The 57,671-nt window shown below is 57.6% G+C and carries 51 protein-coding genes (1 of these 51 running past the window's edge); 35 read left to right on the forward strand and 16 right to left on the reverse strand.

Annotated features, from left to right (window positions below):
- Nucleotides 1-52: 52 nt before the first annotated feature.
- Complete coding sequence (locus tag AC1RLZ_RS29400) at nucleotides 53-373, reverse strand: response regulator (protein ID WP_493191542.1); 321 nt, start codon at nucleotides 371-373, stop codon at nucleotides 53-55.
- A gap of 582 nt (nucleotides 374-955) precedes the next feature.
- Here AC1RLZ_RS29400 and AC1RLZ_RS29405 point away from each other — a divergent pair.
- Nucleotides 956-1,573, forward strand: coding sequence for a cell envelope biogenesis protein TolA (locus AC1RLZ_RS29405; protein WP_493191543.1), 618 nt, complete (start codon nucleotides 956-958; stop codon nucleotides 1,571-1,573).
- A 486-nt stretch (nucleotides 1,574-2,059) separates the two neighbouring features.
- On the opposite strand, the gene AC1RLZ_RS29410 is transcribed toward AC1RLZ_RS29405, so the two are convergent.
- Nucleotides 2,060-2,602: a DUF4142 domain-containing protein gene (locus tag AC1RLZ_RS29410; protein WP_493191544.1), complete on the reverse strand. Its 543-nt coding sequence runs from the start codon at nucleotides 2,600-2,602 to the stop codon at nucleotides 2,060-2,062.
- Nucleotides 2,603-2,641: 39 nt separating this feature from the next.
- Here AC1RLZ_RS29410 and AC1RLZ_RS29415 point away from each other — a divergent pair, with 39 nt between their 5' ends.
- The 5 genes from AC1RLZ_RS29415 to AC1RLZ_RS29435 all read left to right on the forward strand — a co-directional run bounded on the left by AC1RLZ_RS29415 (nucleotide 2,642) and on the right by AC1RLZ_RS29435 (nucleotide 6,705).
- Nucleotides 2,642-2,875 (forward strand): hypothetical protein, encoded by a 234-nt coding sequence (locus AC1RLZ_RS29415; RefSeq protein ID WP_493191545.1) that lies wholly within the window; start codon nucleotides 2,642-2,644, stop codon nucleotides 2,873-2,875.
- A 342-nt stretch (nucleotides 2,876-3,217) separates the two neighbouring features.
- The gene (locus AC1RLZ_RS29420) at nucleotides 3,218-3,676 is read left to right on the forward strand and encodes a low affinity iron permease family protein (protein ID WP_493191546.1); all 459 of its coding nucleotides are present in this window, start codon (nucleotides 3,218-3,220) and stop codon (nucleotides 3,674-3,676) included.
- Nucleotide 3,677: 1 nt separating this feature from the next.
- Nucleotides 3,678-4,190 (forward strand): DUF1003 domain-containing protein, encoded by a 513-nt coding sequence (locus AC1RLZ_RS29425; RefSeq protein ID WP_493191547.1) that lies wholly within the window; start codon nucleotides 3,678-3,680, stop codon nucleotides 4,188-4,190.
- Nucleotides 4,190-5,617 (forward strand): carbohydrate porin, encoded by a 1,428-nt coding sequence (locus AC1RLZ_RS29430; protein ID WP_493191548.1) that lies wholly within the window; start codon nucleotides 4,190-4,192, stop codon nucleotides 5,615-5,617. The genes AC1RLZ_RS29425 and AC1RLZ_RS29430 overlap by 1 nt, the downstream gene beginning before the upstream one ends.
- A 677-nt stretch (nucleotides 5,618-6,294) precedes the next feature.
- Nucleotides 6,295-6,705, forward strand: a complete 411-nt coding sequence (locus AC1RLZ_RS29435) for a DUF2177 family protein (protein WP_493191549.1) — start codon at nucleotides 6,295-6,297, stop codon at nucleotides 6,703-6,705.
- Between the two features lie 578 nt (nucleotides 6,706-7,283).
- On the opposite strand, the gene AC1RLZ_RS29440 is transcribed toward AC1RLZ_RS29435, so the two are convergent.
- The 4 genes from AC1RLZ_RS29440 to AC1RLZ_RS29455 form a co-directional block, all read right to left on the reverse strand.
- Entirely contained in the window at nucleotides 7,284-8,312 is a 1,029-nt protein-coding gene (locus AC1RLZ_RS29440) for an SAM-dependent methyltransferase (protein ID WP_493191550.1), read from the reverse strand.
- A complete protein-coding gene (locus tag AC1RLZ_RS29445; protein WP_493191551.1) occupies nucleotides 8,312-9,139 on the reverse strand; it encodes a DUF1295 domain-containing protein in 828 nt (275 codons plus the stop codon). The genes AC1RLZ_RS29440 and AC1RLZ_RS29445 overlap by 1 nt, the downstream gene beginning before the upstream one ends.
- 139 nt (nucleotides 9,140-9,278) lie before the next feature.
- Nucleotides 9,279-9,929 (reverse strand): ChrR family anti-sigma-E factor, encoded by a 651-nt coding sequence (locus AC1RLZ_RS29450; RefSeq protein ID WP_493191552.1) that lies wholly within the window; start codon nucleotides 9,927-9,929, stop codon nucleotides 9,279-9,281.
- Nucleotides 9,926-10,579: a sigma-70 family RNA polymerase sigma factor gene (locus AC1RLZ_RS29455; protein ID WP_493191553.1), complete on the reverse strand. Its 654-nt coding sequence runs from the start codon at nucleotides 10,577-10,579 to the stop codon at nucleotides 9,926-9,928. The genes AC1RLZ_RS29450 and AC1RLZ_RS29455 overlap by 4 nt, the downstream gene beginning before the upstream one ends.
- A gap of 135 nt (nucleotides 10,580-10,714) precedes the next feature.
- On the opposite strand from AC1RLZ_RS29455, the gene AC1RLZ_RS29460 reads away from it, so the two are divergent.
- The 12 genes from AC1RLZ_RS29460 to xth all read left to right on the forward strand — a co-directional run bounded on the left by AC1RLZ_RS29460 (nucleotide 10,715) and on the right by xth (nucleotide 22,973).
- A complete protein-coding gene (locus AC1RLZ_RS29460; protein ID WP_493191554.1) occupies nucleotides 10,715-12,064 on the forward strand; it encodes an NAD(P)/FAD-dependent oxidoreductase in 1,350 nt (449 codons plus the stop codon).
- Nucleotides 12,064-12,885, forward strand: a complete 822-nt coding sequence (locus AC1RLZ_RS29465) for a DUF1365 domain-containing protein (RefSeq protein ID WP_493191555.1) — start codon at nucleotides 12,064-12,066, stop codon at nucleotides 12,883-12,885. Before AC1RLZ_RS29460 ends, AC1RLZ_RS29465 begins: the two co-directional genes overlap by 1 nt.
- Before the next feature lie 400 nt (nucleotides 12,886-13,285).
- Nucleotides 13,286-13,492, forward strand: a complete 207-nt coding sequence (locus tag AC1RLZ_RS29470) for a hypothetical protein (RefSeq protein ID WP_493191556.1) — start codon at nucleotides 13,286-13,288, stop codon at nucleotides 13,490-13,492.
- A 334-nt stretch (nucleotides 13,493-13,826) separates the two neighbouring features.
- Nucleotides 13,827-14,432: a cupin domain-containing protein gene (locus tag AC1RLZ_RS29475; protein WP_493191557.1), complete on the forward strand. Its 606-nt coding sequence runs from the start codon at nucleotides 13,827-13,829 to the stop codon at nucleotides 14,430-14,432.
- 537 nt (nucleotides 14,433-14,969) lie between these two features.
- A complete protein-coding gene (locus AC1RLZ_RS29480; RefSeq protein ID WP_493191558.1) occupies nucleotides 14,970-15,458 on the forward strand; it encodes a YciE/YciF ferroxidase family protein in 489 nt (162 codons plus the stop codon).
- Nucleotides 15,459-15,858: 400 nt separating this feature from the next.
- Nucleotides 15,859-16,074, forward strand: coding sequence for a hypothetical protein (locus AC1RLZ_RS29485; RefSeq protein ID WP_493191559.1), 216 nt, complete (start codon nucleotides 15,859-15,861; stop codon nucleotides 16,072-16,074).
- A 159-nt stretch (nucleotides 16,075-16,233) separates the two neighbouring features.
- Nucleotides 16,234-16,458 carry a DUF2934 domain-containing protein gene (locus AC1RLZ_RS29490; RefSeq protein ID WP_493191593.1) on the forward strand — a complete coding sequence of 75 codons (225 nt, stop codon included), beginning with the start codon at nucleotides 16,234-16,236 and terminating at the stop codon, nucleotides 16,456-16,458.
- A 10-nt stretch (nucleotides 16,459-16,468) separates the two neighbouring features.
- A complete protein-coding gene (locus AC1RLZ_RS29495; protein ID WP_493191560.1) occupies nucleotides 16,469-17,329 on the forward strand; it encodes an SDR family oxidoreductase in 861 nt (286 codons plus the stop codon).
- A 1,038-nt stretch (nucleotides 17,330-18,367) separates the two neighbouring features.
- A complete protein-coding gene (locus AC1RLZ_RS29500; protein WP_493191561.1) occupies nucleotides 18,368-18,877 on the forward strand; it encodes a (2Fe-2S)-binding protein in 510 nt (169 codons plus the stop codon).
- Complete coding sequence (locus tag AC1RLZ_RS29505) at nucleotides 18,874-19,887, forward strand: FAD binding domain-containing protein (RefSeq protein ID WP_493191562.1); 1,014 nt, start codon at nucleotides 18,874-18,876, stop codon at nucleotides 19,885-19,887. Before AC1RLZ_RS29500 ends, AC1RLZ_RS29505 begins: the two co-directional genes overlap by 4 nt.
- A gap of 20 nt (nucleotides 19,888-19,907) precedes the next feature.
- The gene (locus AC1RLZ_RS29510) at nucleotides 19,908-22,163 is read left to right on the forward strand and encodes a xanthine dehydrogenase family protein molybdopterin-binding subunit (protein ID WP_493191563.1); all 2,256 of its coding nucleotides are present in this window, start codon (nucleotides 19,908-19,910) and stop codon (nucleotides 22,161-22,163) included.
- 39 nt (nucleotides 22,164-22,202) lie between these two features.
- Nucleotides 22,203-22,973, forward strand: coding sequence for an exodeoxyribonuclease III (xth, locus tag AC1RLZ_RS29515; protein ID WP_493191564.1), 771 nt, complete (start codon nucleotides 22,203-22,205; stop codon nucleotides 22,971-22,973).
- A gap of 351 nt (nucleotides 22,974-23,324) precedes the next feature.
- On the opposite strand, the gene AC1RLZ_RS29520 is transcribed toward xth, so the two are convergent.
- A complete protein-coding gene (locus AC1RLZ_RS29520; RefSeq protein WP_493191565.1) occupies nucleotides 23,325-24,296 on the reverse strand; it encodes an AraC-like ligand-binding domain-containing protein in 972 nt (323 codons plus the stop codon).
- Between the two features lie 594 nt (nucleotides 24,297-24,890).
- Between AC1RLZ_RS29520 and AC1RLZ_RS29525 the strand changes: the two genes are divergently transcribed.
- The 5 genes from AC1RLZ_RS29525 to AC1RLZ_RS29545 all read left to right on the forward strand — a co-directional run bounded on the left by AC1RLZ_RS29525 (nucleotide 24,891) and on the right by AC1RLZ_RS29545 (nucleotide 30,682).
- Complete coding sequence (locus tag AC1RLZ_RS29525; RefSeq protein WP_493191566.1) at nucleotides 24,891-25,466, forward strand: TetR-like C-terminal domain-containing protein; 576 nt, start codon at nucleotides 24,891-24,893, stop codon at nucleotides 25,464-25,466.
- Nucleotides 25,467-25,904: 438 nt separating this feature from the next.
- Nucleotides 25,905-26,849: a DUF2778 domain-containing protein gene (locus tag AC1RLZ_RS29530; RefSeq protein WP_493191567.1), complete on the forward strand. Its 945-nt coding sequence runs from the start codon at nucleotides 25,905-25,907 to the stop codon at nucleotides 26,847-26,849.
- A gap of 294 nt (nucleotides 26,850-27,143) precedes the next feature.
- The gene (locus AC1RLZ_RS29535; protein WP_493191568.1) at nucleotides 27,144-29,672 is read left to right on the forward strand and encodes an excinuclease ABC subunit UvrA; all 2,529 of its coding nucleotides are present in this window, start codon (nucleotides 27,144-27,146) and stop codon (nucleotides 29,670-29,672) included.
- Nucleotides 29,673-30,087: 415 nt separating this feature from the next.
- The gene (locus AC1RLZ_RS29540) at nucleotides 30,088-30,264 is read left to right on the forward strand and encodes a hypothetical protein (protein WP_493191569.1); all 177 of its coding nucleotides are present in this window, start codon (nucleotides 30,088-30,090) and stop codon (nucleotides 30,262-30,264) included.
- A gap of 64 nt (nucleotides 30,265-30,328) precedes the next feature.
- On the forward strand, nucleotides 30,329-30,682 hold the full coding sequence (locus AC1RLZ_RS29545) for a response regulator (protein ID WP_493191570.1): 354 nt from the start codon (nucleotides 30,329-30,331) through the stop codon (nucleotides 30,680-30,682).
- 620 nt (nucleotides 30,683-31,302) lie between these two features.
- On the opposite strand, the gene AC1RLZ_RS29550 is transcribed toward AC1RLZ_RS29545, so the two are convergent.
- The 3 genes from AC1RLZ_RS29550 to AC1RLZ_RS29560 form a co-directional block, all read right to left on the reverse strand.
- The gene (locus AC1RLZ_RS29550) at nucleotides 31,303-31,662 is read right to left on the reverse strand and encodes a hypothetical protein (RefSeq protein ID WP_493191571.1); all 360 of its coding nucleotides are present in this window, start codon (nucleotides 31,660-31,662) and stop codon (nucleotides 31,303-31,305) included.
- 401 nt (nucleotides 31,663-32,063) lie between these two features.
- Nucleotides 32,064-32,390 carry a nuclear transport factor 2 family protein gene (locus AC1RLZ_RS29555; RefSeq protein WP_493191572.1) on the reverse strand — a complete coding sequence of 109 codons (327 nt, stop codon included), beginning with the start codon at nucleotides 32,388-32,390 and terminating at the stop codon, nucleotides 32,064-32,066.
- 686 nt (nucleotides 32,391-33,076) lie between these two features.
- Entirely contained in the window at nucleotides 33,077-34,114 is a 1,038-nt protein-coding gene (locus tag AC1RLZ_RS29560) for a DUF1236 domain-containing protein (protein ID WP_493191573.1), read from the reverse strand.
- A gap of 999 nt (nucleotides 34,115-35,113) precedes the next feature.
- On the opposite strand from AC1RLZ_RS29560, the gene AC1RLZ_RS29565 reads away from it, so the two are divergent.
- Nucleotides 35,114-35,245, forward strand: coding sequence for a hypothetical protein (locus tag AC1RLZ_RS29565; RefSeq protein WP_493191574.1), 132 nt, complete (start codon nucleotides 35,114-35,116; stop codon nucleotides 35,243-35,245).
- Between the two features lie 628 nt (nucleotides 35,246-35,873).
- On the opposite strand, the gene AC1RLZ_RS29570 is transcribed toward AC1RLZ_RS29565, so the two are convergent.
- Nucleotides 35,874-36,494, reverse strand: a complete 621-nt coding sequence (locus tag AC1RLZ_RS29570) for a response regulator transcription factor (RefSeq protein ID WP_493191575.1) — start codon at nucleotides 36,492-36,494, stop codon at nucleotides 35,874-35,876.
- A gap of 83 nt (nucleotides 36,495-36,577) precedes the next feature.
- Here AC1RLZ_RS29570 and AC1RLZ_RS29575 point away from each other — a divergent pair, with 83 nt between their 5' ends.
- On the forward strand, nucleotides 36,578-37,921 hold the full coding sequence (locus AC1RLZ_RS29575) for an ATP-binding protein (RefSeq protein WP_493191576.1): 1,344 nt from the start codon (nucleotides 36,578-36,580) through the stop codon (nucleotides 37,919-37,921).
- 245 nt (nucleotides 37,922-38,166) lie between these two features.
- Here AC1RLZ_RS29575 and AC1RLZ_RS29580 read toward each other — a convergent pair whose 3' ends face one another.
- Both AC1RLZ_RS29580 and AC1RLZ_RS29585 read right to left on the reverse strand, forming a co-directional pair.
- Complete coding sequence (locus tag AC1RLZ_RS29580) at nucleotides 38,167-38,571, reverse strand: DUF1236 domain-containing protein (RefSeq protein WP_493191577.1); 405 nt, start codon at nucleotides 38,569-38,571, stop codon at nucleotides 38,167-38,169.
- Nucleotides 38,572-39,270: 699 nt separating this feature from the next.
- Nucleotides 39,271-39,507: a hypothetical protein gene (locus AC1RLZ_RS29585; RefSeq protein WP_493191578.1), complete on the reverse strand. Its 237-nt coding sequence runs from the start codon at nucleotides 39,505-39,507 to the stop codon at nucleotides 39,271-39,273.
- A 298-nt stretch (nucleotides 39,508-39,805) separates the two neighbouring features.
- Between AC1RLZ_RS29585 and AC1RLZ_RS29590 the strand changes: the two genes are divergently transcribed.
- The 7 genes from AC1RLZ_RS29590 to AC1RLZ_RS29620 all read left to right on the forward strand — a co-directional run bounded on the left by AC1RLZ_RS29590 (nucleotide 39,806) and on the right by AC1RLZ_RS29620 (nucleotide 48,841).
- Nucleotides 39,806-40,120 (forward strand): hypothetical protein, encoded by a 315-nt coding sequence (locus tag AC1RLZ_RS29590; protein WP_493191579.1) that lies wholly within the window; start codon nucleotides 39,806-39,808, stop codon nucleotides 40,118-40,120.
- A 15-nt stretch (nucleotides 40,121-40,135) separates the two neighbouring features.
- The gene (locus tag AC1RLZ_RS29595; protein WP_493191580.1) at nucleotides 40,136-40,747 is read left to right on the forward strand and encodes a hypothetical protein; all 612 of its coding nucleotides are present in this window, start codon (nucleotides 40,136-40,138) and stop codon (nucleotides 40,745-40,747) included.
- Between the two features lie 528 nt (nucleotides 40,748-41,275).
- Nucleotides 41,276-42,784: a glucan biosynthesis protein G gene (locus AC1RLZ_RS29600; RefSeq protein WP_493191581.1), complete on the forward strand. Its 1,509-nt coding sequence runs from the start codon at nucleotides 41,276-41,278 to the stop codon at nucleotides 42,782-42,784.
- A 14-nt stretch (nucleotides 42,785-42,798) separates the two neighbouring features.
- The gene (gene mdoH / locus AC1RLZ_RS29605) at nucleotides 42,799-44,952 is read left to right on the forward strand and encodes a glucans biosynthesis glucosyltransferase MdoH (protein ID WP_493191594.1); all 2,154 of its coding nucleotides are present in this window, start codon (nucleotides 42,799-42,801) and stop codon (nucleotides 44,950-44,952) included.
- A gap of 1,970 nt (nucleotides 44,953-46,922) precedes the next feature.
- The gene (locus tag AC1RLZ_RS29610) at nucleotides 46,923-47,756 is read left to right on the forward strand and encodes a hypothetical protein (protein ID WP_493191582.1); all 834 of its coding nucleotides are present in this window, start codon (nucleotides 46,923-46,925) and stop codon (nucleotides 47,754-47,756) included.
- Between the two features lie 431 nt (nucleotides 47,757-48,187).
- A complete protein-coding gene (locus AC1RLZ_RS29615) occupies nucleotides 48,188-48,541 on the forward strand; it encodes a PRC-barrel domain-containing protein (protein ID WP_493191583.1) in 354 nt (117 codons plus the stop codon).
- A 138-nt stretch (nucleotides 48,542-48,679) separates the two neighbouring features.
- Nucleotides 48,680-48,841, forward strand: a complete 162-nt coding sequence (locus AC1RLZ_RS29620) for a hypothetical protein (RefSeq protein ID WP_493191584.1) — start codon at nucleotides 48,680-48,682, stop codon at nucleotides 48,839-48,841.
- Nucleotides 48,842-49,149: 308 nt separating this feature from the next.
- Here the strand turns inward: AC1RLZ_RS29620 and katE are convergent, their stop codons facing one another.
- Together katE and AC1RLZ_RS29630 are read right to left on the reverse strand one after the other, a co-directional pair.
- Nucleotides 49,150-51,261: a catalase gene (gene katE, locus AC1RLZ_RS29625; RefSeq protein ID WP_493191585.1), complete on the reverse strand. Its 2,112-nt coding sequence runs from the start codon at nucleotides 51,259-51,261 to the stop codon at nucleotides 49,150-49,152.
- 1,738 nt (nucleotides 51,262-52,999) lie between these two features.
- On the reverse strand, nucleotides 53,000-54,922 hold the full coding sequence (locus AC1RLZ_RS29630) for a hybrid sensor histidine kinase/response regulator (RefSeq protein ID WP_493191595.1): 1,923 nt from the start codon (nucleotides 54,920-54,922) through the stop codon (nucleotides 53,000-53,002).
- A 600-nt stretch (nucleotides 54,923-55,522) separates the two neighbouring features.
- On the opposite strand from AC1RLZ_RS29630, the gene AC1RLZ_RS29635 reads away from it, so the two are divergent.
- Complete coding sequence (locus tag AC1RLZ_RS29635) at nucleotides 55,523-55,747, forward strand: hypothetical protein (RefSeq protein ID WP_493191586.1); 225 nt, start codon at nucleotides 55,523-55,525, stop codon at nucleotides 55,745-55,747.
- Nucleotides 55,748-55,764: 17 nt separating this feature from the next.
- Entirely contained in the window at nucleotides 55,765-55,995 is a 231-nt protein-coding gene (locus AC1RLZ_RS29640; protein WP_493191587.1) for a DUF6894 family protein, read from the forward strand.
- A 578-nt stretch (nucleotides 55,996-56,573) separates the two neighbouring features.
- Here the strand turns inward: AC1RLZ_RS29640 and AC1RLZ_RS29645 are convergent.
- Nucleotides 56,574-56,810, reverse strand: a complete 237-nt coding sequence (locus AC1RLZ_RS29645) for a hypothetical protein (protein ID WP_493191588.1) — start codon at nucleotides 56,808-56,810, stop codon at nucleotides 56,574-56,576.
- Between the two features lie 736 nt (nucleotides 56,811-57,546).
- Here AC1RLZ_RS29645 and AC1RLZ_RS29650 point away from each other — a divergent pair.
- A protein-coding gene (locus AC1RLZ_RS29650) for a hypothetical protein (RefSeq protein WP_493191589.1) crosses the window boundary here: on the forward strand, nucleotides 57,547-57,671 show its 5' end (the start). 226 nt of this gene lie beyond the right edge of the window; the window shows 125 of its 351 coding nt (coding positions 1-125); it begins with the start codon at nucleotides 57,547-57,549; its stop codon lies beyond the right edge, outside the window.

The following is a 57,671-nucleotide window of genomic DNA, read 5'->3' on the forward strand; positions in this document are numbered from 1 at the left end:
CGCTACAGCGCTATGGAAAAGCGCGCTTCGCGAGCGGCATCAGACCAAAAACCTACACCACCACTTGGGACACGATCGGCTTCTCTTCAGCCGACGGATTGATCTGACCAGAAACGAGGATGATCTTGATGTCGGGCCATCTCTCATGAACGGCGTGTGCGAGCTTCAGTCCGTCGATGCTCCCTGGCATCTGAATGTCTGAAAAGAGAAGCGAGATGTCGGATCGTGCTTCGAGCACGCTGATGGCCTGATCAGCATTGGTTGCTTCGACTGCCGTAAATCCTGCGTCCTCCACAATATCGACGGCCCGCATACGCAGAACCATCTCGTCTTCGACGACCAGTACGTTCGTTTCGCCCGATGAAATCACCATAAATACTCCTCGTTGCGGCGGGAGCATTACAGGGCCCTCAGTCACCGAGTGCCTGTTGATTTGGAGGTGATGCCTGGATCGTACTCGTTCTACCGTTTAGTGTCGGTGTATTTATTCCCACAGATGAAGCGACGGAGATGGAACTTAATACTATCGATTGCATTGGCACGAGGCCCCCGCAGAACTCCGGGAGCTAAATCATGACCTTCGTAAATGACGAAGAGAATCTGTGCGAAAGTGCAGCGGCTGCGCGCGCAACTGACGATGGGATCTTGCGGGCTGACCACTACAGGAGGGCTCAGCTGTCCCGAGATCACCAGGGAAATCTGCGGACGCTCCGGAACGGTAAGCGGCGATCACAATCCAGGGGACTTAGAGCGCTCGTGCCGACGCTTCTGACTTCCCGGAGCGATGTGCTTCTATGCTCACTTTGATAGCGTTATTTTAGCGTCCACCAAGTTTAATCTTTCATCCTTGAAAGTCGGGGCTCATCGCGCAAGTGCCGGCCACTAAAGAAGAGCATGGCTATCAAGCCGTGATACTGCCCCTCGGGTTCATGTGATGTTGTGAGTACGTGGTAATATGGCTCGGAAGCTCAAGACCTACCAGACATCGATCGGCTTCTTCGACTTGGCGGTAGCTGCACCGTCCATGAAGGCCGCGCTCGAGATTTGGGGCGCCGACAGCAACCTTTTTCACCAAGGGTTCGCCCAACAGACCGACGATCCAGCGATCGTGTCGGCTACAATAAAGCATCCGGGCATTGTCTTGCGGAGACCCGTCGGCACCAATGGCGCGTTCAAGGAGACGAGCGGACTTCCGAAGGACTTGGGGACCGAAAAGAAAGTGTCAGCGCCGCGGAAGCGGGCACCGCCTCCAGTCAAAGCGGCCAAAGCTGACAACGCGGAAGCACGTCGGGCCGCGGCCGCCTTCGACAAACAGCAGCGGAAACGCGAAGCCGAGCAGCGCAAGGAGGAGCTGGCCAGAACCAAGGAGCGAAAGCGGAGAGGGGCGAAGTTCGCGAAAGCGCGGGAAGCCTTTGACGAGGCTGAGAAGGAGCACCACGCGAGGGAGGCTGCGTTCCAGGCGGAACGAGACGAAATCGACAAGCGCGCGGAAGCGGAGCGACGGCGGTGGGAGCAGCAACGCGAGAAGCTGGGTGTCTCGCTACGACGAGCCAAGGATGGCGGCGACGTCTGAGGGCGGAATTGGAACGGAATTCCCATTGTTCGGTGTCGTAACCATGTAAACTCGCAACATCCATATAATCTTCATTGCAGCCGCTTTTCCGCTGGCGCTTATTCTCCTCGCGATTGCGTATTCGCCGTTATTATATGGTTAGTTATAATGTGTCCGATCCGCCTTCCATGGCGCTGAGGGAAGCGCCGCATTCCTGTCCTCTGGGCTCCCCTGGACTACCCGTGGCGCTGTTTGGTGTTCGCGGTGCAATGGTGATTGCCGGGTAGGGACTGCCCAACCTTTCTCTCACCCTGCGTTGCTCCTCGCTGCTGCGCATGCGCCGATGCGTTGCAAGCGCGTAAACGCAGGTGAGCGCACCTTGCGGAGACCGCCGCCTCAAAAGCCAGTTCCTTCGTTTCGAAGGTACCCTCCACATTTCCGTCATGGAGCACGCCCCAACCCGCTTTCGATCACCTCGTATGATGCCAGTCCCATCGTGTTCTCCAGTTACTTCTTTTTATTCAGATTCTGCGCCATCTCGAGATGATGCTGAAGGTGGGGGAGTGTCTTACCGGCCCAATCCTTTAGTTTCGGATCTTCGCCCCCCTTGGCGTAGCGCTCGAAGAGCGACACGGCGTCCTTGTGAGCGCTGAGCTGCATTGCGGCATAGTCGGACGTGAAACTGTCCGCTTTGGCGTCCTTTAGCTTGTCCACCTTCTTCTGATGCGTTTCGTCAAGGACCGTTGGCAGCGCCGCCTTCACGTCGCCGCCAACCAGGGCCTTCAGCTCTTCGGATGTCTTGGTGTGGTCCGTGATCATCTGGGACGCGAATGTCTTAGCATCAGCATCTCCGCGCTCTTGCGCGAGCTTACTGGTCGCTATCTCAGTCAGGTCGCTTAGGGCGGCCTCCTTGACGAAGTCGGCAGTGGTAGGCGCCACGCCTAAGACGGAGTTCATTCCCGTCTTTTCCCCGACTGATTGTGCAAAGACGTTCGTCGCGCCGAGCGCGACTGCTAGGACGGTCGCGGCGGCGAAGGTGACTTTGTTCATGGCGATATCCCTAAAGTTAGCAGCCTTCCGCCGCGAAAAATGATCAATCTGATGGAAGGTTCCATTGCGGCACAATCGGGCGCAGCCTTCCGGCGGTTCGAACTTCGATATGGCCTTTTTCATGCCTTTGTGGCGCTAGGCGAAGCGACCGGCAAAGCGCATCGGCCCCTTGACGATGCCGGTTGTGAGTTGCAATCAGCCGAACGGCCATCGGTTGCCGTCTGCAACAGCAATTGCGAGCTTCAGATCGTCTCCCGTTCCGAAACGGAATGAAGTGCCGAAGTATGCGCTTCATCATTCGACCTCGAGGCCTTCAGCGCGGGACCTGAACGCTCCGGTTGACAGTACCGACCGCAGATATCTCTAAGAAATCGACGGCGCGCGCGATCATCTCGCAGCGCAAGTTCAAGGTATATCTCAAAGCCGCGACCCTATGTTCGCCAAGCCCGAAATGGCGGACGCACCTGACGGTGCGATCCCGTTGGGGCACGGTTGGCGGCTGATTTTTGGCTAGGGAACTCGAACCCGATTTCGCAGCTGCGAAGATCAATCTCGCTTTCCCCTGACAGTCGATGTGTGCTGAAGTGTCGCACATGCTTTACGGAGGCTACATCTGTGCCTGACCATTCCAATGCGGACCAAGTCAACGGCTTCGCTCGCTTTTTTGGAGATATCGCCAACAAGACATCGCAGGCTGCTGGTCGGGCAAGCACCTTTATGCTGGCTTCGGCCGTGGTGGTGATTTGGGCGGTCACGGGTCCGATTTTTAAATATTCGGATACGTGGCAATTGGTGATCAACACGGGAACTACCATCGTTACCTTCCTGATGGTTTTTCTGATTCAGAATTCCCAGAATCGCGACAGCGCGGCGATTCAAGTCAAACTGGATGAGCTAATCCGGGTCAGCGCGGCCCACAATTCCTTCGTCGGCATTGAACACCTTACCGACGAGGAGCTCGAGGAAATCCGCTCCAAGTGTGAGCTGCGAGCACAAGCGGAAAAGATCGGCGAGGACTCGGTTCAGCGCACCGGCGAGCAGGCCAGAAAGGCCGCCGACAAGGCGGTCGGTTAGCTTGTCTTCCGCTCAGCCAGTCAAACGCTCAGGTTCGGATGCTCGCAATATCGAGTCCATCCTGAAGCTTGAACATGACGACCAGCAGTCGATGTCGGCGCTGCAAAGGTCATTTCATACGGTCGGCTGGTTTGTCGGCACGGCGTATTTCATTATTCTCCAGTGCACCTGTCTTGTCGCGTGGATAGTTCTGAATGCTGGTCCTCTCAGTCTTCCGAGCCCCTTCGACCCCTACCCCTTTCCGTTGTTGTCCGCCGTGCTCGCTCTCGAAGCCGTCTTGCTCACATCCTTCGTGCTGATCCGGCAGAGCGCTAATGATCTGCAATCCGACCGTCGCAATCACCTTGACCTGCAAATCAACCTGTTGGCTGAAGAGGAAGCGACGGCGATCCTGCGGCTCCTGCGCAAGGTGGCCCAAAAGCTAGATGTCGAAGAAGAGCAAAAGGTCGATGTCCTCGCCGGCGAAACCAATGTGGAAAAGATCGCCCAACATATCCGCGCGCGGGAAGAGTGATGGTCTTCGCACCCCGCCGGACCCAGCGCGCCCGCGCCCGTGTGTGTCGCCTTTGCATATACGTGCTGCTTGGATGCGTTGTCCCGGCTGGCGCTTGGGCGCAGGAAGACAAAAAGACCGACGACGACAAGCCAGCCGATCCGGACACCGGCCAGAGTACCATCGAAGAGACGACGTTGGGAGTGCTGCCAAATCCCTTTGTTGACCGCGGCGTCAAGTTCGCGGCGACTTACATTGGCGAGACGCTTGGCAACATCTCCGGCGGCGTCCGCAAAGGCGCCATATATGAGGGGCGTCTCAATCTCGCGGTTGACGCGGATCTCGAAAAGCTCGTTGGCTTGTCGAAACTGACATTTCACGCCAACCTGTTTCAGATTCACGGAGATGGGCTGTCGCGCAGCTATCTCCAGAATTTTATGGTCGTGAGCGGCATCGAAGCCCTACCGACTACACGTCTCTACGAAATGTGGTTCGAGCAAAAGTGGGGAGACAACCTCGCATCGCTCAAAGTCGGACAGTTGGCCGCAGATAGCGAATTCTTCAACACCAAATACACTGACGTTTTCACCAATGCCTCACTTGGCTGGCCGGCTATCACCTCGATCAACCTTCCGAGCGGCGGACCGTCACCGCCTCTAGCTGCGCTCGGAGCGCGGTTCCAGGTCAACCTGTCGGAGTCGTGGACAGTTCAGGGCGCGATTTTCAATGGCGATTCCTCGGGACCCGGGTTGGACGATCCGCAGCTGCGGAATCGGTACGGCGTCAATTTCCGTATCAATGATCCGCCGCTTCTCCTGGGGCAGTTGCAATACGCGTGGAACAATCACAAAGGTGACGAGCATCTCGCCGGCACCCTAAAGCTTGGCGGCTGGGGTCATTTTGGCGCCTTCGCTGACGAGCGCTTTGCGGCGGACGGGCGATCTCTCGCGGATCCGACTACGTCGGGCATTCCGGCGTATCTATCAGGCAACTACGGTTTATGGGCCGTCTTGGAGCAGCAGCTATATCGCGTACCAGGCAATGACGATCGCGGCGTCGGTGTTTTTGCGCGCGCATCGTTCAGTCCGCCCGACCGTAATCTGGTCGATTTCTATGGTGATGGCGGGTTCGAATGGATTGGGCCAAGCGACGCGCGGCCGAACGACAAGTTTGGCGTCTCGATCGGTTACACGCGCGTCTCGCGGCAAGCTCGCATGCTGGACGCGGATTATCGCTTGTACGTCGACCCGTCTTGGCCCGTGAGAACATCCGAAGTTATGATCACGATGGCGTATCAATACGAAATCCGCCCTGGCTGGTCCCTGCAACCGAATGTCCAATACATCGTCCGGCCGGGAGGCGGAGCAACAAGCCCCTCGAGCTCGACGTCAGGCGTGGTCTTGAAAGATGCCGCCGTTCTGGGTTTGCGAACGGTCGTCAAATTCTGAAACCAATGCCCCTGCAACTTGGCGCATTCCCAAAACCAAACGGGCCTTCAGGGGCCGACGGTCCCGCCATTTACAATGATTGGCATCAACCCGCCGCTCACGCCAAACTGCAGCCGTAGAAACGAAATGGGGTGGGGCTCAGTCGGTTGGTGCCCCCACGTGCCCCTAATTTCGTGGCGTGCGGCTGATGATACGACAGCTACGCCTGACTTTTATCCGCTTCGATCGGCTTGAGGGGCCGTGGCCTGGATACAGGCGTACCTTGGCGTCATTAGCGGACCGTTTTTGCTCCGGCGGAATCGCGCCGTCACTGGCCCCGGATTTGGCTATCTCAACGGATTGACCAATTTCTCGGGTGGCTGAGCTGGCCGCGAGTTACATGGCTTTCGCCGGATTTTGCAGGACATCAGGGTGATGATGTCCGCGGGTGCCACGTACGGTCTTCTCTGGCTCGTGCCGAAAAGTCCCGCATCCTCCCACCACAGGCGCAGCGCGGCCATATCGGTTGCAGTCTAGGTTCAGCGATCATTTATGAAAATCTGCAGGAACGTGGACGACAGAAACAATGCGCGTGGATATACGGACTTGCCGGACGAGATGCCCGTTGTGGCGCAGAGTGATCCGGTTATCTCGCCAGCGCGTAAGATATTCAGGCTCAAATCAGCAAGGAGAACACATTGAAAACTTATGGCATCGCCTATGTCGCGACGGGTCTGGTATTTCTCGCAATCGACGCGATCTGGCTCACGTTTGCGTCGCAGCGGCTATATCGACCGTTGATGGGCGAAATGCTGCTAGATAGCTTCCGGCTGGTACCGGCGATTCTCTTTTATCTGATCTACGTTGCCGGCATTGTGGTGTTCGCCATTGCACCGGCCATCGCCAGCGAGCGTTTAACAACGGCAACGTTCTACGGTGCATTCCTCGGCTTCGTTGCATATGCGACCTACGATCTGACCAACCAGGCGACGTTGCGGAACTGGCCGCTCGCGGTGACGATCGCAGATCTATGCTGGGGAACGTTTCTGACGGCGGCTGCCGCAACCATCGGCCTTCTGATCACGCGCGCCTTCACAGCTTCATCCTGACGAGCTTAAGGACGTCGGCTTAACATTTCCGATGCGAAAAGTCCGACGAACACAGTGAGGATGCCAGCGCTCATGACGTTCAATCTGAGAAAGGCTCGGTATTCTGAGATCGAGTAGAGGTGGACGGGAGCGCCATATGCGCCATCGAGGCCAAGGTAAGCCATTATCGCGAGCCCAACGAGAATGAAGGTGGCCAGCCTTTCCGAAGGTCGAAAGAAGGTCGCGGCAATTAGCGCCCAAGGGATGAGAAAAAGTTCCACGCCCGATGGCTGCCCGAACACTTTTGCGCTCGGAACCGTATTGGCGATACCGGTAAGTGGGAGAAGCGCACGCCCTGCCGTTGGCAATCGCCTAGCTAGCGCGGGCACCGCTAGGAAAAATGGCGTCGACAGGAACGTGAAGAAGGTCGGCCAAATCTATTCGCTGACGGTTCAATAGACATAGAGCGGATAGAAGGGCTGGTTGGAGGCGACGACAAGCGCGATCAAGTTGCAGGTCGCTACCATCGGATCATCGTGAGCGGCGTAAGCAGCAACTCGCCGCCCGATTTTCCGGACTAAGATCACGAGCGCTATGCGTTATGCCGGGCACAGGAGGTAGTGGCTCACACCCCATTCTTCACCACCGGCATGCCCGAAAAGTCCTGCCGTCGCTAGGTAGAACAGACGCCAGCGTCGACGCCAAAGCGCCGCGTCCGCTCCATAGACCTTACTCAGAACGCGATCAATGTGCGGGCGGTTTGCATCGAAGCACGCCAGCCAGTCAATCGCCGTTTTCTGATAATGACTACCGTTCCAGCGCCAGTCCTGTTCGACTGCAAAGCAGTCTGGAAACTGCTGGACCAGGCCATGGCTCGGCATGATTCCGCCAGTGAAGAAATGCTGCCCGATCCAATCGGCCTCGTTGTTATGGTCGAAGCGATAGGGACTACGCGTGTGACTGAAGACGTGAATGAAAAGCCGCCCCTGCTGGGGTATAAGCCATGTCTTGATGCGCGCGAGCAAATTCCGCCAGTTGGACATATGCTCGAACATTTCGACCGACACTACCCGATCGTATGTGCTGGCTGGTTCGAAAACGTTCATGTCGGCCGTGACGACGCGAATATTTCCCAAACCGCGGGCGACGGCCTCCGCCTCGATGTGAAGCCGTTGAGAGTGTGAATTCGAAACCGCGGTGATGTTCGTGCGTGGGAAACGTTCAGCCATGAACAGCGTCAGCGAGCCCCAGCCGCAGCCGAGTTCCAGGATCGACTGTCCGTCGGCAAGACCGGCATGCGCAACCGTTTCCTCAAGCGCCAAGCGCTCGGCCTCGGCCAGCGTTTCGTGTCCCGTCGAATAGAGGCAACAGGAGTATTTGCGACTTGGACCGAGGGTGAGGGCGAAGAATTCGGGCGGCAATTCGTAGTGCTGTGCGTTGGCGGCATTCGCATGTGTTGCAATCGGGCACTCTCCCATCGCGCGCGCGAAATCGAGTTCCTCGCGATCGCTTGCAGCGGCAAGTTTACTTCTTGTGCGCCCGACCAGAAACTCGATGCCCATTCGCGTCATCGAGTCGGGAAGCGGACGGCGTTCCGCGACGCGTATTGCCGAGGAAATCAGGCTCATCAAAAATCTTCTTTGCTGCTAGCAGCTGCGGCGCTCTGCGGGCCCGGCCAGAATGCGTTGACGCGACGCTGGTATTCTCGGAAAGCCTTGCCGCGCGAGCGCAGCATGTGCCCTTCGAGAGGCGGAATGCCGGAGGCGTGAACCAAGAGCCAATACATCATCAACGGTCCGGCAAAAGCTATCCACCCTTGCGGATAGGCGCCTGTGAGATCGACCGCGATCACGGCATAAGCCAGCCATCCCACCCATTCAAAAAAATAGTTTGGATGGCGTGACCTAGCCCAAAGCCCGACGTCGCAAACTTTTCCCTGGTTTCCGGGGGCAAGGCGAAAGGTGGAAAGCTGGCGATCCGCGATCGTTTCCCCGACAATGGCCGCAATCAGGATGACAATTCCGAGCCAGTCGAGGCCCCTCAGGCCAGGTGTCGGATTTTGCGCCGCGATTATGATCGAGAGGACGAGTACCCACGCAGCCAAAGCCTGGATCTGCAGGAACCAGAACAGGCGCGATCTGAAGGCACTTCCCCACCGTTCGCGCAAGTGCCGGTAGCGAGGATCATCACCGCCACGCGCGGTGCGCGTCACGATGTGGATGCCGAGACGCAGCGACCATAAGAGCGCCAGTACTGCCACGAGTATTTGACGCGATGAAATTTCCCCCGCGTCGAAAGGAAGAAGAGCGCCCGCAGCGCCGAACACGCCTGTGGCAAAGGACCATATTGCGTCGATCCATCCTGACTGGCCGGTTCGAAGCGCAACCAACCATGCTCCCGCCATGGTCAGTGAAAGGTAAATCGCAAGCACAACGACTGCGATAAACACTGTCATGCGAACCTGTCCCTTACCGTCCAACCTGGCATAATTTCGCTACGGCTTTCCCAAACGACCAATTTCACCACCTCGTGAAACGCCTTCATACGACCGTGGCGGGCCAAAGGAATCTGATCGGCCTTGCCGCCACCACCGTTCAAAATCCCACGATCGGACGGAGGAGGCGTCCAAGAAACCCATGGAGGCGCGTATCTCCTTCCAAAGCAGCGAGACAGACGCAATCAGACTTCTCGCCGACAACAGGCCGGTGATTGACTTCATGATCGGCTTCGTCGAGATCGCCGGGAAAATATTGACTGCGCTCGTCCGACAGCGATCCAGACAGAATCTGCATAAACTCCATGCCGGTGTGTCCGTGGGCAGGCAAATGAAGCCCCGCTTTACCCTTGAGCATCATGACTTTGGCATGTGGACTTCCGGCGATTTTGACCTTGCTCCATCTGAACCCGGGGCCAAGCCATCTCCAGGGACCAATCTCGCAGTGACGCATCGCACGAGGAATTTCGATGCCCAGGTCCGGCTGTCTCCCTGGCCCGGGTTCTTTCGCCAGCGTGGATGGAATGCTTTCCAGCCGCGCCATGGTCCGTCCGAACAAATCCTCAGCAAGCGGAGCCAAGCGCATCTCGTCGAGGATCGCCCCGCCCACAGCCTCGAACCGGGTTAAGCGCTCGCGGCAGACGGCGCATCCTTCCAGGTGGACGCGGATGACTAGCGCGGGGCCGGCGCTCAACGCTCCGGCCGCAAGACGCAGAAGCGTTTCGTCGCTGGGGTGATGGTTAATCGTCATATATCGCGGTCCAATATGTTTCGCAGCCGGTTCAATGCGAGCCGAACGCGAGATTTTACGGTGCCGAGCGGGATGCCCAGCTCTCGAGCGATCTCCGCATGCGGCGTTTCGGAGAAGAAAGAGAGTCTCACGATGGTTGCCTGTTCATGTGATAGGGTCGCCAACGCCTTCCGGACCTCTTCTTCCCGCTCTGCCATGATCACAATATCTTCGCCCGACGGCGGCGTGTCAGGTTCGTCACTCAGATCCAAGAGATGATCGGCTGTCCGGGAGCGCGTGCGGCGCAGCCGGTCGATCCTCTGGTTACGAGCAATTGTAAACACCCATGTCGACGCGCCCGCCCGGCTCGGATCGAAATAGGACGCCTTTCTCCATACCGCGATCATGACTTCCTGGGTCACTTCCTCGGCAACCGATTCCGCGAGACCGGTCCGAATAAGGAAGCCTTTCACACGCGGCGCGAAATAGGCGAAGAGCTGCGCGAACGCCTTGCGGTCCTGTGTCTGCGCAACGGCATCTAGCAGGCGGATCAGCTCTACAGGCGAGGGCAACACCTCATTTTGAATGCTCTCGTTCAAAACAATTAGCCTCGCCGCCGGACGGACCTGCCGCCTGCGCCTGATGTCGAGATGTAATCTTGCAGCATCCATTTGCCTTTCATACGCTCGCCGCCCCCGATCGGATCACGCATGAAGTGATCTAATGCGCGCTGTGTTCCGTAAATATTGGCAGGTTAGCGCGTGGAGGGAAGCCCTTTGACGAGAAAGATTGCTGCGAGTGATAAAATGAACAGCTTTAACTCCGCGGCGGCGGACAGCGGAAGCCTCAACATTGCTGTTGTTGGGAGCGGTATCTCCGGCCTATCCGCAGCGTGGCTGCTTTCAAAACGACATCGGGTTGTTCTTTACGAAGCCGATAGCCGCCTGGGTGGGCATAGCCACACGGTCGATGCCGCGGGTGTCGGAATAGATACTGGTTTTATCGTCTTCAACGAATCCACCTATCCAAACCTGACAGCACTCTTTGAGCACCTAGGCGTCGCCACGAAGCGGTCCGACATGTCATTTGCTGTCTCGCTTGACGATGGCAGGCTTGAATATTCCGGAGCCGGCCTTCTGGGTCTGTTCGCGCAGGGTCGAAACGCGATCAGCCCACGATTCTGGCGGATGCTGCGCGACCTCGTGCGCTTCTATCGCGAGGCGCCACGCAATGTGGCTGCCTTGGGCTTGATTACGCTCGATGAGTATCTCGACGCCGCCGGCTATGGAGAGGGATTCCGCAACGATCACCTCTATCCGATGGCGGCCGCCATTTGGTCCACGCCTGCCGCAAAGATCGGCGCCTATCCAGCGGCTTCGTTCATAAAATTTTGCGACACCCACGGCCTCCTGAAACTATCTAGCCGCCCCATCTGGCGCACCGTGTGCGGCGGCAGCCGCTCCTATGTGCGAGTGCTGACTGACGCCGTAGCCGAAGTGGTGTCCGACTATCCGATCCGTACAATCGTCCGCACTCCGAACGGTTCCGATGTCGTCGGATATGACGGTGTTGGTCGCCGTTTCGATCAGGTGGTGGTTGCCACTCACGCGGATCAGGCGCTCCAAATGCTTACTGATCCGAGCAGCGAAGAACGGCGACTGCTTGGCGCCTTCGACTATATCGACAACGATGCAGTGCTTCATTCGGACCCTCACTTGATGCCGCGCCGCCGTCGGGTCTGGTCGAGCTGGAACTATATGGCCAGGGACGACGATGAAGGTCGCAAGCTCGCAGTGACCTATTGGATGAACCGTCTTCAGGATATCGAAAGTGAGCGGCCGCTGTTCGTCACGCTCAATCCCCACCGGGAGATCGCACGCAACGCTGTTCTCAGGGAAATGCGCTACAGCCATCCCCGTTTCGATGCGCAGGCGATGCAAGCGCAGAGAGAGCTTTGGTCGTTGCAGGGCGAGCGCAATACATGGTTTTGCGGCGCCTATTTCGGCGCCGGCTTTCACGAGGATGGATTACAGGCCGGTCTTGCCGTAGCTGAAGCCCTTGGGGGGGGACGCCGGCCCTGGACGGTCGCCGACCAATCCGGCCGCATCCATGTTCATGAGACCGTGCTCGTCACGCCTGAAACGGAGGCAGCCTGATGTCGGGCATCCGTTCGGCCCTCTACACCGGGTCGGTGATGCATCACCGATTGCGGCCAAGAGAGCATCGGCTGCGCTACAGCATTTTCTACATGCTTCTCGATCTTGATGAAGTCGACATGCTTGCCGGCAGGCTGCATCTCTTCTCGCACAATCGCTTCAACCTCTTCAGTTTCCATGATCGGGATTACGGCGAGGGAGAGACCGCGTCGCCGCGCACCAGGATCGAGCGGCATTTGCGAGAGGCCGGCATCGAAGCCGGCGGCCCGCTCCGGCTTCTCACCATGCCGCGCATCCTGGGATATGCCTTCAATCCGCTCAGCATCTATTTCTGCCACAGGCGGGATAACTCGATTTCGGCGATCTTATACGAGGTCAGCAACACGTTCGGTGAGCGTCACAGTTATCTCATTCCCGTTGCCCGCGACACGAAGGTGCCAATCCGTCAGAAAAGCCAAAAGTCCTTTTACGTCTCGCCCTTCATGAGCACCGACATGGTTTATTCCTTTTCTGTCGTGCCTCCCGGGAAGAATTTGGCAGTTTCGGTCATCGGCCACGATATGCAAGGGCCGCTGCTGATCGCCAAGCTCGCTGCAGCCCGCCAGAATTTGACCGATGCAGGGCTCGCGCGGGCCTTTTGCGCTTATCCTCTGCTAACATTGAAAGTGATCGCAGGTATCCACTGGGAGGCGCTGCTGATCTGGCTCAAAGGCATTCGCCGGCATCACCGGCCGTCTCCACCCGATCAACCGATAACACTCGGCTGGCGATCTCGAAGCAGCAAGCCGTTTGACGAAGGGCACGACAACTGTCCTCCGTAGCCAGATCTGGGGAGTGGACACCTCATCTGCTGAAAGAAGATGCGTGAGTTGACCATGCTGCACTAAGGGTTGCCGTCGTCGAGCGATTCTCTGTTCGAGAGGGCCAGCTGACCGGCTCAGCGTTCCCGTAGCAGTTGCCGGGCTGCCAAACAGATGTTTGATATTCCGCAACATTCGATCGACGAATAGCCGGTTGCCGCCATGTCTATGCTACGGATGGTCCCTTGGTCACTGCGTAAGCGTCGTGGTCCGGCCTTGCCGTCCTGGCCGGCCGACGATAGAGGGGGCTTTTTTCATTAAACCCTGGCTGCGGTAACTCGTTCTCCCTAGAAGAAAAGCAACCTTACCTCCGAGTGCACGTTCTGCTTTCTCCAGATTGCCGGACTTAGAGGAGACGCTTATGTCGAAGAAAGCAGCCGAACACCTCGCAGCCGAGCACCACACTCATGCCGCGCGCCATCATAACGAAGCCGCTAAGCATCGTGAGAGTGGGCAGTACGAGAAAGCGGCTCACCACGCGCACACCGCAAGCGGTCACGGACATCACGCCGCGCATCACACCGCAGAGGCCAGCAAATCCCATATGGAAGAACACGGCAAAAAGTAGCTATTAGGCTCGCAAAGTTCCGAGAGGCCTCCCGCGAAGGCGGCCTCTTTCGGTCTTAGAGGTCATTCTTTCAGCGGCCTTCGGGAGTAGCGTAGGGGCGGCTGCGGCGAATTTCATGGGGGAGGGCCACCCGACGGGGCTGGGAGCAGCAACGCGAGAAGCTCGCGGCCGCTCTACACAGATCGGCGGCGACTGAAGCGGCGAATTGGAACAGAACTCTGATCGTGCGGTTTCCGAACCATGCGACTTCGCGACACCGATACGATCTTGGAGCCCACGCTAAGGGGCCATTGATATTTTGAGATCGCGGTGCGCTTCGCTTCGGGAGAGATCAATGCCGCTCAAGGACCAAATCAAAAACATCGGTAGAAGGCTGGTCGAAAACCGTCCAGACATGGAAGCGCTGTCCAGCTTTGTCCTACCGCGAAAACCCCTTTCGATGATGTTTTCGGACGACGGTCTCATTCCCAATAATCCCCGTTTTCCTGCGTTGCTCTACCGGGGAGCTATCAACATTGCGACAAGGCGTTTTAAAGCTGCAACGATCGTGGATGCGATCTTCGCCGAAAATGGTTGGGGCCGGTCTTGGCGGGACACTGTCTACGATTTTGTGCATTACCATTCGCAGGTTCACGAGGTTCTTGGGGTGGCGCGAGGCCGTGCCGCCCTAGAATTTGGGGGGCCAAAGGGGCGCGTGTTGACGCTCAATCCAGGGGACGTCGTGGTGCTGCCAGCTGGAACCGGACATCGTCTCATCAAGGCAAGTCGAGGATTTCAAGTGGTAGGAGCCTATCCCGAGCAAGGAACGTACGACGAATGCACCGACAGCCGCGCCCGGCCAGAAGCAATCAAAAGAATTGCCAAGGTTAGCAAGCCGGGTAAGGACCCGATTTATGGAGCCAGCGGCCCAATGGGACAACTGTGGTCCAAGGCGAAATAACGTTGACGGGAGTCAGCGTCATGTTGGCCTGCACTGCCCCCGGAACGGTATTACGAGAGAAGCTCGGCGTGCCCACTCCCTCAACTTGAGTCGTAATGCAACGACGTTGGAGCTTCTCGCGTAGCTTACTCAGTACATCAAGCGTTGCCGCTTTCCTTCCTTCCTTCCTTCCTTCGATTGCTTCTCCGATTGTTGATGCGGCGGTTTTGATGCCATCCGTCACAGTGGTTTGCAAATGAGACAATTGGTCGGGTACAGATGGCGTGCTGCCTGCTCGAAGGCAGAATTTGTGTGCCTCGCTACGGCTAACGCGATCTCGCGATCATAGGTCGCGGACGTAACCGTGACCGGCCGGATGGCGCACCTCCCTTAAAATGACGATTGATGACAGGCCTTCCAACTACGGCTCTCCAGCCTGGTTCCCGTCGGGGCTACAGCGTGGCTTGGCGCACGCAAAAAATTCGAACGTTGCGGCTATTGGAACCAGTATCCCCGCCTCGTGTTTTTAGACGGCCGTACCAACCAATGGAGAACGAGATGTCCGAGAAAAACCTCAACGATCTTTTCCTCGATACCCTCAAGGATATCTATTACGCGGAAAAGCAGATCTACAAAGCGCTGCCCAAAATGGCCAAGGCCGCGAGCTCCGACCAGCTTCGCGCCGCGTTCGAGAAGCATGAGGCGGAGACCGAAGTGCAAATCGAGCGCCTGGAACAGATCTTCGAACACCTTGGCAAGGCTGCCCGGGGTAAGAAATGCGATGCGATCGAGGGGATCCTCGATGAAGGCAAGGAGATTATGGAGGAATACGTTGACACTGCGGGGCTTGATCCTGGCCTTCTGGCAGCAGCCCAGGCTGTGGAGCACTATGAAATCTCCCGCTATGGCACTCTGCGAACTTGGGCAAACACGCTCGGTCTTAAGGACGCTGTGAAGCTGCTTGATCAGACCCTCGCGGAAGAAAAAAAGACAGACGACGCGCTCTCAAAGCTGGCCCTGACCGCCGTCAACGCCAAGGCGGCCTGACGCACGGGCGGAGGATCATTAGTCTCCGCCCGCTTTCACCTGCAACGCGAGGACAGAGACGCGTCCCGTGTGAACGTAAAGGGATAGCTGCGGCCGGTCATAAGAAAAATGGATGAACCGAAATTCTCCAACTTGCTCGGACGGGCGACGGCCGGAGTTCGGGGATCTGCAGGGAAGCATATCTTTGAGATAGCGACGCGGCTCGCTGGTGAAGCGAAGCGAGCTGGCGCATGACCAGGACCGCTCTGCTCGGCATGTTGTTGGCAGCATTTCTGATTGGCCAAGCACTGGCGCGGTGGCGATGATTAAGCGGCTGCCTTTGAGAACCGGCCGAGCGGGACACTTTTGGGAGCAAGAATTTAGCGGTGGTTTGTGATCGATAAATATTTCGGAGCACACTATGGGTTTAGCAACTTATGCGGTCATCGAATCTGATGATGGCTGGGGCGTCCTGCACGACGGAGACGTGGAAGGGAAATTCTTGACCAAGGAGTCTGCTTTCGAAGCGGCCGTCGCCGCAGCATCCCTTGCGATCCGCCAGGGACACGAAGTCCATGTTAGTGTCCCCAGCAACGAAGTTGGAAATAAGACAGCGCTTGGCGGTGCAACAAATTAGCGAGAGGCCGCAAGCAGCAGCAACCTTAGCGATCGATACTATCGCCTACCTAACTGTTCCCAAGTGGTCGCCGCTATAGGTATCCGTTTTTGAGGAGAGGGCCGATGCTCCCGATATTCTTAAGAACACGTCGCAGAGCACGCTCACAAACCAGAGTACATTCACAAATTTTGGGAAAGGCAAGGCCGCCCGGAAGGTAAGGCCGATTACTTCTGGTACCAGGCAAAGAGCGAGTTTGAAAGCGACGCGCTTGGCGGCCGCAGACCCGAGGCCGATGCAGGAAAAAGGCGCTGCTCAAGCGCCCTTCGTTGGTGGGGCAGGTTGATGTCGCCGAGGGCGGAACGCTGCATCAAGTCAAGCGTTTTCGGTTTGGTACCTATCTAGGAGTTGATTCATGCGCCATTCTTACCCCGTGCCTCCGTTTGCTTCTCAGAAACAGCCGATGCCGGGCCGAACGGATGTCATGCAGCCTCGTCCTGATCATGGGGAGAGCAGTTACAAAGGGTTCGGTCGATTGCAGGGCATGAGAGCGGTGATAACGGGTGGCGACAGCGGCATCGGCCCCGCTGTCGCCTTGGCCTACGCGCGCGAAGGTGCTGACGTCTTGATTTCTTATCTTGATGAGACCGAGGATGCCCTCGAGGCTAGGGCTTTGATCGAAAGCGAAGGCCGCAAGGCCATAATGGTCCCGGGCGACATCCAAAATCGGCGCCATTGCGACGTGATTATCGATAAGGCGGTAAGGGAATTGGGCGGGATCGACATCCTCGTTAACAACGCGGCTCATCAAGCGACCTTCAAGGACATCGGCGACATTTCTGATGAGGAGTGGGATTTAACGTTCAGGACAAATATCTATGCGATGTTCTACCTGACGAGGGCTGCCGTACCTCACATGAAGCCCGGAAGTGCGATCATCAATACCGCCTCGGTCAATTCGGATATGCCGAACCCAACCTTGCTGGCCTATGCTACGACAAAGGGGGCGATCCAGAATTTCACCGGCGGGCTGGCGCAGATGCTGGCTGATAAAGGCATCCGCGCAAACGCCGTGGCGCCGGGGCCGATCTGGACGCCGCTCATTCCATCCACCATGCCGGACGAAACCGTAAGAAATTTCGGCAAGCAGACGCCAATGCAACGTCCCGGACAGCCAGCAGAGCTTGCGACCGCCTACGTGATGCTCGCAGATCCACTCTCAAGCTACGTTTCCGGGGCGACGATCGCCGTTACAGGCGGCAAACCTTTCATCTAAATCGGATTGGGCGTTTCGAGACCCGTGTCAGACAGGGGCGGTCAGTAGAGCCAATGCAGCGGCTCGCCGTGGTCAGCTTCGTCGAACGTGATCCCGGACGAATTGTCTTGACGCGCTTCCTCCGGTGTCGCCTGAGCATGTAGGTGGGGATGAAGCCCTGCTACCTCCGAAAATGGCGGTTGGCTTAAACCTTTGGAACCCCATCTGCTCGAGCTTTTGCCGCCTTTGCAACGACACGTCCCCGGCAATTTCTTCGACAAGTTCGCGCGTTCTCGAACCGGCGCAAGATCGCTGAATGTAGTCAGAGCTGAGTAGGCAAAGTGCTTTGCTCGCGTTTGGCGCGGCAACTAGGACCCATAACGAGGAGACCCGAAGATAATCGGGGCCTCCTTTGGTTCCGTGGGGTGGTATCACTAGTTGCCGCCACCGGCACCGCCACCTGCGCCACCTCCGGCACCGCCGCCGCCCGAAGTGCGACCTTCGGCAGAGCTGCTAGACCCCGTTGTTCCCGTCGCGGCGTTCGATCCGCTCAGGGAGCTCGCATTGTTGCCAGTCTGCGATCCTGCAGCGTGTGGCGCCGCGTGTGGAGTGCTCGATGTCGGGCGATCGACTGCCGTGCCTGTGCTGGTAGTGCCAGGCTGCGTAACGCCGTTGCCTGCGGAATTGACCTGAGGCGCGCTCGGATTTGCTCCGCTCTGTGCGAATGCGGCTGGAGCAATCATCATTGCTGCTGCCGTAACTGCTATCAACGTGTTCCTCATATTGTCCTCGTTCGTTTTCATGCCCCGAGCTGGATGAATCAACTTGCTCGCTTGTTGTTCCTGGCAACGGAAATCGCGCCACGGTGGAACAACACTCGCTTCTCCTTACCCATTTGCCCCAGGCGGTCCCCGACAGCATCCTGGCGGCCGACGACGCGCTGAAACGCCAGAAGCAGGAAAGGTCGATCGACCTGCGGGGAAGCCGATCCTTGAGGCTGAATAACGGAACATCCCACGATTAGAATGGTTCTGGTGGCGAACGCAGAGCGAGGCGCCCGTGAACCAGATCCCAAATCAACCACAAATCCCGATTTCGTTAACGGTCAACGGAACGTTGCACGAATTCAAAGTGGAGCCATGGGTGACGCTCCTGGACCTGTTGCGCGAGCGCCTCTCGCTCACCGGAACGAAGAAAGGATGCGATCAGGGACAATGCGGCGCCTGTACCGTGCTTGTCGATGGTAATCGCATCAATTCGTGCTTGGCGCTCGCCGTGTCGCGCGATGGCGCCGAGATCACCACTATCGAGGGGTTGGCTCAGAACGGCGAACTGCATCCGCTACAGGCGGCCTTCATCGAGCGCGACGCATTTCAATGTGGCTACTGCACGCCTGGCCAGATCTGCTCGGCAGTAGGTCTGCTGAGGGAGGGCCACACCCGTAGCCGCGCCGAGATACGCGAGCATATGAGCGGCAATCTGTGCCGCTGCGGCGCCTATACCAATATCGCTGACGCGGTCGAGGACGTGCTGATGCCGCGCATCGCGGCGAAGGAGGCGGCCGAATGAACCGGTTCGAATATACCCGACCGGCCACTGTGGCTGAGGCCGTCGCGGCGCTGAATGAACCTGCAGCGCGCGCCCTGGCGGGCGGCACCAATCTCGTTGACCTCATGAAATATGATGTGGCGCAGCCGTCGCGGCTGGTCGACATTAACCGGCTTCCGCTCAAATCGATCGAAATTACTTCCGGCGGAGCGCTGCGGGTGGGCGCGCTCGTAACCAATTCCGATCTGGCGTGGCATCCAAACGTCCGGGAAAAGTGGCCAATGCTGTCAAGCGCCATTCTTGCCGGCGCATCGCCGCAGTTGCGAAACGCAGCCACAACCGGGGGAAACCTGATGCAGCGAACCCGCTGCTATTATTTTTATGACCCGTCGACGGCCTGCAACAAGCGAGAAGCCAGAAGTGGCTGCTCCGCCATCGGTGGGGTCAATCGCATTCACGCCATTCTCGGCACGAGCGACAGCTGTATTGCAGTTCATCCGTCAGACATGTGCGTCGCGATGGCCGCGCTCGATGCATCCGTCGAAGTCGAGGGGGCCGAGGGCAGGCGATCGATCCCGATGTCCGGTTTCCACCGCCTTCCTGGCGGGGAACCCGAGCGCGACAACACGCTAAAGGTCGGCGAGCTCATTACGTCGATCACCGTCCCGCAGCCCGACTTCGGTGCCCATTACACCTATCTCAAGATCCGGGACCGGCTGTCCTATGCTTTCGCACTGGTCTCGGTCGCCGCCGCGCTACGCGTGGAAGAGGGGATCATCCAGGACGTCCGGATCGCGCTCGGCGGGGTCGCGCATAAGCCATGGCGGGATTTCGACGCCGAAAGGTCGCTCAAAGGCGAGCGAGCCGGGACCCAGAGTTTTGCGCAGGTCGCCGATTTCATCCTGCGCGATGCGAAGGGACAGGGCGAGAACGATTTCAAGATCGATCTTGCTCGCCGCGCCATCGTCCGTGCGTTGGAACAGGCGGTCGCGGGTACGCCGCAGGACCAGTCCGACAAATCGATTCAGTAAAAATGCAACGGGAACGTCACATGTCACTTAGCGAAATCACGCATATTGGACGTCCCACCAGCCGGGTCGACGGCAAGCTGAAGGTGACCGGTCAGGCGCAATACGCAGCGGAATATCCCGCTGACAATCTGCTTTATGGATACATCGTCGGCAGCACGATCGCTACCGGACGGATCGCGTCGATGGACCTCGATGCAGCAAGGCAGTTTCCAGGCGTCGTCGAAATCTTCACGCACGAAAATCGTGGCAAGGCGGCATGGCTTGATCGTAGCTGGCGGGATGAAGTCGCGCCTCCCGGCCATCCGTTCCGGCCTTTGCACTCAGATCGCATCCTGTTCGATGGCCAGCCCGTTGCGTTGATCGTGGCCGAAACGTTTGAGGCCGCACGCGACGCGGCCTCCCTGATTCGCATTGCCTATGATATCGATGCGCATTGTACCGAGCTGAAGATGAAACGGTCGGAGGCCTATGTGCCGCCGAAGAAGCGTAGTGGCATCCCGCCGCCGCCGGCTCCGCGCGGCAATGCTGAGCAGGCCTTTCACGATGCGCCTGTCAAAATCAGTCAGGATTACCGGATCAATGCCGAACACCACAATCCGATGGAAATGTTTGCCACCACCTGCGTGTTCGAGGGCGGCGGCAAGCTGACCATCTATGACAAGACGCAGGGCTCACAGAATGCGCAGGGCTATGTCACTTCGGTGTTCGGCCTGCGCAGCAAGGATGTTCGCCTCGTCAATCATTATGTCGGCGGCGCCTTCGGCGCCGGCTTGCGGCCGCAGCATCAACTATTCTTCGCCGTTATGGCCAGTCTCTTACTCGAGCGCTCGGTGCGGGTGTCGCTGACGCGCGCACAGATGTTTCATATCGGCTACCGGCCAGAAAACTACCACACGATATCGCTCGCCGCGGATCGCGATGGGCGACTGCAGTCGATCATGCATGATGCTGTTGCTTCGACCTCGCATTACGAGGATTATCAGGAGGCTGTCGTCAACTGGTCGGGGATGATGTATCACTGCTACAACGTCAAGCTGAGCTATCAGCTTGCCAAAGTCGATACAGCGACGCCGTGCGATATGCGCGCGCCGGGCGCTGCGATCGGAGTGACGGCATTCGAATGCGCGCTCGACGAACTTTCCTATGAACTCGGCATCGATCCTCTCGAGGTCCGACGCATCAATTTTGCATCCAAGGACGAGAACACTAACAAACAGTTCACATCCAAGGCACTTCTGGAGTGCTACCGTGAAGGCGCTGCGGCATTCGGGTGGGAAAAGCGAAAGCCCGAGCCGCGTGCTGTGAAGGATGGTCGCGAACTGATTGGATGGGGCGTCTCGACAGGCATGTGGGACGCCTTTCTGCAGAAGGCGCAGGCCACTGCGACTCTCAAGGTAGACGGGACGCTCGAAGTGGCGACGGCGGCGTCTGATGTTGGCACCGGGACCTGGACGATCCTAACGCAAATCGGCGCCGAAGCGTTTGGATTGCCGCTTGAAGACGTTCAGGCCCGGATCGGCGATTCGACACTTCCGATGTCGCCGGTCGAAGGAGGTTCGTGGACCGCCGCCTCAAACGGTTCAGCGGTTCGGGCCGCATGTGATGCAGTCAAGCAGTCGCTTTTCAAACAGGCGAGGAAGATGGCCAATTCGCCTCTTGCCGATGCAAATTTCGAAGACGTCGAGGTTGGGAATCGCCGCATCTTCCGGAAGGATGATCCGGCGCGCGGGCTTTCCGTGTTCGAAGTCATGCACGCCGCCGAGCTCACGGAAATCACCGGGCAGGGCAAAGTCGGCCCGAACCCGCTCCAGATGCGGAAATATATCAGCTACACGCATTCGGCCGTGTTCGCGGAGGTGCACGTGGATGAAGATCTGGGCGTCGTGCGCGTGACGCGCGTCGTGTGTGCGGCGGCGGCGGGCAAAATCCTCAATCCCAAGACAGCCCGCAGCCAGATTCTGGGCGGCGTGGTGATGGGAATTGGCATGGCGCTTCATGAGGAAGCCATGACGGATCATCGCCTCGGCAAGATTATGAATGCCAATCTCGGCGAATATCACGTTCCGGCCCATGCCGACATCGAGGATATTGAAGTGATCTTCGTGGATGAAAAGGATGACAAGGTCAGCCCGCTTGGCGTAAAGGGCCTGGGCGAGATCGGCATCGTAGGAACCGCGTCGGCCGTTGCCAATGCGATCTTTCACGCAACTGGTGTGCGGGTGCGTGATTTCCCCATCACGATCGACAAGATTTTCAAATCTCCACGACCGTCCTGACTGAGATTAATGTCCGCAGGCCTCGGATTAGGACAGCGCGTGAAGATTGCGACCTTCAACGTCAATAACGTCAACAAGCGGCTGCCCAACTTGCTGGCGTGGTTGAAGTCGTCGAGGCCGGACGTGGTGTGTCTTCAGGAGTTGAAGGCCGCCAAGTCTGAATTCCCGGAAGGTCCGCTGCGCAAAGCGGGTTACTCTGCCGAGTGGGTTGGGCAGAGGACTTGGAATGGGGTCGCAATCCTCGCCAGAAAACCGGAGATCTTGGTAACGCGCAGACGTTTGCCTGGTGACGGGAGCGACGACCAGAGCCGCTACATCGAGGCTGCGGTGGACGGCGTCATCGTTGGCTGCGTCTACGCACCCAACGGAAATCCACAACCGGGACCGAAGTTCGATTACAAGCTCGCCTGGCTGAAGCGTTTGAACACGCACGCCGGCAAGTTACTCAAGTCAGGTGCTCCGGCGGTTATCGCCGGCGACTTCAACGTCGTACCGACCCCTTTCGACATCTACCCGACGAAATCGTGGGATAAGGATGCGCTAGTGCAGCCCGAAAGTAGGTTAGCGTTCGGTGAGCTTCTCAAGCACGGTTGGATCGATGCGCTGCGCGAGCAGCATCCGGATGAGCCGATGTATACGTTCTGGTCGTATTGGCGGAGCCGCTACGAGCGTGACGCTGGCCTTCGCATTGACCATCTGCTTCTGAGCCCAGCGCTGAGCCCGCGGCTTGCAAAGGCCGGTGTCGACCGAAAGGTGCGCGGCAAGCTCGATCCAAGCGACCATGCTCCGGCGTGGATACTGCTGAAGTAGCGCTCCTCCTTATATTGGCTTTGCGATCGAGCCGGATGTCGGGGCATTTCGCGGGCCTTTGAGCAGGCGCTGCTTCAGATCAGCCTGATCGTCTGCACTGGGCGCGCTTGTCCCTCATCTTGTCCATTGCTCCGGGAGCCATCTCGCTGGCACGTGCTCCGCGATCGACGTTCTTGCGAGACGTTTTGACGGTAAGGCCAGTTCGACAAGGCGCCCACAGCTTCTGAAAGGTTCGCAGCTTCTGGCTGAAAATCGGCCCAATGAACAATCCTGCCGCGAAGTTTGTCTGCGGCGCGAAAGCCGAGCATCGGCGTTGAGGGCACCACTATTTTCTCTCGAAGTTGCCCAAGATCAGAGCCGACCACCTTGCCGGGATTTCGCCGCCGCCTTCTGATACTCGCGGGGCGAAACCCCATAAGCCGCTTTAAAGCAGCGGCCGAAATGCGTCATGTCCGAAAATCCCCATCCCTGTGCGATTTCGGCTATTTTACGATACTGGCTGGGGTCTTCGAAAGCAGCCCGGCAACGCGAGTGCCGTCTCGATAGAATGAAACGGTGAAGCGAGGAATCCTGTTCCGCAAGAAGCGCATTGGCGTATCGGACGCTTATTCCAACGATATCAGCGACCTTCTGTCCATCGAGGTCGGGATCGGTGAGCCTCGCCTCCACCACAGAACGAATCTGTCCCAGCAATAATGCTTTTGGATTCGACAGGCGAACGGTAGCGCTCCCAAGCGTTCTAGCAATGGATAATCCGATTAGATCGAGCACGTGATTGCCAACCATTTCTGCCGTTATAGAAGCTGTCCTCCCGGCGAGCGATGGCAGTTTCGCGGCGATCGAAAGCGCGAGATCATCGTCCGCGAGCTCGGCCGTCACGTGACGCCCGATCAACTCGCGGTTTCCACCGATCCGCGCGCGTAGCTCACGACGCGGAGCCTTGATGAGGAGGGTCTTCGAGTTTCGCGAAAACCTCGCATCATAAGGTAAGCGCGGCTCCAGCAGCATCAGCGAACCGGCGTTCAGGTTCACCTCGCGTGCGTTCTGGGCGACAAGTATGCTCCCCGACAATTGGTAACAAAGGAATACCGTGTCCGGGCTGGTGCGCTCGACGTGGGCCCGCGTGTGAGCTACCTGCATCGGCGAGTTGCTGAATTCAACAAGGTCCAGGCTGCCGAACTTCGCAGCGGTGATCTCAGCTTCAAACGTCGCCCGATTTTCCGGCACAGAGTCATGACCTACGATCTCCTTGCAGGCGACACTGTGCCAATAATCGAATCGGTCGCGGGGGTGAACCGAAGAGGTCGAGAATACCGTTTTCACGTTTTTGCCGTTCCTTAACCGTAGGTCAGCCGACGAATTGGTCCACAGCCGCCGATTAAAAGCACTGAGCATCAGCTATAAACGAGCGCAACTCGAAACTGGGGTCGTAGCACGTTTACTCCGACGAATCTTAGTAGCTTTTCGCTGAACCGCAAAATACGGGGCCGGAGATGCAATCTGCGGAGCATCATTGTCAAAAGACACAACCGAAAGAGACACTGCCAGCTAAGCCAAACGTTTCGCTCCCGCGAGCCATTGTTCTACACAAGGAGAATAGGGCCACGCAAACGCTAGGGTTTCCACCTCTTGTTCTGGTCGAACCGAAGCGCGTAGTTTTCTCCACACCACTTTGCGCAAGATGCGTGTCTGCCGATGGGGTGTGGTCGGAAAACTGCCTGGTCCTGTGCGTTTGGGATTCGGGTGCCGAGCTTCAGGCGAGTTTTCCAGGTGATCTCAATGCTTTCTTTCTATTATTCACGACCTCCCCAAGGCCGGTCTCTAGGCAATGTAGAAGAGTCAACACGCGAGGCGATGTGATCGAGGTCGGATATCTGCAGACGCAAGCGGCTTTCTGCTGAACGAGGGGTTGGAGTCGTGAACCACGAACGCAGCTTCAACGTCGATGAAATACTCTCGGCATCCTGGGATCAGCTGCTTGCTAGAGATCTCGCCGCAGAGGTGGAGAACGTCGCCCCCGACAAACGATGTTCGACTCCCGAATTGCGAAGATTCTTCGCTATTAAGGGCTGTCGCGACCAGCTAGCCAGGTTCAAGGCAGCTTGCGAGAACAGAACGTCCTTTGACGCTTTGAGGTCGGTTGCGCGAGAAATGCGACAATATGCGTTGGAGCGTCCTGCCTTATGGGCTGCCGCATCGAGGAAGCCCGCAAATGAATCCGCCGAGTGGCGGGTGGCCCACAACGAGCTTTGCGATCTCATCAAATCTGTTCTCGCCGAATGTGAGATGCATGGACAGCACGCAGAAGATGCCTTGTCCATGCTTTGGAGCTTAGTTCGCGGCTTTGCAACGCATCAGATCATCGGTTCATTCTTGCAGGTCTATTCCTATGACGAGACCTTCGAAAGGGTGGTGGAAATATACGCGGCTGGGGTGCGCTCGGTCGGTACCGCTGCTGCCAAGGCTGCCGCGAGCGGGACCACTCGGGAGTAAATCAGGGCGATCCAGAATTGAGGGGGCTGTATTCGACATCGAACACGTTGCGACTGATCAGTTGTGGCAAACTATTCGACCGACCTGTCGGCCGAACGAGCGCGCCTGACTGTGATGACGCCTTTCCGCTGCCGCATAAGCCAGGCCGGAATTCCATCACGGCGGTGCGGGAAATGATCCCGCGGAGCTTGCCGCGCAACGGTCTCCGCAGCGTGACCCCCTAAAGCCCGGATCTTCACATCGACATCATTCGATTGACGATGCGGGGGTTTCGACGGCGGCTCTTGATCATACCTTCGGCTCGCAGCGTGAGATCTCGTAGCGGTTTAGTATTATCCCGGTACCACCAAAGGGCAGTTCTCGCCGCTTCCAAATTCGCCGTCTTGATTTGAGCTTCAATCACTGAATAGTTGTCTGGATCGGGCCCGAGGACACAAGTTGCGTTGGTCTTACATTGCCATCACGGTTGCGTCTGCCGGAGCGTTGGCTGCGGGGCTAATTTTTTACGACAGCGTTTTTGAGCGGCAGACTTCGGCGCACCTTTCGCCGACTGCAGGGCTATATAATCCGCGACCTGGTGACACTTCATTTTCCAAACGTTTTCCCGAAGATGTCGATTACGGAGCGTCGGCTTCGCGCGCTGATCTCGAAATTCAGCTAGCGAAGTTGCAGTTGGCGCAAGCGTTGCGGTCGCGGCCTTTGCCCATAGGGGCCTCGTTCGAAACAACGAAAACGCCGGCGAAGATACCACTGCCGCGCGTTCGTCCTGCGGCCCTCGGTTTGATGGCGAACATTGGCGCGGTGTCGCTTGCCGAGCAAATATCCGGAACGACGGATCCACTATCCAAGGTGAGCACAGCACTGCGAAAGGTATTCGCCATGCTGCAGCCGTCCGAAAGTCTGGTCGCTTCGGCGTCCCCCGACGGTGGCATTTCCAGCGACGGAAGAGATAGTGCTCCACCCACATTGGCGGAGAAGCGGGCCGCTCTATACGACATCTCCGCTCGAACCGTTTACATGCCGGACGGCACCCGCCTTGAAGCCCATTCTGGATTGGGTGAATTGATGGACGACCCAATGCACGTGAACGTGCGCAATCGGGGTGCGACGCCGCCGCAGGTCTATGAACTCTCGATGCGAGAGAGGCCGTTTCACGGCGTCGATGCATTGAGAATGAAACCTGTTGGTCAAGGAGACCTATTCGGCCGTTCCGGACTCCTAACCCACAGTTATCTCATGGGGCCAAAAGGGGAATCGAACGGCTGCGTTTCGTTCAAGGACTACGCAGCGTTTGTGCAGGCCTACAAAGCTGGCGCGGTGAAGCTGCTAATCGTTGTGCCAAGCTTGGCTGATTCAGTCGTCGTAACGGTACAGAAATCTTAGTCCAGGAGCAGTCCTCCTGCCGATCTCGCGCGATGCGATTCCGGGCCCCAATTCGATCTCCTGCAGAACCTTCGGCAGAACGCCGACAATTCGAATTCGTGCTTCAGAATTCGCTGGCGGCGTCTGACGCGTGCCTGGATCGCGTAGTCTTGAATGAGGGTCAGTTCGGTCGCGGAAAAGTGTGACTGCGACGGTAAAAACCAGATCGGACGGGAAGGCCGTCGAGGGAACCGCGCTCGATCGCGGAGGTTTCGTCTCCATCGAAATCGTGGGCGCGCGTGCTTGGAGGACAGGATGGACAGAAGGATCGGTGGGTCGCGCAATTCGGACTCGGGAGCCGACCAGGGCTTCGTGCGGGTTCGCGGAGCGCGCGAGCATAATCTTAAAGATGTTTCGCTCGAGATCCCGCGTGACGCGCTCGTGGTGTTTACGGGCGTCTCCGGATCTGGAAAGTCGTCTCTGGCTTTCGGGACGCTGTACGCGGAAGCACAGCGCCGATATCTCGAGTCGGTCTCTCCGTACGCCCGCAGGCTCTTTCATCAGATGGCGGTGCCGGAAGTCGATTCGATCGACGGACTCCCGCCTGCCGTGGCACTGCAGCAGCAGCGGGGCTCGCCGACCACCCGGTCGTCGGTCGGCAGCGTAACGACTTTGTCCAACCTTCTGCGGATGCTCTACTCGCGAGCCGGGCACTATCCTCTGAATCAGTCTCTGCTGTCCGCGGAGTCGTTTTCGCCGAATACGCCGGAGGGCGCATGTCCGAATTGCCACGGCATCGGTCGCGTCCATGCGGTCGACGAGAGGTCGCTGGTGCCGGACGACACTTTGACGATCCGGGAACGTGCGGTGGCTGCATGGCCGAGTGCCTGGCAGGGGCAGAACCTCAGGGACATCTTGGTGACGCTGGGCTACGATGTCGATAAGCCGTGGCGTGAACTGCCGAAGAAGGATCGTGACTGGATCCTGTTCACGGATGAGCAGCCAACCGTGCCGGTCTACGCCGGATATACGCCGGCCGAGACCAAACGTGCGCTAAAGCGGAGGGAGGAGCCAAGCTATCAGGGGACGTTCACCGGCGCGCGGAAATATGTGCTGCAAACCTTCGCCACCACGCAGAGTGCGATGATGAAACGCAGGGTCGCGCAGTATCTGTCGAGTTCGGATTGTCCGGTCTGCAGGGGCAAGCGACTGAAGCCCGAGCCTCTTTCAGTCACTTTCGCTGATATGGATATCGCGGAGATTGCGCGTTTGCCGCTCAAGCAACTGCATTCACTTCTGAGAGGGCATCTCAAGGGACGGAATAAGGAATTCGCCGGACATCCTGAGAAGGCTTTGGTCGTGCAACGGATCACCGAAGACATGTCCAACCGCCTGGAGGTGCTGTTGGACCTCGGCCTCGGATATCTGACGCCCGAACGCAGCACGCCTACGCTCTCGCCGGGTGAACTGCAGCGGCTTCGATTGGCAACGCAGGTGCGGTCCAATCTCTTCGGTGTGGTGTACGTCCTCGACGAGCCATCTGCCGGGCTGCATCCGGCAGATACAGAGGCACTGCTGCGGGCACTGGACCGTTTGAAGAGTTCGGGCAATTCCTTGTTCATCGTCGAGCACGAACTGGATGTCGTGCGACATGCCGACTGGGTCGTCGATGTCGGTCCCGAGGCCGGTGCTCAGGGCGGCAGGATCATGTACAGCGGCCCGCTGGCAGGTTTGGCGGACGTTCAGGGATCAAAAACGCGACCCTACCTTTTCGGTGAGGCCGCCGAAGGGACGTCGAAGGCTCCTCGGCAAGCCCGAGGATGGCTCAAGCTTCGTGGCGTCACGCGGAACAATCTGAGCGGTGTGGACGCCGACATTCCGTTGGGCGTATTTACGAGCGTCACCGGCATTTCCGGATCGGGCAAGTCCAGTCTCATCGGGCAATTCCTCGTGGACGCCGTCGGCGACGAGTTGGGTCAACGGAAGGAAGCCACCGACGAAGACGACGGATTGGAGACGCCGGTCAAGACACTGGGCGGCAAGATTACTGAGGGCCTTGACCTGATCAGACGGCTGGTCGTGGTGGACCAGAAACCGATCGGCCGTACGCCGCGGTCGAACCTGGCGACGTACACCGGTTTGCTTGATCATGTCCGGAAGCTCTTCGCCTCCACCAAACAAGCTCGCGCCAGGCGCTACGATGCGGGCAGATTCTCCTTCAACGTCGCGAAGGGACGGTGCGGGACATGTCAGGGGGAGGGCTTCGTCAGCGTCGAACTGCTATTTCTGCCAAGCGTGTACGCGCCTTGTCCGACCTGCAAGGGCGCGCGCTACAATGCCAAGACATTGGAAATCAAGATCCGGCACAAATCCGTGGCGGACGTGCTTGCGATGACTGTCGACGAGGCGTTTGATTTCTTCTCGGATGATGATCCGCTTCGACGGTCACTGAGAGTGCTTCGCGAGGTGGGGCTCGGATACATCCGGCTCGGCCAATCGGCAACGGAGCTCTCGGGAGGTGAGGCCCAGCGCGTCAAACTCGCCACAGAGCTGCAGAGGGGGCATCGGGGCGAGACGCTATACGTGCTCGATGAGCCCACAACCGGCCTGCATCCGTCCGACGTGGCCAAGCTGATGACGCAGCTTCACGGTCTTGTCGAAGCCGCCAACACGGTCATCGTCGTAGAGCACGACATGACCGTCGCGGCTGCGAGCGACTGGATCATCGACATGGGGCCCGGCGCGGGAGACGAGGGGGGCCAGATAGTGGCGGCTGGCACGCCTGCGCATGTCGCAAGGGAAGCCCGCGGCCGGACAGCAAAATTTCTTGCCGCCGTCCTTTGACGGTGCAGCATCGGCGATACGCTGCATGTTCGGCATTGCGGCAACACTGCGAGGATAACGGGAGATCGGAATGTTCTGGCCGCTTGTAGCTTGAGATGGACAGGTGGAATTCAAAGGCCCGATGAGCAGCGAGTTTGCGCCGAGCAGCGCCGGTAGGCAGCCGAGGTCCCGATTACTCCGGTGGAAGGTCGAAGCCGCATCGAGCGTAAGCTGCTTTCCGGCTATGAACCGGGTTTTCAGTGTCAGCTGTTCCTGAACTTTCCTCGAGAAAGGAAAAAGAAACCCGAGAACGCGACCGGATGCCCAGTCTTGTTGCCTCAGTTAGCTTCCAGGCGCCGGCAGAATGTATGTTCCTTATGCGGGAACTCCCTGAACAGAAATCCATTATCCGGTCTGAAAAAACCGGAGGTGTGTCATGAAGCCAATGACCGACGCTGACGAAAACCGCCGACTGGCGAAAATCCAGTCTGACAAGGCTGGCGAGCTCCCTGAGGGCAAAGCCAAGCAGGCTCACTTACAAAAAGCTCGTGACTACGAAGCGGATGCTCGGTCGAAGGCATGGCGGGACTCGAATCTCAAGTCCCCGAAGTGACGATTCGGAACGATTGTGCGTTAGCTAACTTAGGAGAGGACATACAGGCACTGGAGGTTTCGGAATGCCGACGGTGCTAGTTGTTGAGGATGATCCCCTTATTCGAGATCTAGTTAGCGAAGAGCTGGGCGATGCGGGCTTCCTAGTCCTTCAGGTGGGCGATGCCCATCAAGCCATAGCGGTCTTGGAGGCCCGTCAGGATATCCATCTCATTTTCACGGATATCGACATGCCGGGCTCCATGGATGGGATCGCACTGGCGGCTACTGTTCGTGACAGGTGGCCGCCGGTCAACATCATCATCACAACTGGGAAGGCGAGGCCGATGACGATTCCGGCCAACGCGCTTTTCATTCCAAAGCCATACCTGACCAAGGCGGTCATCTCAGCGATGCGGACATTCGAGAATATGCGCTAGGTCTCGCTCTCGGCGACGGTCAGGGTACCTCTATCGCCGGACGAACGAGGCAAGTAGGCAAGATTCGGTCCCGGCCTACGAAAACTTGCTGGGCGCCAGCTTTGGTAGCCGCGTTCTAGTCCTCAAAAAGCGTCGCAATTGCCCTGACAGCCGCTCATCGCACCAGGCGCTTCGGCAGCCACGTCACAGTGATGAACAAGGCGATTGCCCGGTCAGTCTTGGTGCGGCTGACCCATCGCGGCGCGGGCGCGTCAAAGGGGCGCTGTACCTGCCTGGGTGGGGATCGGCGTCCGGTGGCTCAAGGCCGGGCTCCAGCGGAGTAAGGAACTTGAGGAGCAGCCAAGGGGGAAGCCTGTCATCGAAGCGCAATATGCGGGGATCGCCATGCGGCCAATAAAAGTACCGCCTCTTCTGATCGATAGGGAGGTCGCCACAAGCGTGGTTCGGCCCGCGCAGACTGGCAGGGAGGAGACGGTCGCGGCAATTACGTGGGGCGCCAACGAGCATGTTTTGATAGCTGCTGCGGCCGGCCAAAAGAAAACATCATGGCGGTCGTATCGAAACGCGAGAGACCATGAAATATTGACTCAATAGGAGTTCTGCGGAGCTGCTGGGAGCGCCTAGTCGCGACTACCTGGTTTGCGCTGGCCATTTGGCTTCTTATCAGATGGGCGTCGGCTTTCTCGGTCGCGATCATTGAACGGAATCTCGACAATGTCGCCGTTCCTAAAGTTCGCGGTGAAATCGGCAACCACGTCCGATCGATTGCCGTTAAGTCGGTCTCCTAGAATCTGCGTTAGAAACTCCGCAGACAAACTAATTGACACCTTGGACATCTGCTCAACGCGGCGTCCCTTAATGCTAAAATGAACGATATGGATGGTGCCCTCATAGACTCCTTGCGGAAGGGACTTGCCCTTTCCTAAGTCGACATTGCTATTGAGGACGCGAAGGATGGCGAATCTTGTTGTGGTATGCACTCATTTCTCCATCGGCTTCGGCATGCGCTCCCTCCATGGCCTTGGTGGCGACGTCGATGTCTTAATTGGAGCAATCGTAGTTCGTTCCAGAGCCAGCTTCAGCTCGTAATAGACAAGGATCGCCATGATACCCGACCAGCCGGATGACTCTGCGCGGCTTAGTCGATCGAGGGTCGCACGAATTCTCGATCGTCGAGCACATCGATCAGCCGATCGGCAGTATCGACGGCGTTCCAAGGCGGCGTTGGCTTGATATGCTGGCCCAGCAATGCTCTTACGGCTTGAACTCCGCGCAGCAGTCGATAGATATCTCCCCGCTCGCTCACCGATCCCTCACAAGTGTGGAGCGGTTGCGCCAGATGGGGTCGCGCACGCAAGCCTCGATTAAATGAGTACACGCCCTAATTTGATGGGCCGCACTTTTGGAAAATGATCTGGCCAGCAATATCAAATTCAAAATCACCGCGGATGGCGGCGCCGTGGCAAACGTAGGTAATGGCGACGCCAGCACGGGCCGGCTGGAGATTGTCCAATTCTGCCGCCGGATGGTCCTTTAAGCGCTGCTTCCAAAACGCTCGCAAAGCCTCGTGACCATTTATAGTTGCCCCACTACTGCAATCACATTCGATCGTAGCGTCTTTAGCGTAAAATCCTAAAATGGTTTCAAGGTCGCCTGAGCGATAAGCATCTAGCCAATCAACTACTGCGGCCATCGGGTCAAAGGACATATTCCTCACCTACTTGCCAGACGGTGCGTCTAAAAGGCGGTATAAGGCTTGTTTGATGAATGCACTCTGAATGGCTAATTAAGTAGCTTTTGATCTGTATACTCTAGTTCGGAGCGATTATAGTTTGCGGCCTCACCAGCTTTCCCATCCCTGCCCAAGGCCCAGCCTCTACCGATGAGTACCACTCTCAACAGCGTCAACCGGCCAAATCCGATAGGCGTTCTCGAAGGTGCGTGCGCACGAGATCCCAACCTTGCGACGAACTGTGCCGACCGACATGATTCTCATCAATCCTGCCGCTTCGCCACATTGGGGACGGGACAACCGCATGATGTTTGATACTTGGGATGGATTGTTAAGGGTCATGGTTGCACCACTTCGTGGAATCTAGTGATTCCATATGACAGGTTAACAACGTCGGGAAAAAGTGGCAATATCTATCGATACAAGGTTCATGTTTCTTCAACGAGAGAGGCAGCTTCAAGCAGACGAGGGAGTTGTTTGTGGTGGACGATTAAGGGGCGATGTATTCGGGGCGATAGGCACTGGTTGCATTGCCGGTCGTCTGGGCCGGAGGCCAAGGCGCGCGAACGTCGATACTGCCGACGTTTTGCGATCTCACTTTTCATTGGATCGCGCCGCCAAGGAAAGGAGCGGCCCATCGGGCCACCCCTGTTTTGGTCCTATCAGTCGATTTCTTCGATCACCATGCGCTCGCGTGGGTCGACCAGATAGGTGCGGTTCTCGCGATGGATATAGCGGTAGTCGCGCAGCGAAGGAGCTTCCCGGTAAACAGCATCGGGAAACTCTTCGACGTCGACAGTCTCTGGCAGGCGCTCGCCGCGGTGGATGACCGTCTTTGCCGAGCTGCCCGTCGTTTGACGTTCAGTAATTCTCGTCTTGACGTGCTTGCGCACAACGTCCCTATCCTTGTCGGTAAAAGAGACTTTCGAGCGGGGCTGTGGCGGCGCCGCGGCCGTTGAATCGCCCGAGCGCGGCAGCACGGTTACGATCTGGTAGGTCGAAGGTTCAACGATGACGATTTCATCCCGCACCATGAAGAAGCTATAGCCGCGATATTGGGGCACGACTTCGACCACGTCAGACGGGAGCGTTTGCAGCCGAATATCCCGGGGAACAGAAGCCCCCACGGTCAGTGCAAAATTGACATTGTTGACCGGCTGCACGTTGAGCCGCGAAATTGATTGGGTAACGCGCGTGCGCTGCTGGTCGTTGATGCTGACGGAAGCATTGATGTTCGTCGATGACGATTGCGCGGTGTTGTTCGTCGAGGGAGTTTGTGCGGTGTTGTTGGTCGAAGGGCTTTGCGTGGTGTTGCTAATCGAAGGAGTCTGGGCCGTATTGTTCGTGGTCGCTGGCTGAGCACCAGTGTTGGGATTGCTGTTAGCGGGTGACTGAGCCTGGCCGCCGTTGGTCGATGCCGAAGTATTGGTCTGGGCTTGGGCGGGCTGTGACGAAGGCCCGGCCGACGATGACGGAGGGGTTGTCTGCGCTTGTGGTGGGCTGCCGGACGTGCCCATGGAGGTTGACGTGGACTGATTGGTGGTCAGGTCGGGTGACTTTTGTGTCGCCGACGAAGAAGTGCTCGGGGATTGAGCCTGCTGCGCGGCGGGAGAGGTGGTTGTTGCGCTCGGTGACTGAGCAAATGCCGCGGTGGCAAAAACCAAACTTACCGCCGTGCTGAGAAGAAAACGTGCCTTCATTGTTAATTTCTCCGTTGATGTGGACTGCATGAACGGGGCAAACAAGCAGCGGTTCCGTTGGGATCGGGAAAAAGTGGAAACTTTTACGACGAAGCTGCAGCGCGAAATGAAGAGCGGCAAGAATCGAAGTTTCACAGTCCGCAAACGCCCATAAGAGCAGCTGCGTGAAGAACGACTGTCACGAGCTTGCTCTGCGCCAGTTGCATTATGCTCGATATGCGATCGTAGCTCACCAAGTGAAGGCAAGTGGCTGCTCGAACCTTGCACTTTCTTGCTTTATCTGTTGAGGCCGAAGGATGATTGGGCTCGCATAGCGGGGCGCTTGGTGCAGCTTTCGCCTTCGGGGTGTTTCAGTGACTTGGCGGGACTCAATTGGCTTGCGCGCGGCAGTCTCTGTAAAGGTAGGGAAAGGCCTGGTTATCGCCTGGTGCGCCGAAGTCGGATGTAGGTGGACTTGGCGCGGAGCGATTGCCTCGTCGCCACCGCGTAGGCACTCCTTGGAGTAATACGGCCAGTTCTGCTTTGCGCAGATGCTGTCGGCAGAAGTTGTGGTTGCCAAGACCTGTGCTGCTTCCTGTTCGATGGGCATTCTCTCCGACCCGATTGGTGCGTCGGACGACTCTGCCACGATAACGCGTGGAGCAACGGAGCCCTGTGCCGCATATGCTAGAGTGAGGAAGCCCGCGAAGATGACCAGTCCAGCTGCGTGTCGATCGAATGCCCTTAGAAAACTCATGCGCATGGCCGCGTCTCTTCAATCACCGGGAAAGCGAAAGGTGGCCCGGGTGCAGGGCCACCTTCTAGGGTCAATCCCAACGATGACGGCGCTGCTTGATTACCACTACCCGATCGCGATTGCGCCAGCCCCGATGCCATCCACGGTCGCCGCGATACTCTGCGCGAGGACCGCGGTAGTCTCGGTGATAATCGCGGGACATTCCGCGGTCCTCGCCGACGCGAATGCGTACGTCCTGCGCACTTGCAGAAGCGGGTGCAATCATGGTCACCGCGACGGCCGCGGCAAATGCGCAAATTGATAACTTCATTGCAAGCTCCTTTGTTTCATCGAACAAGCAACGGGAAGAAATGGCAATCGTTCCGCTGTGGCAGCATTTCTGCGTGGCAGGCTAAAAAAGATCCTGCCCGCGGTTTATGACGGCGCAGGAGAGTGCACGAATGAGCGTATTGGCGCCAACAGGCGGCGCCGGGCCTAGCCTTCGATGATGTAGACGATCTCATGCGTCTGCGGTGGAAGGATCACGCATCGGCCGTTGACCAGGATGAAGTCGTGGCGCGCCATCTTGGGGAGATCTCGACGATGCGCGTTGGAACGGCATGCCCGGACACCGTAGCCGGTACAGTCTCGCCCACCGAGATCCGAAGTCACATTGCGAACTTCCTCGCCCCTTTTCCTGGCGGATAGCGGTGGTGATCTGAGTACGCTTTTCTGTCTGAGGTGTAACGCTGGCGGAGGTCGCCGCATTGCCTGTTGGGGACGCGGAGCCAGCCTTTGTATCGCTGGTCTTGGTCGGCGGCAGCGTCGGGCGGACAAAAGTAGGCGACGTCTTGCCAGCTAGTCAATCTGCGTGCATGTGGAAACCATCAATGGCGCGCGGACGCTGGTCAGGTCATAGTGGGTAGTCGTTGAGTTCCGATCTCGCGATGCACAGCGGAATGTCACCAGGTGGACGGCGCATTTGACTGGCGAGTAGTCGACAGCCGACCCGCTCCCCCGGAGAAGCGTGGTGTGCGGGAACCTCTAACTCAGGCCCATTTCGACGGCGATACGGATGAGATCGGAGTGGTTCCGTGCACCCAGCTTCTGCTTAAGAATAGACGTGGTATTTGCTACTGTCTTGTAGGATATATCGAGCGCCTCGGCGACTTCGACGATCTTGTCGCCTCGACCAAGGAGCCGGAGAATTTCTAGTTCGCGGGCCGACAGGGCAGTAGCCGGATTTGCCCGGATTGCAGCGCCAGAGAATGTTACCGTCTTGGCGAGATGCGGTGAAATGAAGTTCTCACCTGCGGCCACTTTGCGTACGGCCTTTATGAGCAAGCGCGGATCGTCACCCTTGGAGACATAACCTTGAGCACCGAGTTCGATGGCACGGACAACGAAGGCAGGATCGTCATTCATGCTGAACATGATAATCCGCGCCTCCGGATCGTCCTTGCGGATACGACGCATCAACTCGAAGCCAGAGAGATCGGGTAGATTGATATCAATGATTGTTACGTCCGGCCGCTTTGAAAGATAGGCTCGGTGCCCCGATTTCTCATCGACGGCGTCATCGATGGATATCGAAGCATCCGAAGCAAACAGCGAACGGCAGCCTGACACCACGACGGGGTGGTCATCGACAATCAGGAGTTTCACGGGCTGTGCCATCGGCGGGACAATCTTTCAATTATGCTATGCATATTCGATTTCAACGTTTTGACCAGCGAAATGGTGCCCGGTTGACCAATTTAATCATCCCCGCGTGGAAGACTCTTTCGCTGCGCGCGCGTATGGGCGTGCTGCTGGGCGGAATGTTTCTGACCGCCCTTACCGCCGGTCTACTTTTGCTATGGATTTTCTCTTCGGACCAAATACTGGAGGAAAATGAACCCTCGGCGCGGATGGCGATCACTGTCGCTGCAGCTTTGAACTCCGCTCTCGCCGTTTCCACCAATCCAGAGGCAACACTCATGGCGTTCGTCGACCAGCTCGATTCAACACCTGTAGACGTAATCCGGTTTCGCCGTTACGGGCAGGTGCCTGCATCTGAGCCGGCGAGGACGTCCGGCGCGGTCCCCGAATGGTTCGTGAAAACGCTGCTTGTGCCGGATCTCGCGCAGCGCATTCCTATCGTGGTGCAAGGTCGCGGGGTTGGCGATTTTGTTTTCGAACCGGATATCTCTGCGCAGATCTACGAGAAATGGATCGGCTTTCTCGCCCTTCTCGCGTCCTCAGTCGTCATGGCATTGCTTGCCGGCCTCATGTCGTTTGTAACGATTGGTGCGGCGCTGCGCCCTTTGCGCGATCTTGCTGGCGGGCTGGCAAGGCTTCGGATTGGTGATTTTTCGAAGAAAGTCGATTGTTCCGGTCCCCCGGAAATTCGGGAAAGTTGCTTGTCTGTGAACGAGCTTGCGGTGACGCTCAGTCGCCTCAATTCAGAGAATCGAAGCCTGCTGCGCAGGATGGTGTCCATCCAAGATGAAGAACGACGTGACATTTCGCGCGAGCTGCATGACGAACTCGGACCTCTTCTGTTTGCTATCCGCGCTAACGTTACTGCTATGATCGACAATAGCGGCGGCGGCAGCCATCTCGCCCGGCTAGGGGAGCAACGTGTCCTGCAGGCGGTGGAGGCTCTGCAAATCGCAAACCGCCGCATTCTGGAGCGGCTGCGACCACTCTTCATAGAGGAGCTGGGCCTCGATGCTAGCATTCAAAAGCTTATGCGCGATGTCCACGCGCAGGTGCCCTCGATGATCGTGACATTCGAGATCGATCCCCGGATCGTCACGGCCGACAGTGTGGTGGCTCAGACCGTGTACCGTGTGCTGCAGGAAAGCATCACTAACGTCCTGAAACATGCCGGTGCGTCAAAGCTGAGTGTGAAGACCGAAGTGTCGAACGATGCCATCTTGGTCGAAGTTGCGGACAATGGTACGAGAGCGCCTCTGCATCCGAAATTCGGCCGTGGTTTAACCGGTATGCAGGAGCGCCTCCGTGCCTTGGAGGGGCATTTCGACTACATCCGGGCCGACGGTTGGACTACAATCCGGTGCACCCTGCCGCTGGCAGCGCCAGATTAAACGTAACCTGCCGACAGGCGGGGGGCCTCTGTTCATCGTGATGCACCTTGTTCCGGAGTGAATCGGTGGACGTCCAACCTTTCCGATAGAGAGCTTGCTGAGCGGCTCTTACGTTCCCGACAGCACACAGTGCTGCCAGCAGCGCCTACGCATACGAGAGATCGGAAAATGGGTATAAAGTCCTCTCTCGCATTAAATCCCGCCATCGGTCGAGGTGGCCCGAAGGGCCACCTCGAAAAACACGCTTAATCCATCACTTCAACGATTCGATGCGTGCCGGGATCGACCAGGACGGTCCGGTCGTTGACTACCGTGTAGCGATAAGCAGTCGAACCGTATTCACCTGGCACTTCGTAATAGGTGACGCCGCTAGTGGGCAATACGGCACCCGCGCGCAGCTCGCGGTCATACCGGTAGGATGGGTGATGGCGCTCGGTCACGTAGCTGCGGAAACGGGGACGATTCGCATCGGCGATGCCGCCTGCCGTGGCACCAGCGGCAGCGCCAACTGCGGCGCCGACTGGACCGCCGACTGCGCCACCGACGATGGCGCCGCCAACGGCGCCGCCGGCTGGCCCGTTCTGTGCGATGGCGGGCGAGAAGTAAGCGAGCGATGCGATTGTAATGGCAGCGGTAGAAATGAGTTTCATAATCGTTTCCTTGTGTATTGACGAGGAAAGAACCTGCAACACACGACGTCGTTCCGGTGAATTGCTTCTTTTTCCCGAGATTGACTCTTTTTGTTCATAGCGCGGGTAGAAACGGCGATGGGGGACTCCGATTTGACGAGTGCGCGGTGGCATCCCAATCTTCGGAACCGTTGAAGGACAATTCTTTAATGGACTTTGCGGTTATTCCAACCTGCGGAATGATCTGCTTTCGAAACATTCTTCGAATTGAAGGAATGGGGAACTCTGGCATCTTCGTCGCTGTCCCGAGAAAGGACAGCCGCATACGAGCTTTGTGGATGATTTGGCGGCCCGCTATCCGGGGCGGCATACTTATTCGTTGGCCGGGGAGGAGCGCGCCAACCGCCGTCGCAGATACCTGAGTATATGTCGGCGCCCGTGTTAACGGCGCGCCTGCGACGACTTGGTCCAGAAATTGAAGCCTATGACATCTATTTGCGATGTGACCGCTGCGAGGTCTTCGTATCAGCTCTTGCTAGACTGCAAACGTCGTTTTCACGAATTGCGTGTTCGAAGGCTGTAGTATCGACGCAATGCAATCTGACAACCAATCGCTAAGCGCATACAAAACCTGTTGCCTGGCTGCTCGTGAAGCTGAATGGCGGAAGGGGCGTGTGTGCAACACCCGCCACCCGTCAGGGCGGCGGGCGTTGGAGATCTTTAGTTCTCGGTGCAGACCTTCATTGTCTTCATACCAGTCTCGGCTTCCGTTCGGGTTTTGAATGTTCCGTTGTCGACGATCGTCGTCGTGGTGGTAGGCTTCTTATCGACAACGGTGCATTTTTTGGTCGTGGCATCGCGCACCACGTAGTAGTCGGTAGAGACCGTCGTCGTTTGGGCGAAGGCCGAGGTGAAAGCGAAAGCTGCCATTGCTCCGGCGAGATAAAGCGTTCTCATGTGTGTCCTCCAATTGGCTATTTGCGAGACGCAAACGCCCCAATCAATCCGCGCAGTTGCCGAAAGTTCCCGAGGAAAAATCGGTGATCGACGACGTGACTGCCTCGTTCAAAGCTGAAATTGGCTGACTGGTGAATCCTGAGGGGCCCGCTGCGGGTTGAAATGGCACAAACCTGGAAGAGAGCGTCGCCGTCAGTTGTTCAGATGTGTTCACCGCACCTTCATTTATCGACGATCGATGGAACGCGTCGACTAACAGTCTGTTGGAGAATGCCAAACTCCAACCTATGAGGGACTTATGAAACACCTGTCCTCCATCTGCGTCGCAGCTCTTCTGCTCACAGGAGTAGTCCACGCGCAGAGCCCAGCTGCCAAAGACCGTCCGGGCAACAACGCCGTCAACACTGAACAGAAGAACTCCAATGCGCCGGTCGCTGGACGCAACTCCTTCACCGAGGGGCAGGCCAAGAGTGCGATCGAAAAGGCTGGCTACAGTAACGTTTCCGAACTGAAGAAGGACAACAATGGTATATGGCGCGGCAAAGCGAGCAAGAGCGGCTCGACCAGCGCGGTCAGCGTCGATTTTCAAGGCAACGTTAACGCAGCCAAATAAACGGGAGGCAATCTCATGACCATCACTATCTCACATTTGTACGATTCGTATTCGGAAGCGCAGAACGCCGTTCGGAGCCTTGAATCCGCCGGCGTTCCGCATACTAATATCAGCATCGTCGCCAACAACTCCGACGGTTGGTTCGATGGCAAGAAGGACCGCGACGGCGATGGGGTCGATGATCGCGCCGAGGCAGCCGGCACGGGTGCCGGACTCGGTGCAGGGCTCGGAGGCGCTGCCGGTCTTCTTGCCGGTCTCGGGCTGCTTGCAATTCCCGGACTTGGACCGGTTGTCGCCGCAGGATGGCTTGCAGCTACGGCAGTCGGCGCCGCCGCCGGCGCAGCGACTGGCGGCCTTGTTGGTGCTCTGACTGAGGCTGGTGTGGCGAAGGAAGACGCGCCGCTTTATGCCGAAGGCGTTCGCCGGGGCGGTGCGCTCGTATCGGCAAAAGTCAATGAGACCGATCAGGCGCGGCTCGAGGCATTGATGAGCCCGTCGTCGGTCAATCTCAATGACCGCCGCGTGGCCTGGGAGAAATCGGGCTGGAGCGGATACGACCCGGCTGGCCAGCCCTACGACGCGGCGGGGGTGCAGAGGGAGCGCGAATTGTACGTTCGGTCGCGATAACAAAAATGGCCCGCTTTGGCGGGCCATTTTTCTGAGTGTGCCTTTTCCCTGCAGGCGGCCGCGGAGCTGGCGATGCAGCGCGTAAGTGGGCGAGTGCATCAGGACTCAACTAGACAAACAACCGGGAAAAATTGGTAGGACGTCAATCGCTGCAGTGAGTTTTGCGAGCAACGTCAACTGCCACGCGACGCTCGTCGCCGCAAATGCGGATTGGAGAATTCCTTTCTGGACGTAAGTCTTGGACCGATTCACTTAAGAGCTTCGTGGCCGGTCTGCCAAAGTTCGACGTTTCAGCCCCGCGCTAGCCGTTAACGATGCCATCGGGAGGCTACCGCGCCCGCACGCGGCGGATCTGCAGCAGCTGGCTGGCGCAAATCTCTTTGACACCGACAGGATGGACTGGCGGGGCGGCAAACGTCGGGAAACGGCGGCAATAAGTAAGCGGAAAGCTTATCTATGTTCCAGCTTCGGGAACTCGTTGGTGCAGCGCGAGTTGTCGGATGTTACTTTGGCATTGGAGACACCTTGTTGAACCGCAGACAACTTCTCCGCGCTTCTGCAGCGTTGCCGCTGCTAACGATCACTCCCCGCAGCGTTCGTGCGGCAGTGTCGTCGGTCCCCTTTGATGCCGCCGTGGTGCGGCAGATCGCGCGGGATTCCGCTGCCAAGGCATTCAAGCCGCCAGATAACAAGCTGCCCGACTCGCTCAAGGATCTGGACTACGATCAATACCGCGCGCTGCGATTCAATCCAGAAAGAGCGTTGTGGCGTGGCGAAAGGCTGCCATTCGAGGTGCAATTCTTTCACCGAGGCTCGTTTTACACCAATCGTGTCGATATCCATGAAGTAGCAAATGGCTTGGCGACCAAGGTCCCCTATCAGTCTGAGAACTTTTCCTTTGGCGCTACGCCGCCGCCGCCGGCCGGTACCGATTTAGGCTTTGGCGGCTTCCGGTTGCACGCGCCAATCAACAGGCCGGACTACTATGACGAAGTCTGCGTCTTCTTGGGCGCCAGCTATTTCCGCGCTGTGGCAAAAGGACAAGTGTACGGCTTGTCGGCGCGGGGCCTGTCGATCAACACCGGAGAAACCTCCGGCGAGGAATTTCCTCAGTTCAGGTCCTTCTGGATCGAGAAGCCGGCGTCCAACTCCAGCTCGATCGTAGTGCATGCGTTGCTCGACAGTGAAAGTGCTGCTGCTGCCTACCGGTTCACGATCCGACCTGGCGACACGACCATTTTTGACGTGGAAACGGTGATCTATCCACGGGTGGAACTAAAAAATGCCGGGCTCGCGGCGATCACCAGTATGTTCTTCTTCGGTCCGAATGACCGCAAGGAAGTTGACGATTTCCGCCCTGCCGTGCACGATTCCGACGGCTTGGCAATTTTCAACGGGCGAGGCGAGCAGCTCTGGCGGCCACTGCATAACCCGCGAGATCTGCAGATCAGCTCGTTTGGAGACCGCAACCCGCGCGGCTTTGGGCTAATGCAACGGCAGAGGGATTTCTCCGACTATCAGGATCTTGAATCCAATTTCGAACGCCGCCCCAGCCTCTGGGTCGAGCCGATTGGAGATTGGGGCGAGGGATCGGTGCAACTCATAGAAATTCCGACGAAGGAAGAGATTCACGACAATATCGGTACCTTCTGGCGTCCAAAAAACGCGTTGCAGGCGAAAGGCGAGTTCGCATTCACTTACCGCCTGCACTGGGGGCCCGATCAACCCAAGCCTTCAGCGCTAGCGATCTTTTCGCGTAGCGGCATCGGTGCGCGCGGCGACGATATCAAACTATTTGTGCTCGACCTGATCGGCGATAATCTCAAATCAATCGACCCCACCAAGGTCAAAGGCGTCGTGACGGCTGAAAAGGCCGATATCCGCAATATCGTAACGCGTCATAATCCGCAAAACGGCGGCTGGCGCCTAAGTTTCGAGATGCCGGTTAAGAGTAAGACACCGGTCGAATTGCGCGCTTTTTTGACGCAGAACGATCAGGCGATCTCCGAGGTCTGGGTCTATCGATGGACACCGTAAAGGTGAACAGCCAAATGCCGTCAGCCACGGTACTTGCGGCTGCGGCGCCGTCTGGCGCGGCAGAAGCCTTTTTGCCGCCGGAGATGCCGCTGGCGATGACACCCGGCGGACTGGCTGGGCTAGCTGTATCGCAACGGCGCGAGCAGTTCAGGGCCATGCCGACCGCCCTGCGGCGCGCTTACATCCTGCTCGGCACCGCGGCTTTGACCTCAGCCGGCGGCTACGAAATGTTCGAGGTGTTAAAGGTTGGCGGTGTGACCGTCCTCGAAGGTCTGGTACTAGCTCTCTTCGTGCTTCTGTTCGCTTGGGTCGCGTTCTCGTTCATGTCGGCGCTGGCCGGCTTCGCCATGCTGTTAGTGCGTGCGCGCGATCCGCTTGCCATCGAGCCGCTCACGCCACTTCCGGCGATTTCGAGCTGCAATGCAATGCTGTTACCGACCTACAACGAAGATCCTCATCGGATCGTCGCGCGGCTGCGAGCGATCTGGGAATCTGCTTCGGAGACCGGCTATGCCTCGCAGTTCGATTGGTACGTGCTGAGCGACAGCACCGACCCCGCGATCTGGGTGGCTGAGGAAAAGGCCCTTCTGCAGCTGCGCCGTGACACCGCCGGCGACCGCATTTTTTATCGCCATAGGCCGCGCAACACCGCCCGCAAATCGGGAAATATTGAGGACTGGGTCAAGCGATTTGGCGCCGGCTATGATCACATGATCATCTTGGACGCCGATAGCCTCATGACCGGCGACACCATCGTGCGGCTTGTTGCCGGCATGGAGCAGCATCCCGGCGTCGGCCTGATCCAGACATTACCCGTCGTCGTCAATGCGCGGTCACTGTTCGCACGGATGCAGCAATTCGCTGGCAGGCTTTACGGCCCGGTAATCGCCTCTGGAATCGCTTGGTGGCACGGCTCGGAAGGCAATTACTGGGGGCACAACGCGATCATTCGCGTGCGCGCCTTTGCGGAACATGCCAGCCTGCCCGAACTTCCAGGCCGCAAGCCGTTTGGCGGACACATTCTCAGCCATGATTTCATCGAAGCAGCTTTCATGCGGCGGGCCGGATGGGCGATTCACATGGCGCCAAAACTGGGCGGCAGCTTTGAGGAATGCCCCCCGTCGCTACTCGATTTTGCAGCGCGAGACCGCCGCTGGTGTCAGGGCAATCTGCAGCATCTGGCAGTGCTACCGGCGCCACGGCTACATTGGGTCTCGCGGCTGCATCTTCTGACTGGCATCGGTTCCTATCTGACTGCGCCGCTCTGGCTCTTGTTTCTAGTGCTCGGCATTCTCATTTCGCTGCAAGCGCAGTTCGTGCGGCCGGAATATTTCGCAAAGGGATTTTCGCTGTTTCCGCAGTGGCCGGCGCAGGATCCCGTTCGCGCGGCTTGGGTCTTTGGCGGCACAATGGGTCTGCTGATCGTGCCAAAAGTGCTTGCGTACGTTTTGCTGCTTACTCAGGCCGAAAACCGGTTGCGGTTTGGCGGCGGCTTTCGGGTTCTATCTGGTATCGTCGTTGAGACTTTGCTGTCCGGCTTGATCGCGCCAGTAATGATGATTTTCCAGTCATCGGCGGTCGGCGAAATCCTAGCCGGTCGCGACGCTGGATGGCAGGTCCAGCGCCGCGACGACGGCGTAGTCCCACTCCGTGAAGTAATAAAAAAATACGCAGTGCCGACCTTGTTCGGGGTCCTGATGGCGGCTAGCGCCTTTGCAGTGTCGCTGCCGCTATTCCTATGGATGACGCCAGTGATCATGGGTCTGTTGCTGTCAGTACCCCTGGCCATGATGTCGTCGCGCGCTGTTCGGATCGGCAAGCATGCTGGCTTGTTCGAAACTCCAGAACAGAATGTACCGCCGAAAGTGCTGACCCGTGCGAATGAGCTGGCACCGGGCGTGCCGATCTGTGCCGCGAGCCCGTTACATGAACTACGTGGTGACGCCGAACTACGAGAGGCACATATAGGCTCTCTGATCGATCAGCCCCGCAATCGCGGGCAGATCGACCCCGACCTCGCAATCGCGCGCGCAAAGATCGCGGAGGCTGAGGATTTTGATGAAGCTGTGAGCTATCTCAGTGCGCGGGAGGTTTTTGCCGCAATGAATAGCCGAACCGCGCTTCAACAACTGGTTGACCTGCCCGATAAAGCGCGCGCCCTGGCGTGACCGTCCGTGTTAATCTCAGCAATGCGTGTGAACGTCACTTTGGAAAGACCACCGTCGAACGCAAAAAGAACACCAGAATGAGTAACAAGCTGCCGTCTATCGGCAATGTTCGTAGCACCAATTATTCAGCTAACTGCCGCTGAATGTCGAAACGCTGACCTGACATACCCTGGAACGGACGAACTGCAGCGATTTTCCAGAGGCGGCTGAACGAAGCTAGGCAGCTTGCCGCCCGGATCCCTATCTTATTTGTGCTGCAGAAACAGATGCCTGTTATCACGGGATATCGGGTAACCGGCGTGCAACCTTCGATGAGGCGAGCAGAGTCCGATGAGCGAAACCACAAATCCGGCAGCGTCGCGCGACGATCCGGACGCTAGAAAAGGAAGGCTCGGCCGAGTTGGGGGACCGGGTAGACGGCCGAGCCCGGCCGGCAGTCACTTGGGGAAACTGTCAACCACGGGAAAAACTGGCAATAACAGATTTCGTTCCGGCTTAGCCCGGCAATAAAACGGCCCGACGCTCAACCGAATCTATGAGCGCCGGGCCTAGCCTAAGTATGGCTTCTGGGGTGACGCCGACGATCGATCTCTAGATGCCCATCAGGTCGTTGTTCAGCGGCTCAAGCGCGGTGAGGCGCTCTCGGCTGGTCAACACCAAGCACCCAAATAGCGACCATGCTGTGGATGGTCTCGCGGATCACAGCGTAGGGGGCGTGCACGACCTTACCACCGGGGGGAGGAATGGCGCAATTTGACAGACGGCACGGAGCTTCCAGATCTTAGCGGCATTGATGTGCGACGGACGAGCCGGTGATTGCACACGTGCGGGAAATCGCCTCGAACATCGCGGCCCGCGGCGCTTCGTTTCCGTCGTCCGCGAGGACGAATATGAGGTGGCCAGGGTGCCGGTTTATAAGGAACGATTTCTGCCCAATAATTGAACCGCTAACTGCGCCGCCGGTTCTCGGTCACGCCCTTGGTGCGCAGCTCCGCTTTTAGTTGGCGAACGCCAGCTAATGGAACGCCAAGGTCATTGGCTTTTCTTTTTACCGATGTAGCAGGCCGGCCGAGCGCTGCCGCGGCACGTAGGACGGATGCTCCGCTGTTGGCCAGCTCTTTCAGTCTCGAGACGTCCTCGATGTCCCATGGTTTCGCGAGCAGGCGCCTCACCACGACTATGTCTCCGGTGGTCGCAGCTCGCCCTTCAACCAGCCTGCGTCTTGGATCGCTGGATCCGGCTCAACAGCGGCATGGATGAAGCTGCACTTTGGACATTCGTAGGTATGCGCAACGATGCCGTTTTCAGGAAGAGAGCATCTCATCCAATAGGTGGCGGCTCCGCAATTAGGACAGGGTAGGGTTCGGATGCGTCGCATGGCCGATACTCGTACTAAAGCCGTTACGCAGCAGGGTTCAGAGCTTCGTTAAAACTCTCAAGATATCGGTTGAGTTCCCGGCAGCTCGCCGTCCACCGGCCCTTTTTCCGCATAATGAAGCCGCCGCACTCGTGCATCACGACGACCCCAGTCGCGCTCAGTTTGTTACGGCGGTGCATTCAGCGACGTTGCCGGCGCCCCCTTTCGGGAAGGTGCCATTCCATTCACCAATCGACATCCGGCCCTGGTCGGCTCGGAGTGTCTCGGCGGTTTCGTGTCCGGAAAGATGCCGGGCGTCATCGGAAGATTGCCGGTGGTGTCGCGATCGACTCGTGAGCCATGACCTTCAGCAAGCCCCATCCTTGGCTCATCGAAAAGTTGAGATTTCCACGATTCTGTTTCCGTCATTTTGCTATTTTAGGGGTGGTGGATTGATCGGCCCAAGTTGGGTGGCTGGTCGTTGTTTCGAGGGGGGCCCACATTCGCTCGTTGAAGAGCGGGAATTCGCCTGCGCAGGCGGAACTATACGATTGAATGCACATTGTGTGGACATCGGTATCTATTCCAGAGCCGCTCCAATGGGAATTTCAAAATGATTGATACTGTTGTTGGGCAGCCGACTGCCCCTGGCTTAGACGAGCCTTCGGTTGCGGGTGTCTCATGGGCTGCAGTCGCGGCTGGTGCCGTTGTCTCGCTCGCGCTAACACTCGTTCTTATCGCTTTCGGGACAGGCCTTGGTCTATCAGTCGTGTCGCCGTGGTCCTCCAGCATATCGGCTAAGACGTTCAAAATCACTACGGGACTTTATCTGATCGTCATTGCCATGATCTCATCGTCGATCGGCGGATATCTGGCTGGGCGCCTGCGGTCGCGCTGGATTGGCGTTCATACCGATGAAGTCTATTTCCGGGACACCGCTCATGGATTTCTGGCGTGGGCTTTCGCCACTGTGCTCGGAGCCATCTTGCTTGCCTCGCCAGCGACTTCTGTTGTGAGCGGGGCAATGTCTGGAATGGCAGCCGGCGCAACTGCCGCCACCGCGCAAGCTGGGCCGGTCGACGGCTATATCGACACTCTGTTGCGTCCATCAACACCATCAACTGGCAACAGTGCTGATGTACGTGGCGAACTCTCTCGATTGATGGCTGCAAGCATTCGCACTGGCGAGTTGAAGCCTGCCGACCGCACTTACGTGAATAAAGTTGTCGCAGCACGCACCGGTTTGAGCGAACCCGATGCAGACAAGCGTGTTACGGAAGTCATCAACGAGGCCAAGACTGCTGCCGACACGGCTCGAAAGGCTGTCTTGCAACTCGCGTTCTGGCTCACGGCATCGCTGCTGATCGGCGCGTTCTCTGCCAGCTTGGCTGCGACCGAAGGTGGTGGGCTTCGAGACGGAACATGGAAAACGCGTCGCACGCGATAAGGAGAGAGAAATGCCTATTCTGCTATGGCTACTTGGAATTCCGCTACCACTGATCATTCTGATTCTGCTGCTCCGATGAAAAAAAAGGCCCCGGCAAACGGGGCCTTTATTCATTGCCCATGAGTGCGCTGAGCCCGTTGTCCTATTCCGGGAGCATCAGTGAAAGTATGTTGGCGATGGAGTTTGTACGAAGCCCAGAGAACTTTCGCGATTGCTTAGAAGCGCTGCTTTACGGACCAGGAGTAATCCATCGCCCCGCCGAGGGCGATGGCTTGGTACGCTATAAATGAAGTAAGGCTGATTGACTTGAGCTGTTGTCGGACCGTCGCTCATAGTCTGCGGGCACGTTTCTCATAACGTTCAGCTTACGGGACCGGAACGAATAACAGATTCTCGTGTTTCTATCGAAATTCGAACCAGGGAGGCCTAGCATGGCAAACGAAACTAACAATCTGATAAGCAGCGAGAAAGTTGAAGGCACCCCCGTCTATGGTCCCGACAGCGAAAAAATCGGCTCGATTGAAAGCGTGATGATCGACAAACTCAGTGGCAAGGTTGCCTATGCAGTACTGAGCTTTGGCGGCTTCCTTGGCATGGGCGATGAGCACTACCCGCTTCCTTGGCAGACGCTGAAATACGACACCAATCTTGGAGGTTATGTTACCAACGCGACGAAGGATCAGCTCGAACGCGCGCCGAAATACGCCGACGAAAGCGAGTGGGATTGGTCGGACACCAACCGGTCCCGCTCACTGAACGACTACTATGGAACGCCTTGGGTCTAAGGTCCGTGGTCCCGAGTGCCAAGATCTCGATGGTATGGCATGTACGAATCTGACACGGGCCCAATTCGAGGCAAGGCGACTCTCGTTGGGCAACATCAAGGCGACATCAGGCCCGGCAAGCAACATTTCGGAGCGACCATGAGCAAAGATACTCAAAAAGATGATCGGCGCACGGACTCAGATTGGGCTCCGACGAAACAGACCGACAAGCCCTGGAAAGGCGTGCCGGAAAAGGAACAGTTTGTTCAGGACCGGGAAAGGCCGGACCTTGAAAAGTGGAAAAGGACGGACACTCACTGACGATAGCGGCGTCATCGATCGTTTTGATGTGCCGACGAATGAGCCATCCGAGCAATACGCTCGGGTGGCGTTTTGCGCGTGCAACGCAGAATTGAAGGACTAGCTTCACATGCAATTGTCGTGGGAATGCTTGCCACTCTTCGAGATCCTCGAAAAGGTTGCAACGCTTGTTCTACTCGGCTTCGCATTACGCGTCTGAGCACCAACTATACACGTTCCTTCATGAGTTTTGACGGACGAGCCTGACCGCGCCGGCGCGAGAGCAGAAGTGAAGCTCTGTTCCGCAATAGCGATCTCGATGCGGCTGGCTAACTCATCTTAACCCTAGCTTCTCGCTCCCAGAATCTGAGTGCGGTCAATCGCCCAACGAATGTCATGATATCCTTCTTTGCAGCCAATAGGATCACGCCATCGTCGACTGCGTCCGCAATCCCCGCTTTGGCAAACAGGGGTACCGCAGCCTCGACATAGGCGATGAACTTGCAGTGCGAGAATGCATCGGCGAGGAAATCGCGAGCCGTCGACTCCTGGAGCAGATCCGCCATTCCGGTTTCGCCTGGTAGCAGCGCGACTGCATCGTAGAGTACCGACGGGCCGCCGTCTATCATCTCATCTGCTTCGACGAGGCTGCCGTCGTTAGCCTTCGCGCCCGTTACCTTCGGCGCAACAATTTCGCACACGGCCCCTTCCTTCAAGATCGCCGCCTTCAAAGCGGCCAGCAGCTTCGCATCGACGCCGTCGGTGATCAGGATGCCGAGCTTGCGCCCCTCGAACCGCTGCGGCCCGTTTTTAACGATGCTGAGGGCAGGCGATGTATCGAGGTCCTGCCTTGTTGGCACGGCCGCCTCGGCCGGCTTCGGCATCTTCGCCAGACCGAGTTTCTGTCCAACTTCGCCAGCCAGGCCGGTGTGAATGTTGAGTAGATGTGACACCACGCGCTCGCGAATCTGCGGCAGCTTTACCTTACTGAGTTCGAATGTAAGCGCGGCAGCTATATGCTCCTGTTCGCTGGCCGTCTGACTGACGAAGAACTGCCGGGCTTGGCTATAGTGATCGGCGAAGCTTTCTGGCCGCAATCTAGCCTTTTGACCTTCCTCCGCTTCGGCGAAGCTCCGAAAGCCCTTTGCAATCGATTCCCGCGGCCCGATCCCGTGGGAATTGGGCTGATAGTTCGCCTGGCCGACCGGATTGCGCATCGCCATGTGGCCGTCTTGCTGGAAATGGGCGAAGGGGCACTTCGGCGCGTTGATCGGAATATGGGTAAAGTTTGGGCTTCCGAGGCGCTTAAGTTGGGTATCGAGGTAGGAGAAATTGCGCCCTTGCAGGAGTGGATCATTGGAAAAGTCGATGCCCGGCGGGACATTTTGCGTCATGAAGGCGACTTGCTCGGTCTCCGCGAAGAAATTGTCCGGCATGCGGTCTAGAACGAGGCGCCCGACTGGGAGCGGCGCCAGGACCTCTTCCGGAATAAGCTTCGTTGGATCCAAAACGTCGAACTCGAATTCGTCAGCAAACGCTTGATCGAACAGTTGAACCTGGAGCTCCCATTCCGGATAGTTGCCCGATTGGATAGCGGTCCACAGATCGCGCCGGTGAAAATCGGGATCCGCACCGTTGATCTTCACGGCTTCGTTCCATAGCACCGACTGTAGACCAAGCTTCGGTTTCCACAGGAACTTCACAAAAGTCGACTCGTCCTTGGCGTTCACGAAACGGAACGTATGAACTCCAAAGCCCTCCATGAAGCGGAACGAACGCGGTATGGCACGGTCGGACATGACCCACATGATCATGTGCATGCTTTCCGGAGTCAGTGAGATGAAATCCCAAAAATTGTCATGCGCCGATTGGGCTTGCGGAAACGCCCTGTCGGGCTCCTCTTTGACCGCGTGGATGAGGTCGGGAAATTTAATTGCATCTTGGATAAAGAACACCGGGATGTTGTTGCCGACCAAGTCCCAATTTCCTTCTTGCGTATAGAGTTTGACGGCAAAGCCGCGAACGTCCCTTGCAAGGTCGAATGATCCTTTGCTTCCGGCAACGGTCGAAAAGCGAACAAATGCAGGCGTCTTCTCGCCCGCCCGCGCGAAGAGGTCGGCGCGAGTGAACTTGGTCAACGGTTTGTAGTTCTCGAAGTAGCCGTGAGTTCCGTATCCGCGTGCGTGGACGACCCGTTCTGGGATGCGTTCGTGGTCGAAGTGAAAAATCTTCTCGCGGAAGTGGAAATCCTCGATAAGGGTAGGGCCCTTGGGACCAATCTTTAAAGTATTTTGGTCGTCTATCACCGGGCCGCCCTGCGCAGTCGTCAATACGTCCTGGCCGACATCGGCGATCTGATGAAGTTCTCCGCCTTCACCTCGGGTCAGCATTTCGTCATGGATCTTCACGCCACCACTGGTTCGTTTGGCCGCCTTGGTCATTTGTCACCGCCCAATTTTAAGGACTCGAAATTGCGAACTGCCAACGGAAAGCGACCGTTTCAGTTCCGCCAATAATGGCGCTCGACGGAAAACCTTTGCGAGGTGGCAGCTTATCCAGATGGAGGAAGACCGTTACGCCGCGGGCAATTTGAGCGCGCTTGTTATTTTAGTGCCTTCGATCTCTCGATGTCGGTGGGAACGAAACGGCTGGTTAAATAGCAGCCCGCGTAATCCAAAACGGACTGTCTTTGCTAATTGTTAATGTCTTAACCCATCCGCCGCTAGATCCGCGACTACCCTTACTGAGCTCCATCATCGTATGGGCTTCTATGCACCGCCTTTGCCCTACAAGGATGCGACTGCCGTCGCCGCCGCGGGCGGATGAGCCGTTCTCGTCGGGGGACGACCTGTGGTGGGGGTAGCCGTACCGGTATCGTCGCTTGTGCGGATCGCAGAGGCTGACGAATGCTGGAAGCATTGGGTCTGGCGAGACGCTAAGCGCTATGAGACATCAAAAGCGTTGCGGGACATACCCCTCGAATTGTTCGCGGCGGCGACGGAGCGCGAGCGGCGTACGATCGCCGAGATCATCGAGCCCCAAGTGCCGCTGCGTCCGATGAACGTCCGGAAGCGAGGTCGTCAAGGACTGCCGGCACGTCGGCCTGTCGCTACGTGGCCCCCGTAACGTTCCTGCGCGAGGATCTCACTGCGCGCTCTATCGTGACCTGCGCGGAGGCGGTGGCGGCGCGCGATGGACGATGGCTGACGGCGGTGGGTCTCGTCTTGGTGCGGGAGCAGCCTGGGTCGGCCAAGGACGTCATGTTCATCGCGATCAGGACGAAAGCGGCATTGCCAACCTCGCGTCTGGACGTCGCTTTACGAACGCGAGCGCCGCATCGCCCTCGGGGCTTCCATGGTGGTCGTGAAGAGACGCGTGTGGCGGGAAGGCGACGTCGTTCACCTTGTAGCACACCATTTGACCATACCTGTCGGCCGAACTCGCGGGCGCGGGAGACCGCGATGACGCCTTTCGGCTGCCACATGGGCGCCGCGACGAGTTCCATCATGGTGGATCGCCCGACGCGAGAGGCCCGCCGCCTAAGAGGCTTCCGAACTATATCTACATACCGGACCTCCACATCGTCGGCAGCGGTTCTGCGCGCGCGAAATTATCTTCATCCGGCATGGCGTCGTGCTTGGCACCGTCGCTTTCAACGCCTGAACGGCGCACATGAGGCCATCGTCAGTCGCGTAGAGGCGGCCGGGTCTATGTGTGGAATCTGTCGTCGCGGGGCGAGCGTGGCAAAAGAACAGACTTACCAATTTCGAGCCAACCGCCTTTCGCGTCCAGCGTTAGGCAATCCAGCTCATTCGGCAATGCTGATATGTAAATCAAAAAAAATACCACGTTTCCAGAGAGGAGTGTCCAGCGTGACGTGTTATCACCGGGAGCTGGGCAGCCTGCTGAGCCGACTGAGATGACAGTCAACATGATGGTCGCTGATTAAATCAAGCGCCCGATGCTTCCACATTTCCGCCTCCGCTAGAAATTTCCAGCCTTCCTCAGGATAGAACCAGGCGCGTTGTCGGCACATGCTCTCCATGGCTCGCGCGCGTAGAAGCTCTTTCATCGCTTCCTCCTTACAGAACAGCCTCATTCTGCGCCAAATGAGCCGGACGTAAAGAGGGAGGAAAAATAAACTGCCAGAACTACCATCGGCCAAGCGAGGCAAATTTCTTACCTTGATAGCGCGCCCTTCGGTCCACGATGAAGGGCTGTTTGTAAGGCAGCACTCAGCTCATGAAGCTCGTAAGGCTTTCGCAACAGCAAAAATTCTGAGCCCAGTTTTCGGGCTGCTTCACTGTAGCCTGTTGCGAGGACGACGGGAATGTCCGGGTAACTCTGTCTAAGATGCCGGGCTAGGCCGAGACCATCCAATTTTCCAGGCATCACGACATCGCTGAAGACGAGGTCGAAGCCGTCGTGCTCGATCGCGCGCAATGCGGACTCCGCGTCCGCCACGCATTTCACGCGATATCCCAACTCTTCCAGAAACACGACGCTGGAAGTGGCAACATCCGGGTTGTCTTCAACAAGAAGCACATTGGCGGCGCCTTCGGCTAGAACCTCTGCTTCGTGCGCACCTGCGTGGCCCTCGCCACGCGGAAGCTGAATGGTGATTTCCGTGCCGGCGCCGAGCTTGCTTTGGATTTCGACAAGACCGCCGGCCTGGTTGGCAAAGCCATGCACCTGCGAGAGCCCCAATCCTGTTCCTTTGCCGACGGGCTTGGTCGTGAAAAACGGATCGAACACCTTCGCAATGACATCCTCTGGAATGCCAGTGCCGGTATCAATCACTTTGATATTCACATACTCACCTCTATCCTCTCCATTCCAGACCGAATAGTTTTCTGCCGTAATCGTCAAGGTGCCACCGTCGGGCATGGCGTCACGAGAATTGATGCCGAGATTAATGAGTGCGGTCTCGAGTTCGGTTGGATCAGCGAAGACCGGCCAGACCTCGGCAAGTACGGAGATTTCGAGCTGGATCGCACTACCCAGAACCGTCGCCAAAACTTCGCGTACAGCCTGCACCGCCTCTCCAACGTCAAGCAATACTGGATCGACTTGTTGACGTCGCGCAAAAGTCAGCAGCTGGCGCGTCAATGCCGCGCCGCGACGAACGCTTGTCTCAATCGCTCCTGCTGCCTCGATCACGCGGGGGACCACGGCATGCCGCTTGATAAGGCGAACGTTACCAGTGATTGCCATAAGCAGGTTGTTGAAATCATGCGCCACTCCGCCTGTCAGCTGACCGAGCGCATCCATTTTCTGCGCTTCCGCCAGCTGCTTTTGCATACGTTCGAACTGCTGCGCTGCTTGTCGTCGTTCTGTGATGTCGCGCGTGATCTTGGCAAACCCGATCAGCTCGCCTGCGTCATTGCGGACGGGATCAATGACCACGCTCGCCCAAAAGAACGTGCCGTCTTTGCGGACGCGCAAGCCTTCTTCTTCGTAGCGGCCCTTTTCACGCGCAATGCTTAGAGCACGCGCCGGTTTTCCTGCGTCCCGGTCCCCGGGGGTGTAAAAGCGCGAAAAGTGCTGACCGATAATTTCATCAGGAAGATAGCCTTTTATCCGCTGACCGCCGAGGTTCCAGCTGGTGACGTGGCCTTCCGGATCAAGCATGTAAAGCGCGTAGTCTGTTACATTGCTTACCAGCAGGCGAAAATGATTTTCGCTTTCGCTCAATGCGGCGCGGGCATGCAGCCGTTCGGTGATGTCCCGCGTGATCTTGGCAAAGCCGACAAGGACATCGTTTTCATAAATGGCGTCAATAACGACGGACGCGAAAAATCGCGTACCGTCCTTCCGCATTCGCCAGCCTTCCGCTTCGAAGCGCTTATTCTGACGCGCGGCCTCCAACGCGGCGGCAGGAAGTCCGGCTTTGCGATCCTCCGGGGGGTAGAATACAGAAAAGTGCTGGCCCACGATTTCGTCCGCGCCATATCCTTTGATCATCTCGGCACCCGCGTTCCAATTTGACACGATGCCGTTAGTGTCGAGCAAATAAATTGCGTAATCTGTGACGCCTTGAACGAGAAGCCGAAAGGCACGCTCGCTTTCGAAAAGATCGCGATCGTTTTTTGCTGTTGGCATCATTTACCTTCCGTGCACTCTCCCGCTCGGATTGGCCGACGTAACCGCCAATGCGTCGGGCGAGGAGCGAGTCGTCGAAACAGAGTAAGCCGCTCTGTATCGGAGCCACAAGAACACTATTTTCGGTCGAACTCGGAACCCAAGTGTGCTCTTAGAGATTGTCTCTTCTGACTTTGCGGCTGTTGGTTTACGGCCTAAACCAAAACTTCCCAATGAGTGAGAAGGTAGAGCCGCGACGTAAGCAGTCGCGGCTCTATCGCCTCAGGCCTTCATCTTCTGCCTGAGAACAGCGTGTAGATCAGCGATTGCAGCTAATAACGGTAGACTGCGACCGATCCATTGTCGATCGGTTTCGCCAGCGTCAGCCTCGCGCTATGCGCTGATCGATCGAAGCAGTCTAGAACGAGGTAAACGTTCCGATCGCCGAAGTTCGGCACGATCGATGGTGTCCACCGCGACTGACGCATACTCGGTACTCCGACCAACTAACGACTATTTCAAGCTGGGCAACCGTAGTTCGTTCGGAAGCTGTCGGGAACTAATTGATCGAATTCCCGTTTTCAGTCTGCCGCGGTCTTACGGTGCTTGGAGTTGAGACGAATGGCTACCAACAAACAGAGGCGCGATAATGCCCGCAAAGGCGCTGCGAAAGCGCAGCCAGCCCAAAACTACAATGGGGCGCCTCGACCTGGACGAAGCGGACGTCCGGCGATTCATGGCGATCAAGAAAGCTCAGAAGTCAGCACCGAAGAAAGCTGCTGCCGTGAAGAAAAAGACTGCCAAGAAAACGGCGGTCGCCAAGAAATTCAAGGGCGTTCGCCGTGAGAAGGGGACCCGGTAAATTGCGGTACTTCTTTAATTTGATGGACGGGACGAAGCTTCCCGATCATAGCGGCACTGATTTTGCGACGGACGAGGCGGCGATCGCACACGCCCGGCTCATCGTTTCCAACATCTTGGCCCTGTCGCCCCATCACAACGGGCCGCAACGCTTTGTTTCAGTTGTGCAGGAGGACGGTCGCGAGGTGGTTCGCCTGCCGGTCCATAAAGAACATTCTCGCTCGGATGATTGATCCGCCAGTGGCGTCGTCGAGCCTCGATGGGCCCATCTCCCGCAGATGAGCCCTCACTTTGCGGACGCTTGGCAGCGAAATACCGAGATCGTTGGCCTTCCTCTTCACCGATGTTAGAGACCGGCCCAACGCTGCCGCGGCTGGCAGAGCAGTCGCCCCGTGGTCGACCTGGACTTCAACCTGGCGACATCTTGCGCATCCCATGGTTTTGCAAGTAGGCATCTGGTCACGGCTATCTCGCTTGAGGTCGCAGCTCGCCATTCAACCAACACTGGACTTGGACCGCCGCATCAGGCTCAACGGCGGCGTGAATGAAGCTGCACTTTGGGCGTTCGTAGGAATGCGGAACGAAGCCGTTCTCGGGGAGGGACCATCTGATCCAAGAAGCGGAGGCTCCGCAGTTTGGGCAAGGTAGTTCCGGATGCGTCGCATGGCCAACACTCTTTAGTAAAACCGTAGGGCGTTGCTTCATTGCGATCGTTAGTTTTGAACAACGGCGGACAACACGGTGGTCGGCTTGCCGGGCGGCGGCGATCCACCGCCACCCGACAGCGGCATATTCGAGCTTCGAGAGATAGTTAGCTCTCGGTGCACACCTTAATGGACTTCATGCCGTTTTCGGCTTCAGTCCTCGTCTTGAAAGTGCCATTGCTCACGATCGTGGTGGTTGTTGTCGTCGGCTTCTTATCGACGATGGTGCACTTTTTCGTGCTGGCGTCGCGGACCACATAATACTCAGTCGAAACCGCCGCCTGGCCAAACGCCGCAGTAGCAGCGAAAGCTGAAACGGCGGAGGCGATAAGAAACTTCTTCATAATATTCCTCCATTTGCATGCGGCACATAACCTCCGCTCGTACTAAATAAGGAGAATTGCCGAAAGTTCCCGATTAATATCCATGGTAGTTGACCTGTGGGGCTCGGTCGGCGATGGCGCCGGTTGGGCGAGCGCAGGTAGGCAGACAACCCCGACACAATGCAGCAATGGTGCATCGGATTGCCAAAATATCCCGGTCAAGGAGACGTTGTTTGCTCTCTGGAATTAAATGCTACTTCTCAATGTGCTCGTGGTCTTGAGACGCGGTTGAGCCCAAAGGCGGCGAGATGGAAACCCCGCAAGTATCGTTTTCCCCGTTAGCGAGCCCTGCCACCGGGCTTCTGCATTAAGAACAGCTTGCGCCGCCGGGCCGATTGGCAATGCCCATGAAACCAATGTGACGGATGTACGTCATCCATCACAATGAAAAGGTCACGCTTCAAACCAGTTCTAATCGCCTACGTCGGTGGGTGCATTATCTACACTGTCGTGCAGGCCGTGGTCGGTCTTCGGCTCGGCTTTACTGGGGCCGCTTGGCTTCATGGCTCGCTACTCCACGCTCTATACTCCCCCTGGTGGCCGCTGTTGCTAGTGTATCATCTGGCGCAATAAGGGTGTCTGTTTGGGAGTTTCTCCGGTTGCGGTTGCAGAGTAAGCAAGCGCGATCGGTGCGCTCGGTCGGGAACATTCGGCAATCCGACGGGTTGGGCTTCCACCCAACGGAGGAGTTTGAATTATGAGAAATCTGGTTGTTTCACTCGCCGTCGCCGTCGGCGCCGGCGCTCTGCTGTCGTCTGGAGCCAACGCGGCGCCGCTCACCCTCAGTCCTTCGATGCAGCCAGACACCGGCATCGAACAAGT

Source organism: Tardiphaga sp. GW822-FHT04G09 (genome assembly GCF_058800725.1).

Excerpts from the sequence above, each read along its gene's own strand:
- AC1RLZ_RS29455 (WP_493191553.1), bottom strand. The coding sequence starts at position 10,579 with ATGGATGCTGCAAGATTACATCTCGACATCAGGCGCAGGCGGCAGGTC.
- AC1RLZ_RS29565 (WP_493191574.1), top strand. The coding sequence starts at position 35,114 with ATGGTCACCGCGACGGCCGCGGCAAATGCGCAAATTGATAACTTCATT.
- AC1RLZ_RS29445 (WP_493191551.1), bottom strand. The coding sequence starts at position 9,139 with ATGACAGTGTTTATCGCAGTCGTTGTGCTTGCGATTTACCTTTCACTG.
- AC1RLZ_RS29615 (WP_493191583.1), top strand. The coding sequence starts at position 48,188 with ATGGCAAACGAAACTAACAATCTGATAAGCAGCGAGAAAGTTGAAGGC.
- AC1RLZ_RS29540 (WP_493191569.1), top strand. The coding sequence starts at position 30,088 with ATGAAGCCAATGACCGACGCTGACGAAAACCGCCGACTGGCGAAAATC.
- AC1RLZ_RS29545 (WP_493191570.1), top strand. The coding sequence starts at position 30,329 with ATGCCGACGGTGCTAGTTGTTGAGGATGATCCCCTTATTCGAGATCTA.
- AC1RLZ_RS29415 (WP_493191545.1), top strand. The coding sequence starts at position 2,642 with ATGATCAATCTGATGGAAGGTTCCATTGCGGCACAATCGGGCGCAGCC.
- AC1RLZ_RS29505 (WP_493191562.1), top strand. The coding sequence starts at position 18,874 with ATGAACCGGTTCGAATATACCCGACCGGCCACTGTGGCTGAGGCCGTC.
- AC1RLZ_RS29485 (WP_493191559.1), top strand. The coding sequence starts at position 15,859 with ATGGGTTTAGCAACTTATGCGGTCATCGAATCTGATGATGGCTGGGGC.
- AC1RLZ_RS29630 (WP_493191595.1), bottom strand. The coding sequence starts at position 54,922 with ATGCCAACAGCAAAAAACGATCGCGATCTTTTCGAAAGCGAGCGTGCC.
- AC1RLZ_RS29465 (WP_493191555.1), top strand. The coding sequence starts at position 12,064 with ATGTCGGGCATCCGTTCGGCCCTCTACACCGGGTCGGTGATGCATCAC.
- AC1RLZ_RS29610 (WP_493191582.1), top strand. The coding sequence starts at position 46,923 with ATGATTGATACTGTTGTTGGGCAGCCGACTGCCCCTGGCTTAGACGAG.
- AC1RLZ_RS29560 (WP_493191573.1), bottom strand. The coding sequence starts at position 34,114 with ATGAAGGCACGTTTTCTTCTCAGCACGGCGGTAAGTTTGGTTTTTGCC.
- AC1RLZ_RS29495 (WP_493191560.1), top strand. The coding sequence starts at position 16,469 with ATGCGCCATTCTTACCCCGTGCCTCCGTTTGCTTCTCAGAAACAGCCG.
- AC1RLZ_RS29480 (WP_493191558.1), top strand. The coding sequence starts at position 14,970 with ATGTCCGAGAAAAACCTCAACGATCTTTTCCTCGATACCCTCAAGGAT.
- AC1RLZ_RS29555 (WP_493191572.1), bottom strand. The coding sequence starts at position 32,390 with ATGTCCTTTGACCCGATGGCCGCAGTAGTTGATTGGCTAGATGCTTAT.
- AC1RLZ_RS29460 (WP_493191554.1), top strand. The coding sequence starts at position 10,715 with ATGAACAGCTTTAACTCCGCGGCGGCGGACAGCGGAAGCCTCAACATT.
- AC1RLZ_RS29400 (WP_493191542.1), bottom strand. The coding sequence starts at position 373 with ATGGTGATTTCATCGGGCGAAACGAACGTACTGGTCGTCGAAGACGAG.
- AC1RLZ_RS29440 (WP_493191550.1), bottom strand. The coding sequence starts at position 8,312 with ATGAGCCTGATTTCCTCGGCAATACGCGTCGCGGAACGCCGTCCGCTT.
- AC1RLZ_RS29470 (WP_493191556.1), top strand. The coding sequence starts at position 13,286 with ATGTCGAAGAAAGCAGCCGAACACCTCGCAGCCGAGCACCACACTCAT.
- AC1RLZ_RS29510 (WP_493191563.1), top strand. The coding sequence starts at position 19,908 with ATGTCACTTAGCGAAATCACGCATATTGGACGTCCCACCAGCCGGGTC.
- AC1RLZ_RS29645 (WP_493191588.1), bottom strand. The coding sequence starts at position 56,810 with ATGAAGAAGTTTCTTATCGCCTCCGCCGTTTCAGCTTTCGCTGCTACT.
- AC1RLZ_RS29620 (WP_493191584.1), top strand. The coding sequence starts at position 48,680 with ATGAGCAAAGATACTCAAAAAGATGATCGGCGCACGGACTCAGATTGG.
- AC1RLZ_RS29475 (WP_493191557.1), top strand. The coding sequence starts at position 13,827 with ATGCCGCTCAAGGACCAAATCAAAAACATCGGTAGAAGGCTGGTCGAA.
- AC1RLZ_RS29595 (WP_493191580.1), top strand. The coding sequence starts at position 40,136 with ATGACCATCACTATCTCACATTTGTACGATTCGTATTCGGAAGCGCAG.
- AC1RLZ_RS29410 (WP_493191544.1), bottom strand. The coding sequence starts at position 2,602 with ATGAACAAAGTCACCTTCGCCGCCGCGACCGTCCTAGCAGTCGCGCTC.
- AC1RLZ_RS29590 (WP_493191579.1), top strand. The coding sequence starts at position 39,806 with ATGAAACACCTGTCCTCCATCTGCGTCGCAGCTCTTCTGCTCACAGGA.
- AC1RLZ_RS29580 (WP_493191577.1), bottom strand. The coding sequence starts at position 38,571 with ATGAAACTCATTTCTACCGCTGCCATTACAATCGCATCGCTCGCTTAC.
- AC1RLZ_RS29635 (WP_493191586.1), top strand. The coding sequence starts at position 55,523 with ATGGCTACCAACAAACAGAGGCGCGATAATGCCCGCAAAGGCGCTGCG.
- katE (WP_493191585.1), bottom strand. The coding sequence starts at position 51,261 with ATGACCAAGGCGGCCAAACGAACCAGTGGTGGCGTGAAGATCCATGAC.
- AC1RLZ_RS29585 (WP_493191578.1), bottom strand. The coding sequence starts at position 39,507 with ATGAGAACGCTTTATCTCGCCGGAGCAATGGCAGCTTTCGCTTTCACC.
- AC1RLZ_RS29405 (WP_493191543.1), top strand. The coding sequence starts at position 956 with ATGGCTCGGAAGCTCAAGACCTACCAGACATCGATCGGCTTCTTCGAC.
- AC1RLZ_RS29535 (WP_493191568.1), top strand. The coding sequence starts at position 27,144 with ATGGACAGAAGGATCGGTGGGTCGCGCAATTCGGACTCGGGAGCCGAC.
- mdoH (WP_493191594.1), top strand. The coding sequence starts at position 42,799 with ATGCCGTCAGCCACGGTACTTGCGGCTGCGGCGCCGTCTGGCGCGGCA.
- AC1RLZ_RS29430 (WP_493191548.1), top strand. The coding sequence starts at position 4,190 with ATGGTCTTCGCACCCCGCCGGACCCAGCGCGCCCGCGCCCGTGTGTGT.
- AC1RLZ_RS29450 (WP_493191552.1), bottom strand. The coding sequence starts at position 9,929 with ATGACGATTAACCATCACCCCAGCGACGAAACGCTTCTGCGTCTTGCG.